Genomic DNA, 56,995 nt, shown 5'->3' on the forward strand with positions numbered 1-56,995 from the left:
CCCTTTCCGCCGCGCTGGAGGAAGCGGCGCTGACGCCGCTGGAACGCCGCGCGCGCGACCAGGGCTTCCAGATGGTGGAGATTCCCGGCGGGCGCGTCGCCATGGTCACGGCCGGCGCCGGGCTCGGCATGATGATGCTGGACCTGCTCGGCGATGCCGGCTGCCCCGCCGCCTGCTTCATGGACAACGCCCAGGGCGGCCCGGCCGAGACCGCGCCGCAGCGCTTCGCCGCGGCCTTCGAGATGGCGGAACGGCCCGGCATCGACGCGGTGCTGTTCTACACCACCCTCGCCTCCCGCCCGCTCAAGGGCCGGGTGGAGGCGCTGGCGGCGGCGCTGCGGGAGAAACCCTCCCCCAAGCCGCTCTTCGTCGGCCTGGCCGCCGGCCACGCCGCGCTGGCGGGCTATTCGATGGAGCGTGCGGCCGCGGACCTCGCCGCCGTCGGCGTCACGGCGCTGGAGGCGGACCCGCATGCGCTGGTCCGCCGCCTGGCGGAGGCGATCGGCCCGCGCCTATAGCACCGCATAGACGTCGTAGATGGGGCCATCGGGAAAGCGATGCCCCACCGCCACGGCCAGCAGGCGGTTCAGCCATTCATGCGGCCCTGGCCCCGTCTCGAACCGGATCGCGGTGCGCATGTAGTAGCTGCCGACCGGCACGGCCTCACCGGCCGCCATGCGGGAGGCGACCTCCGGCGGCGCATGCCGCACACCCTGGTAGGTGATACCGATCACCTGGCCGTCATCGGCCTGCAGCGTGGCCCGCACATCGAGCCGCGTGGCGCCGTCATTCCCCGTCAGCAGCCAGTCGGCCCCGCCCGGCAGCACCAGGCCGTTCAGCCCCGGCCCGTGGAAGCGCCCGCCGGTGATCAGCCCGATGCGGCGGTCGCCGAGCGGCATGTCGCCGATCACCTGCGGCGCGGCGACGGCGATTTCCATGCGGAACAGGAAATCCGTCGCCAGCGCCATGCGCGGGGTCCCGGTGCTCATCGCTGGCGCCAGGGCAGGCCATCGGCCTTCCAGCCGGCGACGCCGCCGCGATGCCCCTCGCCATCCACCGGGCCCTCGAAGCCATCGGCCACGTTGAAGGCATGCGGGAAGCCCGCCGCCTGCGCCGCCTGGCCCGCCGCCAGGCTGCGCGCGCCCGACCGGCAGATGAAATAGAGCTTGGAGAGCGGCGTCGCGCCGGCGCGGTGCAGATGCTCCGCGAAGGCGCCGTTCACCTGCATGGTCGGATAGACCTGCCACGGGATCAGCACGACCTGCTTGCCGATGCCGGACAGATCCGGCACGCCGACGAAATTCCACTCCGCATCGGTGCGGACATCGACCAGCACCGCCTCCGGGTCTTCCGACAGCGCCTGGAACGTGGCGCGGGGACTGATATCCGGCACACCGGCCATGGGGACACTCCCTTGGATGTGAAGGCGGGAAGGATGGCCAAGGCGCAATCCGGCCGCAACCTTCCTGGCACCCCGGCCTTCTCCGCCGGGACACTGCAAGGACCCGTAGCACCCATGTCAGGAATCGCCCAGGACCAACGCGTGCCGCTGACCGGCCGCGATATCGAGTTGACCGAGACGGACGTGCCCGTCGCCGACCACCGCGACGCGCTCGGCCGCCCCATCCGCGCCACCTGGGGGCAGGCCATCATGCAGGACCTGCCCTGGATCATCGCGCTGGTCGCGCTGATCGCCTTCGATATCGCGGCGCTCAGCGGCTATTTCCGCTGAGGCGGAGGGGGTGACGGCGCAGCCTGCGGCGGCGCCGGCGCCTGAGCAGGTTCAGGCGGTTTCCCTGAAGATTTCCCGTCCGATGAGAAGCCGCCTGATCTCGCTGGTGCCGGCGCCAATCTCATACAGCTTGGCGTCGCGCAGCAGCCGCCCCGCGGGATAGTCGTTGATGTAGCCATTCCCGCCCAGGATCTGGATGGCATCGAGCGCCGCCTTGGTCGCGGCCTCCGCGGCGAAGAGGATCGCCCCCGCCGCATCCTTCCGCGTGGTGCGCCCGCGGTCGCAGGCCCGCGCCACGGCATAGACATAGGCGCGGCAGGCATTCAGCTGCGTGTACATGTCCGCGACCTTGCCCTGGATGAACTGGAATTCCCCGATCGGCTGACCGAACTGCTTGCGGTCATGGATGTAGGGCACGACGAGGTCGAGGCAGGCCTGCAGGATGCCGATCGGCCCCGCCGCCAGCACGGCCCGCTCATAATCCAGCCCCGACATCAGCACGCGCACGCCGCCGCCCACGGCGCCCAGCACATTCTCCGCCGGCACCTCGCAATCCTCGAAGACCAGCTCGCTGGTGGGGCTGCCGCGCATGCCGAGCTTGTCGAGCTTCTGCGCCGGCCGGAATCCCTTGAAGCCGCGCTCGATCAGGAAGGCGGTGATGCCCTTGGGCCCGGCGGCGGGATCGGTCTTCGCATAGACCACCAGCGTCTCCGCGTAATGCGCGTTGGTGATCCACAGCTTGGTGCCGTTCAGCACCCAGCGGTCGCCGCGCTTCTCCGCCCGCAGCTTCATGGAGACGACGTCGGAGCCCGCGGAGGGCTCGCTCATCGCCAGCGCGCCCAGATGCTCCCCGCTGATGAGCTTAGGCAGGTAGCGGCGCTTCTGCTCCTCCGTCCCGTTGCGGCGGATCTGGTTGACGCAGAGGTTGCTGTGGGCGCCATAGGAAAGCCCGACGGAGGCGCTGGCCCGGCTCACCTCCTCCATCGCCACGCAATGCGCCAGGTAGCCCATGCCGGCGCCGCCATACTCCTCCTCCACCGTGATGCCATGCAGGCCGAGCGCGCCCATTTCCGGCCAGAGGTAGCGCGGGAATTCGTCGGTGCGGTCGATCTCCGCCGCGATGGGCGCGACGCGCGAATCGGAGAAGGCGCGCACGCTGTCGCGCAGCGCATCGACCTCATCGCCCAGGTCGAAATCGAGCAGCGGGAGCTGGTTGGCGGCCATGGGGTTCAGTCCTTCGTCGCGAAGCGGCGTCGCAGCTCGCCGCGCATGATCTTGCCAGTTGTCGTCTGGGGCAGCGCCTCCACGAACTCCACCTGGCGGGGATAGAGATGGCCCGCGAGGCGCGTCGCCACGCTGCGCTGGATGTCGCTGACCAGCGCCTGGTCCGCCACGATGCCGGGCTTCGGCACCACCACGGCGCAGACGCGTTCCGTGCGCAGCGCATCCGGCAGGCCGATCACCGCCACCGCCGCGACGGCCGGATGCGCGAGGAGAAAATCCTCGATCTCGCCAGGGCCGATGCGATAGCCGGCGGAGGTGATGACATCATCGTCGCGGCCGACGAAGGTGACGTAATCCTCCTCATCCATCACCGCCTGGTCGCCGGTCAGCAGCCAGTCGCCGTGGAACTTGGCGGCCGTCGCCTCCGGCCTGTTCCAGTAGCCCAGGAACATCACGGGATCGGGCGCGCGGATGGCGATGGTGCCCTCCGCCCCGCGCGGCAGCACCGCGCCATCGGGGCCGAGGATCGCGACCTCATGCCCCGGCACCGGCTTGCCGATGGCGCCGGGCTTGACGGGAAAGAGGCCCGCGCAGGAGGCGATGGTGAGGTTGCATTCGGTCTGGCCATAGAACTCGTTGATCGTGAGCCCGAAGGCGCCGCGGCCCCATTCCAGCATCTCCGCGCCCAGGCTCTCCCCCCCGCTGCCGACGCTGCGCAGGTCCAGCCCGAAGCGCGCGGGGTCCGGCACCTGGCGCAGCATGCGCAGCGCCGTGGGCGGCAGGAAGGCGTTGCGCACGCGGTAATGCGCCATCAGCCGCAGGGCGTATTCGGGGTCGAACTTCGCCATGCGATGCGCGACGACGGTGACGCCGTGGAACAGGCTGGGCAGCAGCACGTCCAGCAGCCCGCCGATCCAGGCCCAGTCCGCCGGCGTCCAGAAGGTGTCCTCCGGCTGCGGGAAGAATTCATGCGGCATCTCCACGCCCGGCAGATGCCCGCGCAGCACCCGATGGCCATGCAGCGCGCCCTTCGGGCTGCCCGTGGTGCCGCTGGTGTAGATGATGAGGGCGGGATCGTCCGGCCCCGTCGCGACGCAGTCATGCCGGTCGCTCGCGGGTTCGATCAGCTTGTGCAGGTCCGCGCCGCCATCGATGTCCAGCACATGGCGCAGCGCCGGCAGCTGGTCGCGGATGAAGCGCAGCTTCCCCGCGCCGACGCCATCCGTCACCAGCGCCACCGCGCCGCAATCGCGCAGCCGGTAGGCCAGCGCTTCCTCTCCGAACAGGGTGAAGAGCGGCACGGAGATCGCGCCGATGCGCCAGGCCGCGAGATGCGTCAGCAGCGTTTCCTGGCATTGCGGCAGCAGCACGCCGATCCGGTCCCCGCGCCCGATGCCCATGGCGAGGAAGAGATTCGCAAGCTTGCAGGAACGGTGGCGGAGATCGTCATAGCCGATGAGTTCCGTGATGCCGTCGCCCAGGACCTGCATCATCGCCAGGCGCCGGCTGCCATCCGCCCAGCGGTCGCAGACTTCCTCCGCCAGGTTGCAGCGCGCGGGAATCTCCCAGCGGAACGCGGCGCGGATCGCCTCGTAGCGGCCGCGCATCATGCGGGGCGCGTGTCGTCGATCACCTTGCCGTCATTCGGCAGGGCGCCGGGTTCCAGCAATTCGACGACGCCGCGCAGCCGCGTATGGCCCTGCAGGCTGCGCGCCAGGCTTTCCACCAGGCTCGCATCGCGCACCGGCGTCTCCACGCGCAGCACCATCGTGTCCCGCGTCCCGTCCAGCCCGATGACGAGCCGCGCGCGGCCGAGGCCCGGATGGTCCCGCATCACCGCCGCCACCTGTTCCGGCCGCACGAACATCCCGCGCACCTTGGCCGCCTGGTCCGCGCGCCCCATCCAGCCCCTGATGCGCATGTTGGTGCGCCCGCAGGGCGAGGCGCCGGGCAGCACGGCGGAGAGGTCGCCCGTCGCGAAGCGGATCAGCGGATAGGTGTCGTTGAAGGTGGTGACGAGAACCTCGCCGACCTCGCCCTCCGGCACCGGGTCGCCGGTGCCGGGGCGCACGATTTCCAGCACCACATCCTCATCGACGATCAGCCCCTCCCGCGCCTCCGACTCATAGGCGACGAGGCCGAGATCGGCGGTGCCGTAGCTCTGCAGCACCGTCATGCCGCGCGCGGCGTAGAAGGCGCGCAGCCCGGGCAGATAGGCGCCGCCCGTGACGTGGCCGAGCTTCAGCGACGACAGATCGAGGCCGAGCGCGTCGCCGGCTTCCAGGATCGCCTTGAGAAAATCGGGCGTGCCCGCGTAGCAGGCGGGCCGCAGATGCGCCGCCGCGCGCGCCTGGCTTTCCGTGTTGCCGGGACCGGCGGGGAAGACGGGGCAGCCCAGCGCCCGCGCGCCTTCCTCCAGCATCATGCCGGCGGGGGTGAAGTGGTAGGCGAAGCAGTTGTGCAGCAGCTGCCCGGCGCGCAGCCCCGTGGCGTGCAGCGCGCGCGCGAAGCGCCAGGGATCGCGGCCCTCCGGCTGCGGTTCATGGATGGGCCCCGGCGAGGCGAAGACGCGCGGCAAATCGCCCAGCGGCAGGGTCGTGAAGCCGCCAAGCGGCGGTGCCGCCGCCTGCGCCTCGATCAGCGCGGATTTGCGCGTGACGGGCAGGCGCGCCAGCGCCGCGCGATCCGTGACGGCCGCGGGATCGATGCCATCCAGCAGCGCCGCATAGGCCGGCGCCCGCGCCCTGGCCCGCGCCACCAGGCGCGGCAGCGCGGCCCGCAGCGCGTCCTGCCGCGCCTCCGCGCCGCGCGTCTCCCGCTCGTCGTAATGCGCCGTCACAGCCACCGCTTCCGTCGCTTGTAGGATTTCAGGTTGCGGAAGGATTTGCGGTCCGCGCCATGGCCGCCGAGATAGAATTCCTTCACATCCTCGTTGTTCGCCAGCGCCTCCGCGCTGCCATCCAGCACCACCTTGCCCTGCTCCATCACATAGCCATGGGAGGCAACGGAGAGCGCCATGCGCGCATTCTGCTCGACGAGCAGGATGGTGATGCCGAGATCCTCGTTCAGCTTGCGGATGATCCCGAAGACCTCCTTCACCAGAAGCGGCGACAGGCCCATGGAGGGCTCGTCCATCAGGATCAGCGTCGGGCGCGCCATCAGCGCGCGGCCGATCGCCAGCATCTGCTGTTCGCCGCCGCTAAGGTAGCCCGCCAGACCCGTGCGTTCCTTCAACCGCGGGAAGTAGTCATAGACCATCTCGATGTCGCGCTTCACGCCCGCGCCATCGCTGCGCGTGAAGGCGCCGAGGCGGAGATTCTCCAGGCAGGTCATGTCGCTGATGATCCGCCGGCCTTCCATCACCTGGAAGATGCCCTTGCGGACGATCTGGTGCGCCTCCACGCCGTTCAGCCGTTCGCCGGCGAAGCGGATGTCGCCGCGCGTCACCTCCCCTTCCTCCGACTTCAGCAGGCCGGAGATCGCCTTCAGCGTGGTGGACTTGCCCGCGCCATTGGCGCCCAGCAGCGCCACGATCCTTCCCTTCGGCACCGCGAGCGACAGGCCGCGCAGCACCAGGATGACGTCGTTGTAGACCACCTCGATGTTGTTCACTTCCAGCAGCGGTGGCTCCCCCGTCGCCGGGGGAGCCGTTGCCGGAAGCGTCGCCGCCTCGCTCACCAGCCGAGCCAGTCGCGGCGGCGCTCAAGCTCCACCACCGTCACGGGTTCCACCTTGATGGTGCCGGCCTGCACCAGCTCCGCCACCGAACCCGCGGCGGTGTTGCCGTTGACGACGGCGCGGTAGATGCCGACTCGCAGCGTGCCGCGATGGTCATCCGGCGCGAAGGAGGAGGGGTTGCAAACGCCCTCGAAGCCCCGCGGCACCCAGTTCTGGCGGGCGTAGAAGCCCTCCCGGATCCGCTCCGCCGCCACCTGGCCGCCATTGGCGCCGGCGGTCTCCATCGCCTCCACCATCAGCATCGCGCTGCAGATGCCGGCGAGGTAGTGGACGGGCCGATAGGCCGTGCCGGCGGCATCCGAGATGCGGCTGATCTCCCTGACCGCGCGCATGCCCGGCACGTCCTGGCCCCAGACGGCGCCGGTGCGCACGGGGAAGATGACGCCATTCGCCGCCGTGCCCGCGGCCTTCATCGCATTCTCGTCCATGCCCCAGACATTGCCCATGAACTGGACATTCACGCCGGCGGTCTGGCAGGCGCGGAGCACGGAGATGTTGGACCCCGCGGTGTTGCCGAGATAGGCGTAGTTCGCGCCGCCATTGCGCAGCGTCAGGCATTGCGCGGTGTAGTCGCCCGGCGTCAGCGCGAACTGGATCGCCGGCAGCACATCGAAGCCGAGTTCCCGCGCCAGCGTCTCACCGGCTTCCTTCGGCGAATTCGGGTAGGGGTGGTTCGCGCCCATGTGGACGTATTTCGGCCGCCCCTGCTGGCCGCGCGCGCGCCAATCCTGCGCCGCCCATTGCAGCATGGCGCGCAGCGCATCCGAATAGGACGGGCCGTAGAAGAAGTTGAAGGGCGCGGCCTCCACGCCCTGGCGGCCGGAACGCCCCGCGGCATCCGTCAGCGTCGCGGCATAGGATCCGCTGATATAGGGGATGCGGTCGCGCGTGACGAAGCGGACCAGCGCTTCCGTATCCGCCGTGCCCCAGCCCTGGATGGCGACGACGCGCTGGCGGCCCGTCCAGGCCTGGTACTGGCTGACCGCGCGCGGCGCGGCATAGCCGTAGTCGAAGCCGGAGACGTCGAGCTGCCGGCCATTGATGCCGTTGCGCGTGCGGTTCACCCACTGCAAGGCATCGGCGACGCCCTGGCCATAGGGCACGCCCACATCGCTGGTGGCGCCCGAATTGTCCATGAGGTGCCCGACCGGGATGCGCTGCGCCGCGGCCGGCAGCGCCGCCGCCATGGCCGCCACGGCCCCCATCAGCAGATGCTTCACCTTCATCGCCTTGATCCTCCCATGCGCCGGCTTCTGCCGGTCAGTGTGAATACGGGTAGAGCTTCCAGTACGCCTTGATCAGGCGCCACCGCCTCGCGAGCCCATCGGGCTCGAAGATCAGGAACAGGATGATGGCCGCGCCCACCACCATCTCCCGCAGGAAGGAGATGGAGGCGCCGAGGCGCAGCGCTTGGTCGATCGCACTCCCCGCCAGCGCCTCCGCCCCCCATTGCGTCACCTCCGGCAGCATCACCATGAAGGCCGCGCCCATCAGGCTGCCCATGACGGAACCCAGCCCGCCGATGATGACCATGCCGAGGAACTGGATGGAGAAGAGGATGTTGAAGGCCTCCACGCTGACGAAGAGCAGGTAGTGGGCGTAGAGCGCGCCGCCGATGCCGGCATAGAGGCTCGCGATGCCGAAGCTCAGCGTGCGGTAATAGGCCAGGTTGATGCCCATCATCTCCGCGGACAGGTAATGGTCCCGCACCGCCACCAGCGCTCGTCCGTCGCGGGAGCGCATGAGGTTGGCGGCGCCCACGAACATGATCACCACCCAGGCCAGCGTCAGGTAGAAATAGGTCTCGTCCCGGTCGAAGGCGAAGCCGAACAGCACGGGGCTTTCCGTCATCCGCCCCGCCACGCCGCCGGTGAACCAGCGCGCGCGGGCGAAGAAATCCTCCAGGATGAACTGCGCCGCCAGCGTCGCGATGGCGAGATACAAGCCCTTCAGCCGGGCCGCCGGCGCACCGAAGACCAGCCCGATCAGCGCCGTCACGATCCCCGCCAGCGGGATGCAGAGCATGACGGGCACGCCGAGATGTTCATGCAGCCAGGCGGAGGTGAAGGCGCCGAGCCCGAAGAAGGCTGCATGCCCGATGCTGATCTGCCCGGTGAAGCCCACCAGGATGTTCAGCCCGAGCGCCGCGATGCCGAGGAAGCCGATATTGATCAGCAGGCTGAGTTCGTACCGCCCCAGCAGCAGCGGCGCGCAGCAGAGAAGCGCGAGCCCGATGAACAGCGCGATGCGGCTGTTGCGCGTCGGGAAGATGGTGGTGTCGGCGCGGTAGCTGGTGCGGTAGTCGCCGGCGGGGGTCATGGCCACCATGTCACACGCGCTCGATATTCTTGGTGCCGAACAACCCGTAGGGCTTGATCAGCAGGATGATGACCAGCGCGTAGAAGGGCGCGATCTGGAACATGTTGCCCCAGTTCAGCCATTCGCTGTCGATGTAGTGCGCCCAGTTCTCCAGCAGCCCCACGATCACCCCGCCCAGCACCGCGCCGATGATGCTGTCGAGCCCGCCCAGGATCACCGCCGGGAAGACCTTGATGCCGTAGAAGGACAGCGCCGAGGAGACGCCATTCACCACGCCGACGACGACGCCGGCGACGGAGGACACGACCGCCGAGATCGCCCAGGACATGGCGAAGACCTTGGGCACGGAGACGCCGAGGGACTGCGCCACCTGCTGGTCGAAGGCCGTGGCCCGCATCGCCAGCCCGTGCTTCGACGCCGTGAAGAACCAGCCGAAGGCCGCCATGATCAGCAGCGAGATGCCGAGGCTGGCGAGGTACACCGTCTGCACCTCCAGCCCCAGGAGGCTGACGCGCTCGGTCTCGAAGATCGGCGGGAAGGGCTTGGCAAAGACGCCGAAGATCCACTTCATCAGCGCCTGGAAGAAGATGCCGAGGCCGATGGTCGCCATGATGACGCTGATCACCGGCTCTCCGATCAGTGGCCGCAGCACCACCACCTGCAGCACCAGGCCGAACAGCGTCATGAACACCAGGGTGAAGAGGAATCCGGCATAGAAGGGCAGCTGCCATTCCGTCAGGAACCACCAGCAGACCCAGGCGCCGACCAGCAGGAATTCCCCCTGCGCGAAGTTCACGACCTGCGATGCCTTGTAGATCAGCACGAAGGACATGGCGACGACGCCGTACAAGGCCCCGACGATCAGCCCGTTCAGCGTGAGTTGCAGCAGCAGCGCCAGGTCCATCGTCGTCCCCCTACTCCGCCGCCATCGCCGGCGCCGCCGCATCGGTCACGATCACGGTCAGCGTGGTGCGGATGCGCTGCTTCGTGCCGTCCTGGAAGGCGATCGTCGTGTCCACCGGGATCGTCGCGTCGCCGCGATAGATCGCCGTGATGATGTCGCCGTATTTCTGCGCGATCACGCCGCGCCGTACCTTGCGCGTGCGCGTCAGCTCCTCGTCATCCGCGTCCAGCTCCTTGTAGAGCAGCACGAATTGCCGCAGCCGCTGCGCCGGCGGCAGCGTCGCATTCACCTTCGCCACCTCCGCCCGCAGCAGGTCCAGCACCTGCGGCCGCGCCGAGAGGTCCGAATAGGTGGTGAAGGCGATGCGGTTGCGCTCCGCCCATTTGCTGACGATGGGGAAGCGGATGCAGATCATCGCGGCCAGGTGCGGCTGCCCCGCGCCCAGCACCACCGCCTCCGCCACATAGGGCGAGAATTTGAGCTTGTTCTCGATGTATTGCGGGCTGAAGCGGTCGCCGCCGGATGTCTCCGCGATGTCCTTGATGCGGTCGATGACGACCAGCTGCCCGCCCTTGCCGAAATAGCCGGCATCGCCGGTGTGCAGCCAGCCATCGCGCAGGTCGGCCGGCGCCTCCATGCCGAAATAGCCGCTGAACATGTTGGGGTGGCGCGTCACGATCTCGCCGACGCCATTCGCGTCGGGCTCATGCACGCGCAATTCGACGGTGTCATCGAAGGGCACGCCGACCGTGTCGAAATCCACCTCCCCCGCGCGATGCAGCGTATAGGCGCCCAGCAGCTCCGTCTGGCCATAGAGCTGGCGCAGCGGCACGCCCATGGCCTGGAAGAAGCGGAAGGTCTCCGGCCCCAGCGCCGCGCCGCCCGTCGCGGCGGAGGTCAGGTTGGTGAAGCCGAGGCGATCGCGCAGCGCGCGGAACAGCAGCGCATCCGCCATGCCGGATCGCGTGCCCTTCGCCACCGCCTCCAGCCCCAGCTTCATGCCGAGGTCGAACATGCGACGCTTCAAAGGCGACGCATCCATCACCCGCGCGCGGACCTCCGCCGCCAGCGCTTCCCAGACCCGGGGCGCGAAGAGCACGAAGGTCGGGCCGATCTCACGGAAATCGGCCATCATCGTCTCGGGCTCCTCGACGAAGTTGACCTTCATGCGCGCGATCAGGCCCCAGCCGAGGACGTAGATCTGCTCCATGATCCAGGGCAGCGGCAGGACGGAGACGTATTCATCCCGCGGCCCCTTGGGGTCCGCCTTCAGATAGGCCCGGCAATGCCGCACCAGCGCGCCGCTGGTCAGCATGGCGAGCTTCGGCCGCGCCGTGGTGCCCGATGTGGTGCAGAGGATCGCGACATCCTCCGGCTCCATCGCCGCCAGCAGCGCGTCGTACTCGGCCGGATCCTCGGAGGCGCCGATCCTGCAGAGTTCCTCGGCCGAGATCAGCCGCGGATCCTCCAGCTTCCGCATCCCCCGCGGATCGCTGAAGACGATGCGCCGCAGCCCCGGCACCTGGTCGGAGACCGCGAGCAGCTTGTCCACCTGCTCCTCATCCTCGGCGAAGACGATGGTGGCGCCGGCATGGGCCAGCAGATAGGCCACCTCCTCGTCCAGCGCGTCGCGATAGATGCCGAGGCTGCGGCACCCCAGCGCATGGGCCGCGATCTCCCCCATCACCCAGTCCGGGCGGTTGTCGCCGATCAGCGCGATCACCTCGCCCCGCCGCACGCCGAGGCGCTTCAGCCCCAGCGCGAACAACCGCGTGCGCGCCTGGTACTCGGCCCAGGTGACGCTGCGCCAGATGCCGAACTGCTTCTCCCGCAGCGCGATCTCGCCGCCGAACCGGGCAGCATTTTCCGCCAGCAATCTCGGCAGCGTATCGGTCACGCGTCGATCTCCGCCGGATTCACCGCCTCGTCATCCACGCCGAGATAGGCGCGCCGCACCTGCGGATGCGCCATCACCTCCTCCGGCAGCCCCTCCGCGATCTTGCGCCCGAAGTCGAGGACCATGACGCGATGGGAGATATCCATCACCACGCCCATGTCGTGCTCGATCATCAGCACGGTCATGCCCCATTCCTGGTTGAGGTCCAGGATGAAGCGGGCCATGTCCTCCTTCTCCTCGAGGTTCATGCCCGCCATCGGCTCATCCAGCAGGATCAGCTTCGGCTTCAGCGCCACCGCGCGCGCCAGTTCCACGCGCTTGCGCAGCCCATAGGGCAGCGTGCCGGCCTGCGCCTTGCGCACATGCTGGATCTCGAGGAAGTCGATGATCTCCTCGACCTCCGCGCGATGCGCCAGCTCCTCCCGCTGCGCGCCGCCCCACCAATAGACCATGCCGCGCAGGAAGCCCGCGCGCAGCAGGTGGTGGCGGCCGACCATGATGTTGTCGAGCACGCTCATATGCCCGAACAGCGCCAGGTTCTGGAAGGTGCGCCCGATGCCGAGTCCCGCGCGGCGGTTGGGGCCGAGCTTCGTGATGTCCTGCCCATCGAACAGGATGCGCCCCTCGGTCGGCCGGTAGCGGCCGGAGACGCAATTGACCATGGAGGTCTTGCCCGCGCCGTTCGGGCCGATGATGGAGAAGACCTCGCCCTTGCGGACGCTGAAGGAGACGTCGGTCAGCGCCTTCACGCCGCCGAAGCGCAGGCTCACGCCCTCCGCCGACAGAATCGGTTCTTCGCCGGCCACGCCGCCGTGTCCCCCCCTGGTTTGTCTCCTTGGGGGGAAGCTTACGCATGCGGCGCGGCTGGCCGCAACCCGTTACACCGCGCCCGCCAACTCGCCCATCGTGTGAGACATGTTACGCCGCGCCGTCCCGCATGCGGATCGCGAGCGGCGGGTCGTCGGTGGCGAAGATATCGACGCCGAGATCCAGCATCCGCCGGATGGAGGGCGCGTGGTTCGCCCCCCAGGTGCCCACGCCGAGCCCCGCCGCGCGGCAGCGCGCCAGGAACTCCGCATCGATCACGCCCTCCGTCACGCCGATCTCGGGGAAGCCGTGCTGCTTCGCCACGGCGATGATCCCGTCCAGCCCGATGTCGCGCAGCGTGGAAAGCTCCGACAGCCAGGCGACGCCCGCCAGCCCGCCGGCCCGCTGCGCCTCCGCCATCGTCTCCGCCTGGAAGCCGATGATCCAGCTGCGCGCGCGCTGCCCGCCGGCATCCAGCGCCGCCATCACCTTGGGCACGATGCCGCGATGCGGGCGGTTGTCGGCGCCCACCTTGATCTCGATCCGCGGCGCGACGGGCGAGGGCGCGAGGATCGCCAGGTATTCGGCCAGGGTCGGCGGCGCCTCCCCCGCCGTGCCGCGCACGCGCACGCGTGACAGCTCGGCCGCGGTCAGCGCCGCGACGGAGCCGCGCGTATCCGTCGTGCGGTCCAGCGTCGCGTCATGCATCACGATCACCTCCCCATCCGCGGAGAGGTGGACGTCGCATTCCGCCTGTTCCACGGCCAGGCCGGCGGATTCGCGGAAGGCCCGGGCGCTGTTCTCGGGCCAGAGGAAGAGGCCGCCGCGATGGGCGGCGATCAGGGTGCGGTGTGGCATGGGGCCGATGCTGCCGCGCCGGGCGGTCAAAATCCAGCGGGGGAGCCGGAACCGTTTCCGGCCCTTCGCGCTACCGCGGGGCACGGGATTGTCAGCGGCGCGCCCCGATCCGGACGTCATATTGCACCGCACAATCCCGTCCGTCGTCTTGCCAAGGAATACCGCCCTGCGCCTCCCAGCCTCCCGCTCCCCCGCATGGGTCCTGGCGGAGACGGCGACCTCCGCCGTGTTCTCCCTGCTCTCCATGCTGGTCATCGGCCGCGTCATCGGGCCGGAGGCCACCGGAACCGGCATGGTCGCCATCGCGGCCTTCATGCTGCTCGATGTCGCCGGCGCCACGCTCTTCACCGATGCGGTGGTCCAGCACCCGCAGCTCACGCCCCGCCATGCCGGCAGCGCGCTGATCGGCGCCACCCTGGTGGGCTGCGTCGCGGCGCTGATCCTGGCGATCGGCGCGCCCTACCTCGCCAGCTCGGCGGATGCGCCGGGCGTGACGGCGCTGGCGCTGAGCCTGGCGCCGCTGCTGCCCATCTCCGCCTTCGCGGGCTGCGCCTCCGGCCTCGTGCTGCGGCAGCAGCGCTTCAAGCTGCTGGCGGCGCGGGTGCTGATCGGCCAGCCGCTGGCGCTGGCCGTGGGCCTCGGCCTGGCCGCCACCGGGCATGGCGCCTGGGCGATGATCGGCAACCAGGTGGTCGCCACCATCGTCATCTTCCTGCTGCTGGCCTGCTTCGGCCGCTTCGCGGCGCGCCCGGTGATCGACCGCGCCTCGCTCGCCGCGCTGTGGCCGGTGGCGGGGCCGCAGGTGCTGGCCGTCTTCGTCATGGTGGGGCGCTACCGGCTGTTCCTGCTGGCGCTCGGCCTGGTCACCACGGAAGCGGTGCTGGCGGTGTGCCACTTCGCCTTCCGCATGCTGGATGCCGCGCTCGTGATGGTGTGGCAGGCGACATCGCGCATCGCCATGCCGCGGCTCTGCGCCCTGCAGGGCGACGACCATGCGCAGGCCGAGGCCTTCGGGGATCTGGCGCAGCTGCAGGCGCTGCTCGGCATGCCGCTGGCCGCCGGCATCGCGCTGACGGCGCCGGACCTGGTGCAGGCCCTGCTCGGCCCCGCCTGGTACCAGACCGCGCATGCCGCGCAGATCGTGGGCCTCAGCGCCGTGGTCACCTTCATCCATGGCGACACCACCAGCCTCTTCGTCGCGCGCGGCAAGCCGAAGCGGAACGTGACGATCGCGGCCGCGGCCACCATCATCCCGCTGACCGCGCTGGCCATCTTCCAGCCCGCCACGCCATCCGGCGTCGCGCTCGCCTGGGCGTCCCAGGCGCTGATCATGCCGCCGATCCTCACCTGGATGGTGCTGCGGGAGGTCAATCGCCCCGCCGCCTGGCTGCTGGCCCGCATCGCGCCCGCGCTGGTGGCGACGGGCGCGCTGGCGGCCACCGTCATCGCGCTGGAGCTGACCCTGCAGATGTCCGCGATGGTGGAGCTGGTGGTGGCGGCGGTGCTGGGCGCCAGCGTCTATGGTGCCGTGGCCTGGATGATGCTGCGCGGCCGCCTGCCGCGCGCCCTGTCCCGCCGCGCCACCATCATCGCCGCGGAATAGAGGAAGGATCGCCGCCCATGCCGGCCCGCACGCTGCTGCTGCTGCAGACGCACTATTTCGACGCCGGGTCGGAACGCGCCTTCCGCCGCCTGGCGCGGGAAGCGCCGGCGCATTTCGACTGCCGCGTGCTGATCCACCTGCCGCCCGGCAAGCCCGTGCCGCCGCGCCTGGCGCGCCACCCCCACCATGTGGTCCGCACCGACGAACTCCGCGCCCTGCCCTATCCCCGCAAGAACGCCGCCGCGGACTGGACCGGGCGGGCGTGGGAGATGTGGGGCGGCGGCCATTGCGACCTGATCCCGCTGCACGCCATGCGCGCGCTGCCGGATTTCGACCGCTGCTGGGTGATGGAATACGACGTCGCCTTCACCGGCCGCTGGTCCCGCTTCTTCGACGCCTTCGAGGCCAGCGAGGCCGATCTGCTGACCACCTGCGTCCGCGCGCGGGACCAGGACCCGCATTGGGTGTGCTGGCCCTCGCTGGCGGGGATCGAGACGCCGGAAGCCCTGGCGGAGGCCGCGACCGCCGCCTTCCTGCCGCTGTTCCGCGTCAGCCGGCGCATGTTCCGCGCGATGGACGAGGCCTACCAGGCCGGCTTCGGCGGGCATCTGGAGGCCACCTGGTCCACCCTCGCGCGGCTGCGCGGCTTCGCGATCGAGGATATCGGCGGCGAAGGCCCCTTCGTCGCGCCCGGCAACACGCGTCGCTTCTACACCTCCGCCGCCTCCAGCGCCGTGCAGTTCTACCTGGCGCCCGGCACCTTCTTCGCGAAGCCCGCGATGTACCGCGCCGGCACGCGGCGGGACACGCTGTGGCACCCCGTGAAGCCCTGGCACTGGAAGGACGAGATCGGCGCGGGCTTCCGCGAATGGCGCGTCATCGCCGGCGCCCGGCGCCGCGCGCTCCGCGACTGGATCGCCCGGCGCCGGGGCGGGCCGGCGCCGGGCTGAGCCTCAGGCGGCGTTGGCCGCCACCTCATTCGCGGGCTCGCCCAGCTTTCCCGGCTGCCGCCGCAGGTCGCCATCGATCCGGCCGCGGTTGCGCAGCGCGTCCAGCACGCGAAGGCGGATGAAGCGCCCTTCCCGGTAGTGGCGGTCGGCGAAGCCGATGGCGTTCAGCCCGTCCCGCAGCCCCTGGATCGCCTGCGTCACGCCGATGCGCGGCTGGTGGTCCGGCGCCAGGCGGCGGAACAGGCCGAAATCGACGCGGTAGCTGCGCTTGTCCGGCGGCGCCTCCGCATTGATGGAAAGCCGCGTGCCGGGAATCTCCCGCACGCAGGCCTCGGCCAGGTCCCGCACCTGCAGGTTCCAGCCATCCGATCCCGCATTCACGCTCAGCACGCGCCCGCCCGCGGCGGGGTCGCGCGTGATCGCCCATTCGATGGCGCGCGCCATGTCCCGCACCTCGATCAGCGGGCGCCAGGGCGTGCCATCGGACAGCACGCTGATCTCCCCATTCGCCAGCGCGCCGGCGACAAAATCGTTCAGCACCAGGTCGAGCCGCGTGCGCGGCGATGCGCCGCAGGCCGTCGCGAAGCGCAGGCAGGTCACGGTCATGTCGCGCGGCGCCATGGCGTGCAGCCCTTCCTCCGTCGCCACCTTGCTGCGGGCATAGGCGGTCAGCGGGTTCAGCGCGTCCTCCTCCTTCCGCGGCCCGCCCTCGGCGAAGCCGTAGATGGAGCAGGAGGAGGCGAAGACGAAGCGGGAGACGCCGGCCTCCCGCGCCAGGGCCGCGAGGCGGAGCGAGGCGCGGGCATTGATCTCCGCCGTCGGCGCCTCGTAGCGCAGGCCCATCGGGTCGTTGGAGATGGCGGCCAGGTGCACCACCGCATCCACGTCCTGCAGCAGGGCGGAGGGCAGGTCCCGCACATCGCCGAAATGCTGCGCGTCCAGCACCGATTCCGGCAGGCCTTCCGGCGTGGTCAGGCAATCCGCGAAGAAGGCGGCGTCATGGCCGATCAGCGTGGCGCCGGGCATCGCCGCGCGCAGATGCGCGGCCACCACGGGGCCGACATAGCCCATGTTGCCGGTGATGAGGATGCGCATGGTTGGTCTTCCTCAGACGATGTCGATGGTGGGAAGAGGAACGACGAAGCGGCCGCCCCAGGGGCGGAGGCCCGGCAGGCGGCGGGCCAGCGCCTCCCTGCCCGCGGCGTCCAGGCTGAGGACGAAATCCGGCCTCTCCGCCGCCAGCGCCGCCGGCGGGCGGATCGGGATGGTGGTGCCGGCCAGCACGAGGCCGTGCCGGGCGGGATCCTCATCCACCGTGAAGGCCAGCAGCTCCGGCCCGGCGCCGCACCAGGTCAGCAGCGTGGTCGCCGCCGGCACGCCGGCCGCGGCCACGCGCCGCCCCGCGCGCTGCGCGCCGACCAGGAAGTCCAGCAGCGCGCATTTCGCCTCCAGCAGCCGCGCGGTGAGCACCCGGTAGGCTTCCGCGGTGCCGAGGCCGGCCGCTGCCTCCTCCTGCCGCAGCGCCTCGATGGCCGGGGTGAGCGGCTTGCCGCGATCCTCCGCATGCCGCGCCAGCAGGCGGAGCCCGCCGCCCTCCCGCCCCGTGCGCCGCGCATCGAAGACGACGAGGCCGTGCTGCGCCAGCACCATCTCCGCCGTCGCCAGCGTGAACCAGGACAGGCGGCCATGGCGCAGCAGGTCGATCCGCCGGCCCTGCATCATCGCCAGCAGCGACGGCACCTCCAGCGCCAGCACGCCACCGGGGGCGAGGAATTCGCGCAGCCCCGCGGCCAGCCCGTGCAGCGAAGGCGCCGCCGCCAGCGCATCCGGCACCAGCAGCAGCGCGGGCTCCAGCCCCTCCGCCCGCAGGCGGCGCGCGCGGTGGATGTCGAAGCCCGCCGCCTCCTCCTGCAGCACGGGCACGCCGCGGCGGGCGAAGGCGGGCAGCATGGCGCCGGCGCCGACCTCCGCCACCGGCGTCCAGGAATCGAGCCGCAGCGCCGCGATCATCGCGGCGGCGAAGCCTTCCTCCCGCCAGGGCGGCGCGGGCGGCGGGGCGGCCGCCGGGGCGGGGTCCGGCACCTGCACCAGGCGGCAATCCGAACAGACCATCAGCCGCAGCGGGTGGAAGGCCATGGCCGTGCCCGGCGGCACCGGCGCGCCCGAGAGCGGCGCCAGGCCGAGATCGGCCACCGCCTCCTCCAGCCCCAGCCCGCAGCAGCGGCAGGCCGGTGCCAGGAAGGGGGTGGCGCGCAGGCGTTCCCACCGCGCCTCGTGCAGGCGTGCCATGGCGCGGCGCCTCAGGCCGGCACGACCATCCGCGCCCTGGCGCCGAGCGGCTGGTCCATCCAGGGCGCCTGGCCGGCGCTCCACATGGCTTCCAGCGCGCGCTTGTCGCGCAGCGTGTCCATGGAATGCCAGAAGCCGTCATGCTCCCAGGCCATCAGCTCCCCATCCTCGGCCAGGCGCTCCATCGGCTCCTTCTCGAAGACGGTCTCGTCGCCGGGGATGTAGTCCAGCACGCGGGGGGAGAGGATGAAGAAGCCGCCATTGATGCGCATGCCGTCGCCCGGCGGCTTCTCCCGGAACTTCGCCACGCGGCCGGAGGCCTCGGTCTCCAGCGCGCCGAAGCGGCTGGGCGGGCGCACCGCCGTCACGGTCGCGGCGCGGCCATGGCGTTCGTGGTAGGCGATCAGCCCGCCGATATCGATCTGCGCGACGCCGTCGCCATAGGTCATGCAGAAGGGCTCGTCGCCGACATAGTCGGCCAGGCGCTTCAGCCGCCCGCCCGTCATCGTCTCCGCCCCCGTATCCACCAGCGTCACCTTCCAGGCCTCCGCCCGCCCGACATGGGTCGAGATGTCGTTGCGGCCGTAGTCGAAGGTCACGTCGGACATGTGCAGCCGGTAGTTCGCGAAGAACTCCTTGATCATGTAGCCCTTGTAGCCCAGCGCGATCACGAACTCGTTGATCCCGTGCGCCGAGTAGATCTTCATGATGTGCCAGAGGATCGGCCGCCCGCCGATCTCCACCATCGGCTTCGGCCTCGTCTCCGTCTCCTCCATCAGCCTCGTGCCGTAGCCGCCGGCGAGGATGACTGCCTTGCGCACCGCCATGTCGTGAATTCCCCGATGGTCCGGCGCCAGATGCTCGACCCATGCCGCGATGCCGGAACGACTGGCTGGGGAGCGCCGACGGAAGCCGAAGGTTCCACCCCTCACGCGGTTGCTAGAAGGCCGCGGCAGAACGTTCGGCCGGGGCGGGGCGGACGCATCCGGCGCGCGAGGGCGGCGCGCAGCCGGCCTGTCCCGTTCCCCCGCGGCCTGCCCGCGGCGCGCTCCCATCCGCGTGCGTCGCCGCAACGTGAGGCGCGGCCCGCCGCGCGACGGGCTACGCAGCGGCGGCGCGACCAACCCCGGCGTGGCGCGCCCCTTGAAGGCAAGGACATGCCGCCGACGACAGCGCTGCTCTTCCAGACCCATTTCTTCGATCGCTGGGCGGCGCGCGCCTTCGACAGGCTGCGCACCGCCTGCCCGCCGCATTACCGCCCGACCGTGCTGATCCACCTGGCGCCGGGCGCGCCCGTGCCGCCGCGCCTGGCCGCGGTGCCGCACCACATCGTCCGCACGCCGGAGATGCGCCACGCCGCCTATCCCGCGAAATCCGGCGGCGAGGCCTGGACCCTCTGGGCCGGCGGGCACACGGACCTCATCGCGCTGCACTACTGGCGGGCGCAGCCGCAGCACGCCCGCTACTGGGTCGTCGAGTACGACGTGCGCTATTCCGGCGACTGGCGCCGGTTCCTCTCGGCCTTCGAGGATGATGCGGCGGACCTGCTGGCGCCCGGGCTGATCCCGCGCGCCTGCGATCCGGACTGGTACAACTGGCCCTCGCTCAGCGCGCCGCTGCCCGTGCCGGAATCGCGGCAATGGCGCGCCTTCCTGCCGATCTACCGCGCCTCCGCCGCCATGATGCGGGTGGTGGACCAGGCCTATCGCGCCGGCTGGGGCGGGCATTGCGAAGCCACCTGGCCGACGCTCGGCATGGAGGCCGGGCTCACGGTGCTGGACCTCGGCGGAGAGGGGCCGATGACGCCGGGCCGCTACCGGGGCCGGCACTACACGAACACGCCGCTGCAGGTGAACCTCGCCCCCGGCACGCTGGTCTTCAAGCCGCCGCTCTACCGCATGGGCAGGCGGCCGGACATGCTGTGGCACCCGGTCAAGCCCTTCTTCTGGCGGGCGGAGGTGAAGGAGGGGCTGCGCGACATCCGCCGCCGCGCCGGGATCGTGCTGCGGGGCATGCTGGCCTGGTGGCGCGGCCGCCAGACCCCCATGCCCGGCCCCATGCCCCCTCCCCTCGCCACCCCCCTCGCCGCCCCCCTGGCGGCCCGGGCGCCAGATCCGGGCCGGGACGCCCCCACCGCCTGAACGCCCCGCAACCGCGTCGCAGCCGGGACGTTGCGCGGGGGCCGGCCATCCAGGGCCGGGCTGGACCGGAGACTGCCTTGCCCGCGAGCACCGCCTGCCTCAGCCCCGCGGCCGCCGCCGCGCCATCCGCGCCCCCTGGGGGACCCCTCGGCGGGCTCGCCGTGCTGGGCGCCGCGGCGCCTTTGGCGAACCGGCTTGCCGGCTGGGGCGCGCGGGCCGCGCCGGGGCAGGATGAGGCGGCGCTGCGCCGGGCGCTGGCCGATCCGGCCGTGGTGGCGATCGCCTGGCTGCCGCCCGGCGCGCTGCCGCTGCGCCCCCCGGCGGCCATCGCCGCCAGCCTGCTGGGGGCGGACCATCCGGGCCTCGATGCCGGGGATGGCTGGTGCCTGACGGCCGCCACGGCCCGGCGCCTGGCGGCGGAGGGCGCGGCGGATGCGGCCGCGATCGGCGCCCGCGCGCGGGCCATCCTGCCGCGGCCGGCGGCGCCGCTGGTGCATCGCCGCCCCGATGGCGCGGCGCTGGGGCTGGCGGACCTGCCTTCCGCCTTCGGCAGCGCCCTGCCCTTCGCCGCCCCCTGCGGGGAGGATCCCGCCATCGCCGCCCGCCTGCTGGCTGGCGCCGCGCCGCGCGCCGCGGCGCCCGCCCTGCCGGATGGCCTGGCCCCCATCGGCCCCGCCCCCGCCCCCCGGCCCGGGGAGATCCTGGCCGTGCTGGTGGTGCGGAACGAGGCGATGCGCCTGCCCGCCGCGCTGGAGGCCGCCCGCGCGCTGGGCGTGGACCGCTTCATCGTGATCGACAACCGCTCCACCGACGGCACGCGGGACGCGGCGCTGCGGGCCGGCGCGCATCTGATCGACGCGCCGGGGGACTACCCGGCCTCCGGCTTCGGCATCGCCTGGACCAATGCGGTGCTGGATGCCTGGGGCCGCGGCCATTGGGCGCTGGTGCTGGATGCGGATGAACAGCTGGTCTTCCCGGGCAGCGACCGCGCCGGCCTGCGCGCCCTGACCCGCCACCTGGACGCGCAGGGGGCGGAGGCGATGCGCACCATCCTGCTGGACTGCTTCCCGCGCGGCCCGCTGGCCGCCTGCCGCTACCAGGCCGGGGAGGATCTGCGCGCCGCCGCGCCGCTGTTCGAACCCCCCCGCCTGCGGCGGGAGCGGATCGAGGATTTCCCCGGCACGCTGGACTATGGCGGGGTACGGGAAAGGCTGTTCTTCCCGGAAGCCGATCCCACGCGCGGCCTGCGCTGGCTGCGCCAGAAGCTGTTCAACCTGGGCCTGCGCGTCCCGCGGCTGCGGGCCGATCCGCGCTTCCTGGCCCTCGCCCCCCCGCGCTCCCCCACCCTGACCAAGCTGCCCCTGATCCGCTGGCGGGAAGGCGCGGCGCTGCTCGCCTCCACCCACCGCATCGCGCCCATGCGCCTGGCCGCGGAACAGCCCACCGGCGTGCTGCTGCACTACAAGTTCCTGCAGGATTTCCACGAAAGGGCCGTCGATGCCGTGACCCGCGGCATCCATTACGACGGCTCCCGCGAATACCGCCGCTACCTGCGGCGGCTGGAGGCCGACCCCGATTTCTCCCTGGCCGGGCCGGCGGCGCGGGACTTCACGGGGCCGGAGGCGCTGGTGGCGCTCGGCCTTATGCAGGACACGGAGGCCTGGCGGCGGGACCGGGAAGCCGCGGCCGGGTAGAGGGGCGGGCCCAAGCCTTTCGACGCCGGGCGGAATCGCCCGACGAGCCGGGAAAAGCGCGGCAACCGACGTCCGGGCCGGTTCGAGCGCCGCTGCCGATGCGCAAGCCGGTCTAGGCGCGGCGCGGGTTTGCGGCAACAATCCGCGCATGACCCTCTCGCTCGTCATCCATCGCCCCGAAGCCGCCGATGCCGCGGAGACCAGCCCGGAGGCCGGGGGCGTGGAGGGCATGCGCAAGGCGGTGCGCGACGCGATCTGGGAAGTGGCCGACGCGCATTGGGCGGTGGCGGATGACAGCATCCTCGTCTCCACCGACCTCTCGCCCTCCTACCTCGTCAGCCATTTCAAGCGGGCCCTGGCGCGGCGCGGATTCGCCCGTAGCGGGCTGCTGCTGGTGACGGCGGTCGGCCCCCGGGCGGCCTGGTCCGGCCTGGCGCCGGAGTCCGAGAACTGGCTGCGCGACATGCTGCCCTGACCGGCGGCGCCCGCGCGGCGTGCCGGATTGCCGCATCCTTCGGCAATTTCATGCGCCCCCGGCGCCTCTGCGCGATGCGGAGCCGGGTGACTCGCGTTAGGGTTGTCGCAATCGTTAAAGAAATTGCTATACCACCCACCGAGACCTTCCTGGCGCCCGGGGCGCGGGATGGTCAGGATGATGTTCGCTTTTCCGGGGAACTCGCATGCGCCTGGCCCGCCGCCGGTTCGGTCTCGTAGCCGCGTTCCTGCTGGGGCTGGCGCTGCCCGGCGCCCTGCCGGACGCGGCGCGGGCCCAGGCGCCGGCCCAGGCCCAGGCCCAGCCGGAGCCGCAGGCGCGGCTGAAGATCGTCGGCGGCCTGGCCGATGTCAGCCAGTATGTGCGCTACGAGGAACCCTTCTGGCGCCGCCGGATCACGGAGCTGACGCAGGGCCGCGTGGTGGCGGAAATCGCCCCCTTCGACCGCAGCGGCATCCGCGGGCAGGAGATGCTGCAGCTCATGCGCCTCGGCGTCGTGCCCTTCGGCACCGCGCTGCTCGCCATCGTCGCGACCGAGGAGCCGGAATTCAACGCGGTGGACCTGCCGGCCCTGTCGCCGGACATGCGCACCCTGCGCCAGACCGTCGGCGCCTATCGCCCGCATATCGAGCAGGTGCTGCGGGAGCGCTATTCGATCGAACTGCTGGGCATCTACACCTACCCCGCGCAGGTCGTCTTCTGCACCCGCCCCTTCAACGGCCTGTCGGACCTGGCCGGGCGGCGCATCCGCACCTCCTCCGTCGGTCAGTCGGAAATGGTGCAGGCGCTGGGCGCCACACCCGTCGTGACCCCCTTCGCGGAGATCGTGCAGGCGATCCGCGGCGGCGTGGTGGAATGCGCCATCACCGGCACCCTGTCCGGCAACGCCGTCGGCCTGCATGAGGTGACGAGCCATGTGCACGCCATGGCCATCACCTGGGGCATCTCCATCTTCGGCGCCAATTCCACCGCCTGGGCCGCCCTGCCCCCCGACATCCAGGAGATCATCCGCCGCGGCGTCGCGGACCTGGAGCCGGAGATCTGGAACGCCGCGGACCGGGAGACGGGCGATGGCCTGGCCTGCAATGCCGGCCAGCCCGCCTGCACCACCGGCCGCCGCGGCTCCATGACGGTGGTGCCCGTCACCGCCGCCGATGACGACCGCCGCCGCCGCCTGCTGACGGAGGTGGTGCTGCCGCGCTGGGTGAACCGCTGCGGCATGGATTGCGTGGATGCCTGGAACGAACACCTGGCCCCCACCCTCGGCATCCGGGCACGGCCGGAATAGATGCAGACGGCCCGCCGCCTCCGCCTCGCCGTCCTCGGCGCCGTCTTCGCCATCCTGCTGGCGCAGGTGGTGGCGACGGCCCTGCTGCTGGAACGATCGCGCGATGCGGCGCTGACCGCGGCCAGCGACACCGCTAACCGCGTCAGCCGGGCGGTGGAGGCCTCCATCAACCGCAACTTCGTGCAGGTGGACGCCATGCTGGCGGGCCTGCCCTCCATCCTCGCGCCCTACACGCGGGACGGGCGGTTCGACGCCAATGGCGCCGGCCGCGTGATGCGGGAGCTGAACAACCAGAACTTCACCTTCCGCGACGTGCTGCTGGTGGGGCCGGACGGCATGCCGATCGCGACCGCGCTCGCCGTCTCCCGCCGCCGGCCGCTGCCGCTGCCGCTCGGCCCCGCCTTCAGCGACGCGGCGCCCCATGCCGGCAGCGTGATGATCGGCGGGCCTGTGCAGAACCCCGCCACCGGCGAATGGGCGCTGTTCTTCGCCCGCCCCATCCGCATGCCCGTCATCGGCAACGTCACCGCGGTGGCGGAAGTGCCGGTTCCGCTGGTGGGCTCCCTGCTCTCGGTCGGCGGCGAATCGCCCGGCATGCGCGTCACGCTGGAACGGGACGACGGCACGCTGCTGGCCGCCCTGCCGCATGACGAGACGCGGATCGGCCGGCGCCTCGCCGTGCCCGCCGGCGCGCTGGTGGGCGCCAGCCAGGCGCGCAGCCGCTTCAACGACGAACCCGTCCTCGTCTCCGTCCGGCCGACGCTCTACCCCTCCCTCTCCGTCGTCACGACGGTGGAGCGCAGCGCGGCGCTGGCGGGCTGGGAATTCGACCGCGAACGCGCGCTGCTCGTCTCCGGCGCCTTCGCCGCCCTGGTGCTGGCGCTGGCCGCCGCCCTGCTGCTGGGCCTGCGGCAGCGCGAAAGGGTGGAGGCCGAGCGCGCGCGCTGGCGATCGACGCTGGAGAACGCGCTGGAGAGCATGTCGGACGGCTTCGTCATGTTCGGCCCGGATGACCGCCTGATCGCCTGCAACCAGCGCTACAAGGAATTCTACGCGATCAGCGCCCCCTTCATCAAAGCGGGCGCCGCCTTCCGCGACATCATGCGCGAAGGCGCCAAGCGCGGGCAGTACCCCCAGGCGGTCGGCGACCTGGAAGCCTTCATCGACGAGATGGATGCCTGGCGCCACGCCAACAACCCGCCGATCGAACGCCTGCTGCCCGATGGCCGCTGGGTGCTGATCACCGAACGCAGCACGCCGGATGGCGGCACCGTCGGCATCCGCACCGACATCACGCCGCTGAAGCGCGCGATGGACGAACTGGCAGCCGCCCGAGACGGCGCCCGCGCGGCCGGGGAGGCGAAGTCCCAGTTCCTGGCGCGCATGTCGCATGAACTCCGCACGCCGCTGAACGGCGTGCTGGGCTTCGCCCAGGTGCTGCTGCGCGACCCCCACCTGACGGATGAGCAGCGGGAGCAGGTGGAGACCCTGCACGATGCCGGCCGCCATCTGCTGGAACTGGTCAACAGCCTGCTCGACCTCTCGAAGATCGAGGCCGGGAAGCTCGACCTGCATCTGCGCGACGTCGCCGTCCGCCCCATGCTGGATGCCTGCGCCGGGCTGCTGGCGCCGGAGGTGGACCGCAAGGGCCTGACCCTGGCCCTGGCGATCGACCCCGGCACGCCGCCGGCGGTGGAGGCCGATGCCACGCGGCTGCGGCAGATGCTGCTCAACCTGCTGTCCAACGCGGTGAAGTTCACGCCGCCTGGCGGGCGCGTCGATTTCCGCGCCATGCCGCTGGCGGGCGGCCGCCCCGGCCTGCGGATCGAGGTGAAGGATACCGGCCCCGGCGTGCCGCCGGAAAAGCGCCACCTGCTGTTCGAGGATTTCTCCCAGCTCTTCCCCGTCGCAGGCCAGGATGGCGCGGGCACGGGGCTCGGCCTCGCCATCTCCGCGCGGCTGGCCACCGCCATGGGCGGGCAGATCGGCTGCGACAGCGAAGCCGGCCAGGGCGCGCTGTTCTGGGTTGAACTGCCGCTGCGCGAAGTGCCGCTGCCCGCCGCCGCCCTGGCCGCCGCGCCGGCGGAGATGCTGCCCGCCGCCCCCGGCCGGAGCCTGCGCGTGCTGGTGGCCGATGACGTCGCCGCCAACCGCATGGTGGCCCGCGCCATGCTGGTCGCCGCCGGCCACCGCGTGGACAGCGCCGCCGATGGCGCGGAAGCACTGGCCGCGGTGGAGCGCGACACCTACGACGTGGTGCTGATGGATGTGCAGATGCCGGTGATGGATGGGCTGGAAGCCACCCGCCGCATCCGCGCGCTGGATGGCGCGCGCCAGCGCGTGCCGGTGCTGGCCGTCACCGCCTCCGCCCTGCCGGAACAGGTCGCGGCCTGCCGCGCCGCCGGGATGGATGGCCACCTCGCCAAGCCGATCGACCGGGAAAGCCTGCTGGCCGCGGTGCAGCGCCTGGCCGCCGGGCACGCGCTGGAGGAAAGCGGGCCGGCCGCGTCGAAGGAGATGCAGCAGCCCCTGCTGGATGGCGCCGCGCTGCGCAACCTGGCCGCCGATCTCGGTCCGACCGCGGAGGTCGTGATCAGCGAATTCGTGGGCGAGGTGCGGCTGGGCTACGAGACGCTGTCCACCCCCGCCATCGCGCAGGACCTGCCCCGGCTGCGCCACGCCGCGCACCGCATGCTGGGCGCGGCGCGCACCCTCGGCGCCCGGCGGCTCGGCGCCGTGACGGAGTTCATGCAGGCGGAGATCCATGCCGGCCGCGACCCCAGCGCCAGCCTGCGCCAGGTGCTGGAAGTGGCCGCGGCGACGCTGCCGCTGATCGAGACGCCGATGGCGCGCCCCGCCACCAACGACGCGGTGCCCCCGCCCCGCCTGGCGCAGGGCGTGGGGGATTAACGCAGCGGCGCGATCCGCGCCGCCAGCAGCTCGAAGAAGCCCGGCGCGTCCAGCGTCTCCATCAGCGCCAGGTTCGCGGGCCGCCCCAGCCGGTTCCAGCGGTCGATCACCGTCCGGCCGCGCGAAGGGCCGGCTGTGCAATCCACCTCCGCCGCCGCGTCCTTCACGCCGAACAGATGCGGCGCGATCACCCAGGCGATGGCGCAGGGGTCGTGCAGCGGGAAGCCTTCGTGGTTCATGCGGCGGGACATCGGCAGGGCGCGCAGGATGGCCAGCGCCGCGCGCCAGCAGGCCCCCCCCTCCCGCGCCGCCAGCGCCCCGATCACCGCCGGCGTCACCTTGGCCTGGAAGGTCAGGTCGAGCGTCGCGATCGCGACCTTCAGGCCGAGGTTGAGCAGGATGGCCAGCGCCTCCGGGTCGTTCCAGGCGTTGAATTCGGCCGCCGGGGTGATGTTGCCCTCCGACCAGGCGCCCGACATCAGCACCAGCTCCTGCACCCGGTCCACCAGCGCGGGCTCCGTCGCGAAGGCCAGCGCCAGGTTGGTGACGGGGCCGAGCCCGATCACGGTGACGGAGGAAGGGGGCGAGGCCCGCAGCAGGTCCCGGATCGCATCCGCCGCGATGCCGGGCGCCAGCGGCGGGCCCTCCGGCAGCATGACGCCGCCGAGCCCGTCATTCCCATGCACCGCCGTCTCCGCCCGGAAGGGCGCCATCAGGGACCGCTCCGCCCCCGCGACGATCGGGATCGCCCGGCCGGTCAGCCCCACCACGGCGCGGGCATTGGCGGTGGTGCGGTCCAGCCCGACATTGCCGCCGGCCACCGTCACCAGCTTCACGTCGAGTTCCGGCGACCCCAGCGCCAGCCACAGCGCGATGGCGTCATCCGTCCCCGGATCGCAGTCGATGATGGTGGTGCGCGGCATGGCGTGTCCCGGGTTGCGGCTTCGCGCCGCAGCATGCCACGTTGCGGCGGTCCGCCGCACCCTGCGAAGCGACCACCCCACGCCCGACGGGATCCCTGATGGAGTTCTGGCAGCGGTTCGAGGCGCCCCCGGCGGAGTCCAGGGCGGCGCCCGGGCCCTTCACCTCGTCCTACCCCGCCGCCCTGCCGGATGGCCGGGTGCTGGCGCTGCCGATCCGCGATTTCGGCGATTTCGGCGTGGCGGGGCTGATCGCCAACCAGGCGAGCTTCCCCGTGGTGCGCGCCCTGGCCGGCTGGATGACGGCGGCGGCGCGCCCGCTGGGCGCGGAGGTCGTGGTCGGCCTGCCGAGCCTCGGCCAGGTCTTCGCGCCGCTGGTGGCGGAGGCGCTGGGCCATCCGAACTGGGTCGCCCCCGGCTGGTCCCGCAAGCGGTGGTACGAGGAAGGGCTCTCGGTCCCCGTCCATTCCATCACCTCGCCGACGGAGCGCCGCCTCTGGCTCGATCCGCGCATCGTGCACCGGCTGCAAGGCCGCCGCGTGCTGCTGGTGGATGACGTGGTCAGCACCGGCGCCTCGGCGCTGGCCGGCCTCGCGCTGCTCCGGGCCGCTGATGTCACGCCTGTCGGGCTGCTGGTCGCCATGGCGCAGGGCCATCGCTGGCAGCCCGCCTGGCCCGCCGCCATTCCCCTCCGCGCCGCCTTCGCCACCCCCATCCTGCGCCCGGTGACGGGTGGCTGGATGCCGGAGGCCGGCACCGCGCCGCATCACCTCTGCCCGCCCCTGGACCACGCCGCATGATGAAGACGCTCCGCGCCGCCCTGCTGGCGGCGCCGCTCCTCGCCAGCCCCGCTGTCGCGCAGGATTCCATCCGCATCGGGGTGGAGGCGGGGCCGACCAGCCTCGACCCGCATTTCGCCAGCCTGATCACCAACATCGCCTTCAGCCGGCATGTCTTCCAGCCGCTGATGGAACAGGATGCCCGCCAGGCGCTGCGCCCCGCCATCGCCACCAGCATGCGCCCGGTCGACGAGCTGACCTGGGAGGTGAAGCTGGACCCCGTGGCGCGCTTCCATGACGGCGCGCCGGTCACGGTGGAGGATGTGGCCTTCACCATCGCCCGCGCCGGCGATGTGCCCAACTCCCCCTCCTCCTTCCGCTACGCCACGCGGCCCATCGCATCGGTGGAGGCGGTGGATGCGACGACGCTGCGCATCCGCACCACGCAGCCGACGCCGCTGCTGCCGAATTTTCTCGCGCTCGTCATGATCGTGTCGAAGAAGCACGGCGAAGGGGCGACGACGCAGGACTACAATGCGGGCCGCGTCATGGTCGGCACCGGGCCCTTCCGCCACGTCTCCTGGCAGCCCGGCAGCCCGGTGGTGATGGAGCGCAACCCGAACTTCCACGGCGCCGCCCCCGCCTTCGCCCGCGTCGAGTTCCGCCCCATCGCCAATGCCGGCGCGCGCAGCGCGGCACTCCAGGCCGGCGATGTCGATCTGATCGAGATCGTGCCGCCCGACCAGCTGACGCGCTTCCGCGCCGATGCCGCGCGCTTCACCGTGGCCGAAAGCCCCTCCAACCGCCTGCTGTTCCTGACCTTGGACAGCGACCGGGAGGACAGCCCGCATATCCGCGCCAAGGATGGCAGCCGCATCCCGAACCCGCTGCGCGATGCCCGCGTGCGCCGCGCCCTCTCGCTCGCCATCAACCGGGAAGCACTGACCAGCCGCATCCTGCAGGGCCAGGGCACGCCGGCCGGGGATCTCGGCCCGCCCGGCTATTTCGGCACCTCGCCGGACATGACGCCGCCCCCCTTCAACCTGGAGGAAGCGCGGCGCCTGCTGGCGGAGGCCGGCTGGGCGCAGGGCTTCGCCGTGCGGGTCAACGGGCCGAATGACCGCTTCGTCAATGACGAACAGGTGGTGCAGGCCATCGCCCAGATGTGGACGCGCCTCGGCCTGACCACCACGGTGGAAACGCGCACCCGCGCCGTCTGGCTGAGCGAGGCCGCGCAGCTCCGCTACAGCGTCAACCTCGCCGGCTTCTCCCCGAACCCGGAGCTGCTGGGCATGCTGGAGACGCAGATCCACAGCTGGAACACGACGCTCGGCCTCGGCACCGCCAATCGCGGGCGGTTCAGCAATGCGGAGGTCGATGCGCTGATCCAGCAGGCGCGCACGACGATCGATGACGAACAGCGCCGGGCGCTGACGCAGCGCGCCACGCGCCTCGCCCTGGTGGACCACACCGCGCTGATCCCGCTCTACTTCGCGCAGAACACCTGGGCGATGCGCCGCGGCTTCACCTACGAACCCCGCACCGATGAGATGACGCTGGCCTTCAGCGCCGGAAGGGCTGCGCGCTAGTCGGGCTCGCTTGATCGGCGACGGATGGGCACCCATACTCTCGCTGTCCCCGTTGGACCCTCGGAGGCAGCCGTGAGCGGGCGCAAGACGGATTATTTCGGAACCTTTCTGGAAAGTTACAAGGCCAACACCGCGTCAACGGCCCAGACTGGCTACTCCGCCCCCCGGTCCAGCAATGCGCCGGAACCGGTGGCGGAGCGAGAGCCGCCGATCGACGCGGTGGTGAAGATCTGGCCACAGGGGCCGGGGGCCGAAATGTCGGTCATTGAGGTCGCGAAGACCTTCGGCACCAGCCTGAGCGCCGCGGCGTCAGCCCTCCGTTCCATGGAGAATATCGGGCTTGCTGTGAACCGGGGCGGCACCTTCGTCCTGACCGAACTTGGGAAGAAGGCGGCATCCTTCCGCAAGTAGCGGCTTGTTGCGCCATCGGCACAGCATCACCTACCCTGCCAGCCTTCCCCAGGAAGGCCCGACGTCATGCAAGGTCGCACCCGGGTCGCCACCATCCTGCTCGTGGTGACGCTGCCGCTGATACCGCTGGTCGGTGGGCTCGCCGCGGAAAGCACGCCGCGAAGTCTGGTGCTGCTCCTCCTGATCGCCATCACAGCCGGCGCCTTCGTCTTCGTCCTGGCCGGCGATACCACCGCCGACACGCCGCTGACCCGCAGGCCGACGACGCGGGAGGCCGCGCTTGGCGTGCTGCAGACGATGGGCGTCGCATCGGCACTCGCCGTCGTGCTGATCCTGCTTGTGCTTTGGATCAAGGCGGGCGAAGGCCATGGGATCGACTGGAAAAAGCTCCCGCTTACGCAATACGCCGCCGTCGCCTTCTTCGCCGGTGCCGTCGGCTTCGGGGAGCTGATCGCCCGCTACCGCGATGACCCCGCGCGCCTGCTCGGCATGCGGCCATCCGCGGCCTATATCTGCGTCAATGTCGCCTCCGGCATACTGGCGCTAGCCCTGGTGCAGGAGTTCAACGCGATCGCGGACACGAACCCGAATCGCCGGGTGATGGAGACGCTGCTGGCCGCCTTCGGCGCCATCGCCTTCTTCCGCACCTCCCTCTTCACCGCGCGCGTGGGCGACACGGATGTCGGAATCGGGCCCTCCACCATGCTTAAGGCCTTCCTGGACGGCACGGACCGCCAAGTGAACCGTACCCAGGCAACGGACCGCGCGGATGCGGTGCTGGCCTGCATGAAGGATGTCGATTTCGCCAAGGCCCGCACCGCCCTGCCCGCCCTCTGCCTGGGCCTTGTGGAAGGGCTGACGGCGGAGGAGCAGCGTGCACTCGGTGAACAGATCGCCAGGCTGAACGAAGACCGCCAGATGGAGTCCGCCGCCAAGCCGCATATCCTTGGCGTCTATCTTCTGCGCGTCGTCGGCGGCACAGTGCTGCGGAAGGCGGTGGAAACGCTCGGCCCGACCATCCAGCGCAGCGAGGTGGCCTGGACGCCCGCGGAACCTGCGGATCCGCCCGAATGAGGCAAGGACCATCTGTGACCCACGACCCCGTTGATCCCGCGCTCCGCGCCCGCGCCGTCCAGGCCGCGCGCGGCTCCGCCCGCTTCGACCTGCTGCTGATGGGCGGCACCGTCGTCGATGTCGCCACCGGCGAACTCCGCGCCGCGGATATCGGCATCGTCGGCCCGATCATCGCCTCCGTCCACGCGCCCGGCAGCCGGGAGGATGCGGAGCGCATCGAGGATGTGTCGGGCAAATTCCTCGCGCCGGGCTTCATCGACAGCCACCTGCATTACGAAAGCAGCCTGATGGCGCCGGCGGATTACGCCGCCAGCGTGGTGCCCGCCGGCACCACCACCTGCGTCTGGGACCCGCATGAGCTCGCCAATGTGCTCGGCCTGCCCGGCGTGCGCTGGGCCATCGATGCCTCCCGCGACCTGCCGCTGCGCAGCCTGGTGGCCGCGCCCTCCTGCGTCCCCTCCGCGCCGGGGCTGGAAGTGGCGGGCGCCGATATCGGCCCGGCGGAGATGGCGGAGATGCTGTCCTGGCCGGAGATCGCGGGCGTCGCGGAGGTGATGGACATGCCCGGCGTGCTGCGCGGCACGCCGCATATGGCGGGCATCGTCGGCGCGGGCCTGGCTTCCGGCAAGAACGTCAACGGCCATGCCCGCGGCATGGTGGATGGCGATCTCCAGGCCTATGCCAGCGCCGGCGTCACGAGCTGCCATGAGATCGTGGGGCCGGAGGATTTCCTGCAGAAGCTGCGTACCGGCATGACGGTGGAGCTGCGCGGCAGCCACGACTACGTCCTGCCCGGCGTGCTGACGGCACTCGCCGCGCTGCCGATGCTGCCGCCCAACCTGGTCTTCTGCACCGACGACATCTTCCCGGATGAGCTGCTGGAGAAGGGCGGCCTGCGCGACACCATCGCGCGAATCATCGCGCGCGGGATGAACCCCATCGCGGCGATCCGCTGCGCGACCTTCCATGCGGCGATGCGCCTGAAGCGCGACGACCTCGGGCTGATCGGCGCGGGGCGGCAGGCAGATATCGTTGTTCTTTCCGACCTGCCCTCGGTCACCGTCGAGCGTGTCTTCACGGCCGGCAAGCTCGTCGCGAAGGATGGCAAGCTGATCGAGCCCCCGCGCCGCACCAAGGGACCCACGGACACGGTGAAGCTCTCCGCCCAGCCCATCGAATCCTTCATGCCGAGGGTCAACGGCATCGGCGACGGCACGGCGCATTTGAGAAAAATCGTGGGCGCGCGGCATGGGAAGTGGGGCAGCGTGGAGGTCGCGGTGCGCAACGGCTTCGCGGTCCTGCCGGCCGACCACGCCTGCATCACCATCATCCACCGCCATGGCCGCGTGCCCGCCACGCCGCAGACCGCGATCATCGAGGGCTGGGGCAATCCCCGCGGCGCCATCGCCACCACCATCAGCCATGACAGCCACAACCTGCTGGTGCTGGGCCGCGATCCCGCCGACATGCAGGCCGCCGCCAATGCGCTGATCGAGTGCGGCGGCGGCATGGCCGTGGCGCGCAATGGCCGCGTCACCGCGCTGGTCCCGCTCCCCATCGCCGGCCTGCTGGCGGAAACGCCGCCGGAGGTCACCGCCGCCAACTTCGCGGCGCTGCGGACGGAGGCCGACCAGGTGATCGACTGGCAGGGCCCCTTCCGCGTCTTCCGGGCCATGACGGGCCTGTCCCTCGCCTGCAACCCGGCGCCGCACCCGACCGACCTCGGCCTGACCGATGGCGCCACGGGCGAGATCTTCGACCCCGCGGAGCCACTTCCCGCCTGATGGGACTTGTTGCGCCGCACCTGGCTCCGTAGCCTTCGCGTCCAAGGCAATGGAGACCACGGATGCGGCGTCGCCACTGGCTGATGGGCAGCCTCGCTGCCCTCCCCCTGCCCGCCTTCGCCCAGGCCCCGCGCGCCTGGGCACCACCGACCCGCATGATCATCGGCTATGGCGCCGGCAACATCACGGACCAGGTGGCGCGCGTGCTGCTGGAGGTGATGGGCCAGCGCCATGGCTGGCGGACGGCGGCGGAGAACCTGCCCGGCGCCGGCGGCATGCTGGGCGCCAACAACCTGATCCGCGCGCCCGCCGATGGCAGCGTCTGCGGCGTGGTGGCGGCCGCGGCGCTCACCATCCTGCCGCATATCCAACGCAACCCGCGCTTCGATCCCTTCCCCGATCTGCAGGCGGTGACGGGGCTGGCCATCTCCAGCTCCTTCCTCGCCGTCAACGCCGCGCTGCCGGTGCGCAGCCTGGCCGAACTCGTGGCCCATGCGCGGTCACGCCCCGCGGACAACCCGGTCTTCTACTACTCCCCCGGCAACGCCACCGTGCCGCACCTGAACCTGGAGGCGCTGGCGCGCGGCCTCGACTTCCCGATGCAGCACGTGCCCTACCGCACCAGCGCGGCCGGCAACACGGACCTGCTCGCCAACCGCGTGCAGGTCACGATGGACAGCTTCTCCATCACCCTGCCGCATATCCAGTCCGGCGCGCTGCGGCCGCTGGCCTTCAACGGCACGGAACGCCATCCGCTGCTGCCGGAGGTGCCGACCATGGCGGAGGCCGCGCCAGGCATCCAGCTGATGAATGCCTGGATGGCCGTCTTCTTCCCCAAGGCCACGCCCGCCGCCACGGTGGATCGCGCGGCGGCGGATATCCTGGATGCCGTGCGGTCCCCCGCCTTCGCGGAGAAGCTGCCGATCGGCACCTCGCCCTTCGCGCTCGGCCCCGCCGAACTGGCGGAGCGCGTGCGCAGCGAAGGCGCGCGGATCGGCCGCCTGATCACGGAGATCGGGCTGACGCCGGACTGAGCGCCGCCATCAGCAGCAGGCGATGCAGTCGATCGAGACGAGGAAGTCGGGATGCGCCAGGCGGCGGCTCTCGATCGTCTGCCGCGCGGGGTAGTTGCCGGGCTCGAAATAGGTCTTGAAGATCGCGTCGAACTCCGCGTAGCGGTCCATGTCCGTCAGCGCGATATTCATCTTCACCGCGCGGTCGAGCCCCGTCCCCGCCTCCTCCAGGATGGCGATGATGTTCTTCATGACCTGGTGGAGCTGCGCGGCGAAATCGCCCTTGGCGATCTGCCGGTCGCCATGGAAGGGCGTCGCGCCCGTGACATAGACCATGTCCCCCGCGCGCACGGCGTGGGAGACGCCGGAGCGCATCCAGGTGACCTTGGATGAGGTGATGACCTGCCTGTCCAATGCGGTAGCTCCTGACGGTGGATCAGGACTGTAGCCGCCCCGTCCGACACGGGAACCCACTCCGCTGTTGAATCCGTCCCGCAATCCGGCACACTCCCTGCAATCGATTTCGGAGGGAACGGACACCATGATCCGCATCACGCGCCGGCTGCTGCTCGGCACCACCGCCGCCGCGCTCGCCGCGCCCGGCCTTGCCCGCGCGCAGGCCACCACGCTGAAGGTGAAGGTCTTCCCGGGCCTGGCCAATCTGCCGCTCTTCGCGGGCCAGCATACCGGCGCCTTCGAACGGCGCGGGCTGAACATCGTCATCGAGAACACGCCCAATTCCGACGTGCTGCGCAACGGCCTGGCCGCGGGCGACCACCAGCTGGTCGTGGCCGGCGTGGACAATGCGGTGGCGATGGCGGAGGCCGGGCACGACATCGGCATCCTCATCGGCGGCGACAGCGCCTTCAACGCCTTCTACGTGAAGCCGGAGATCCAGGGCTGGGCCGGCCTGCGTGGCAAGACACTGATCGTGGACGCGCCCAACACCGCCTATGCGCTGGTCGCCTACAAGATGCTGGCGATGAACGGCCTGCCACGCGGCAGCTACGAGATCCGGCCGACGGGCGGCACCTTCGCCCGCTACGAGCTGATGTTCAACGACCCGACCGCCCATGCCTCCATGCTGAACCCGCCCTTCAGCCTGCAAGCAGAGGATCGCGGCCTGCGGCGGCTGTCCACGGTGACGGAGGCGGTCGGCCCCTATCTCGGCAATGCGGGCTGGGCGATGCGCGCCTGGGCGGCGGCGAACCGGGACGTGGTCCACCGCTACCTGCAGGGCTATATCGAGGGCATCCGCTGGATGCTGGCGCCGGCGAACACGGATGCCGTCACGGCGCTGCTGGCGGAGCGGCTGCGCATCCCCGCCCCGCTCGCCCGCCGCAACCTCGCCTTGCTGACCGCGCCGGAAACCGGCTCCGCCATCGATGGCCGCTTCGATTTGCAGGGCTTCCGCACCGTGCTGGCCGTGCGGGCGGAGGTGCTGGGCAGCTGGGGCGGCACGCCGCCCGCCCCGGACCGCTACCTCGACCTCGGCTACTGGGAACGCGCCGTCGCCTCCCTGTAGGAGACGCTCCTGTCGCCTTCGCGCCACCGCGCGAAGGCGACCAGCACCATGATCCCCGCCGGGATCAGCGCGAGGTCCAGCAGCAGGCGATCCGCCGGGAACAGCCGGAACAGCGCCGCCACGATCCAGGACAGGAACAGGCCGAGGCAGAAGACCTGCAGGCTGTTCCGGCCGATCGCCGCCATGGCCTGCGGGAAGGCCTGGTGCATCCACCGCGCCTCCCGCGGCACCAGCATCGAGACCAGCCAGGCCAGCGACAGCGCATGCGCCAGGCGCAGCGGCGCCAGCACATCCTTGTCCGTCAGCGCCAGCACCCAGGCCGGCATCTCCGGCGCGAAGCCATGCATGGACAGCTTCACCCAGAAGCCCAGCAGCACCACCGTCACGGCCAGCGACACCAGCCACCAGGGCCGCGCCAGCGGCGCCGCGCCATGCAGCGCCCGCCAGCCGAGCCAGATGCCCGTCATGAACAGCACCTGCCAGGCCAGCGGATCGAAGGCGATGTAGGTGCCGCCCAGCGCCGGCGGCCGCAGCTCGAAGACCTGCGTCGCGACGTAAAGCCCCCAGGGCAGGACCAGCGCCCGCGCGCCGAAGCGCGTCAGCAGCAGCACGAAGCCCGGCAGCAGCAGCATGCACAGCACGAAGAGCGGCAGCACGCCCATGAAGTCCGGCTGATACAGGCCGACCATCGCGCCGGGGATGGCGAACCAAGGCTCGCTTGCCAGCCAGCACCAGCCCCCCGCCTCCACCACGCCATCGAGCGGCGTGAAGAGGTCGAAGCCGAAGACCATGGCGGCGAAGGCGAAGAAGACCAGCAGATGCATCCGCCAGAGCCGGGCCGCCCGCATGAGGATGTCCCGCCACGCCGCGCCGAACCCGTCCCGCGCGAATTTCAGCGAGAACACCGACCCCAGCACCAGGCCCGAGAGCAGCACGAACTGCTCCGAGCTGTCGGAGACACCCCAGGCCGCATGAATGCCCCAGGCGAAGGCGGTGCCGAAGGCGTGGCTGACGAAGATGGAGACCTGCATCCACCCCCGCAGCACGTCCAGCCGCAAATCCCTCGGCGGCCTTTTCAGACCCTCAGGCGCCGGGCGCGGCCTCCGGCCGCTTGGCTCGCCGGACTGCCGGCGGGCCGCGTTCGCGGCCTCGTCCGCCTGCGGCGGCCGCCTTGCCAGCGTCACGCCGCCACCGGCAGGAACCGCGCCCGCAGCCGGGCCAGCAGCGCCACCGCCTCCGCCCGATGCGCGAAGAGGACGAAGAGCGACATGAACCAGGTGAAGACCGCTTCCTTGAACAGCTGCCCGCCATCGCCATAGGGATCGATGCCGAGCGGGCTGACCGTGTGGAAGAAGATCGCGCCCGACATCGTCACCAGCGACCCCACCGCGCCGATCATCCGCGTGCGCGGGATCAGCACCAGCACCGCGCAGATGATTTCCTGGATCGCGACGAACAGCCGGAAGGGCTTCTCCCCGCCCGGCGTGCCGAGCCAGTCGGACAGGATGGTGAAGAGGTAGACCGACCCCTCATTGCCCGTCAGCTTGTACTGCTCGTACCAGAGGAATTCGAAGGCGATCCAGATCGCCGCCGGCCAGGCCAGCAGCGTGAGGATGCGGTCAGCCTTGGGGGAGAGCGGGATGAAGGGCGACATGGGCGGCGTCTCCGCTGGGGATCATGCCCCCTGCTTCGCCGCCGCCGCACGCGCCGTTACGGGACGCGGTGCGTGAACATTTCGTCAGACGGCTCCACCCCGAGCCCCGGCCCATCCGGCAGCACATAGGCCCCCGCCTCGCAGGCCATGTGCCGCGTGCCGGTCGGCTTCGTCAGGCGCAGGTTCGGGTCGAAGATGCTGTGCTGGTATTCATGGCAGGGCAGTTTCTGCTGGGCGGAGGAGGCCTGCAGACTCGCCGCCATGAACAGCCCCACGCCGATCGTCGCATGCGGCATGACCTCGACATTGTAGGCGTGGCACAGCGCGCCGATCCGGGCGAACTCCGTGATGCCCGTGCGGCCCATCTCCGGCTGGCCGATACCGAAGGCGCGGCGTTCCAGGCGCGGCAGCCATTCGAAGACCGTGCGCAATTCCTCGCCGAGTGCCACCGGCACGCCGACGCTCCGCGCCACCAGCGTCGTGCCCTCGATATCCTCCGGCGCGCAGGGTGCCTCCGCGAAGGCAAGGCCATGCGGCTCCAGCCGCCGGATCAGCCGGATCGCCTCCGGCGCCGTGTATTTCCAGTGAAGGTCCGCCATGATCCGCGCGCGCGGGCCGAGCCCTTCCCGCAGCGCCGCGATCTCCGCCTCCGCACCCTCATCCGCGACGACGGCGGCGAACTTGAAGCCATCGAAGCCCTTCGCCTGCCACTCCCGCGCGAAGGCCACGCGCTCATCCAACGTCGCCTTCGGCAGGCCGGAGACATAGGCCGGGATGCGCCCGTGCCGCCGCCCGCCGAGCAGCGTCGAGACCGGCACGCCGAGCGACTTGCCCAGCAGGTCCCACAGCGCGATGTCCACCGCCGCCAGCGCATCCCCGTAGAAGCCGCCGAAGAAGCCGCGCACGCGCATGAGGTCGTAGAGATCCTCATGGATCACCGCCGGCGCCGCGGGGTCGCGCCCTTCCAGCACCGGCGCCAGCACGTCATCCACGATGGCGCGCACCGCCTCCGGCGCCACGATCCCGTAGGTCTCGCCCCAGCCCGTCAGCCCCTTCTCCGTGTCGATGCGCAGCACCACGCTGCGATCCTTCGTCGGGTAGAGCGTGCGGTTGCCGGCCCGCACGATGTAGCCCGCGCGGTTGACGAATTCCCCGTCGCGCAGCGGGCCGAGATAGGGGACGTCGCGCGGGATCTCGATGACGAAGGCGCTGACCTTTTCGATCCTGTCAGGCATGGGGCGGATGCATCGTCATGGCGGGCCGCGCCGTCTCGATCAGTTCGCCGATCTCCGCCAGATCGCCCGCATCGAATTTCGGCCCCGCCGCGCGCGCGCCGGTGTGTTCCAGCAGGAAGCGGCGCTTCAGCACCTCCTTCGTCGCGCGCACCCGGAACGTCATCTGGAAGGCCAGCAGCGGCAGCGTGTCGCGGTAGATCACGCGCGCCGTCGCGCGGTCACCCGCCTTCCACGCCCGCCACAGCGCGGCATGCGCATCGGCCAGTTCCAGCGCGGGCATGGTGCCGTTGGCGCCGCGCGCCAGCTCATCCAGCACGAAGCGGGCGCCCGCGCCGCCCATCACGCCATCCAGCCGCCCGTCGGAGGCCGCCAGGATGCGCGTGACATGCTGGCCGCAGGGCAGCGTCTCCTCCTTCACGTAGCGGATGGCGGGCACGGCGGCGGCCACCGCGGCGACCGCTTCCGGGGACAGCGCCGCGCCATTCGGCGCCGGCGCGTTCTGCAGCATGATGGCGATGCCCGGCGCCGCATCCGCCACCGCCGCGTAGAAGGCCGCCTGCTTCGCCACATCCTGCCCGGCATGCGGCGGCGCCATGATCATCGCCGCCACCGCGCCGGCGGCCATCCCCTCCCGCGCCCGCGCCGCGCTCTCCGCCGGATCGGCGTGGGAGGCACCGACGATGAAGGGCAGGCGCGCCTTCAGATGCTCCCCCAGCACCGCCACCATCCGCCCGCGCTCGGCGGCCGACAGCGTCTCCACCTCGCTCGCCATGCCGGGGAAGACGATGCCGTCGGACCCCGCCTCCACCGCGAAATCGATCAGCCGCCGGAAGGCGGCCTCATCCACCTGGTTGTCCGGCGTGAAGGGCGTGGGCAGCACGGGAAAGACGCCCGAGAGGCCCCCGCTTGAATGGTGGTTCATATCTGTCGTTTCCTCATCCCTGGAAGTCGGGTTCCGGCAGGCCGCGAAGCCCGCCGGTCTCGATGGCGAAGACGCTGCCGGAGAGCGGCGCCGCGGCAAGCTCCGCCGCGGAAAGCCGCACGCGCGCGCTGGTGACGAAGAGCGTGCCGAAGCCCTCCCCCCCGAAGGCCACGCTGGTCGGCCGCGGCACGGGCAGGTGGATCACGCGGTCGGGCCGCCCATCGGGGGCGAAGCGCGCCACGCGCCACCCATCCCAGAGCGCGACCCAGACGAAGCCTTCCGCATCCACCGTCAGCCCATCCGGCACGCCCTCCCCCTCCGCGAAGCGCGCGAAGGGGCGGCGGTTGGCGATCCCGCCGGTGGCGACATCGAAATCGAAGGCATCGATCCGGCGCGCGGCGCTGTCCGCGAGGTAGAGCACAAGGTCATCCGGGCTGAAGCCGATCCCGTTCGCGACATGCAGCCCGGCCTGCATCACCTGCGCGGAGCCGTCCGCGTCGATCCGGTGCAGCGCCCCCGCATCCGGCGTCGAATCCAGCGCCAGGCTGCCGACCCAGAAGCGCCCCGCGCGGTCGCATTTGCCGTCGTTCAGGCGGAGCCCCGCGCCCTCCGCCAGTGGCGCCGCCAGCACGGCGCCGAGGCCGCGTCCATCCAGCGCCCGCACCCCGCCCCGCGCCGCCGCCACCAGCCCGCCGCCGCGCCGGGGCGCCAGCGCCGCGACCAGCTCCTCCACCGGCGTCACCTGGTCCTCGCCGGTCTCGGGGTCGCTGCGATGCAGCGCGGGCGCCAGGATATCCACCCAGTGCAGCCGCCCCTGGTGCCAGAGCGGGCCCTCCCCCAGCAGCGCCTCCGCCCGCACCGCGACGGTGACGCCGGGGGAGACGGCGGCTGGGCGCGGCGCCACGGTCAGCGTCATGGCGCTGCCCGCCGCATTGCCGGAGATGCGGCGCGCCGCCTCCATCACCTCCCGCCCCAGCGCGTGCAGCCTGGCCTCGCCCAGCCGGAAAGCCGGCCCCACCAGGCAGATGGCACCCAGCGGCCGGGCGCGGCGGTCCAGCACCGCGGCGGCCACGCCATTCACCCCGGCCGTCGCTTCCTCCAGCGAGAGCGCGTAGCCGCGGGCGGCGGCGATGGTCAGGTCGCGCTCCAGCGCCGTGGGATCGGCCAGGGTGCGCGGCCCCGGCGAGGCCAGCGGCGCGATCCTCTCCAGCAGCGCGCGGCGTTCGGCAGCGGGAAGCTGCGCCAGCATCGCCTTGCCGCAGGCGCTGGCATGGGGGTGGGCGCGGGCGCCGACGCGGTTGACCAGGCGCACCGCCTCCTGCTCCGCCTCCCGCTGGTCCACATACAGCACGCCATCGCCATCCAGCACCGCGAGCCGCGCCGTCTCCCCGGCCAGGCGCGCCAGGCGTTCCAGCTCCGGCGCCGCGGTGGCGCGCAGGTCGAAGCCGTCCCAGACGCGATGCGCCATCTCCAGGAAGCGGGAGCCCAGCGCATAGGTCTGGGTCAGCGGGTCATGCCGCAGCATCCGCGCCTCCACCAGCGCGGCCAGGATGCGATGCGCGGTGGGGCGCGCCAGGCCCGCGCGGTCCGCGATCTCCGCGAAGCGCGGCGGCGTGGGCGCATCGGCGACGAGGTTCAGCAGCGCGATGCCGCGCGTCAGGGCCTGCGTGCCCTGCACGCCGGGGCCTTCGGTCGTGCCCTGCACGCCGGTGGTCGCTGCTTCCTCGTCCTCGTTCGGCTTGCGCCGGTTCATCGCTGTCCTTCTTCGGCCTGGATCGGCGCGTCCCCGATTGACCCCGCCCCACCCTGTCCATATCCTGGAACCAAGTTCCACGGCCCGCAAGGCCAGCAGGGAACACCCAGGAGGAAGCCCCCATGCGCGCCACCCGCCGCAGCCTCATCCTCGCCACGCTCGCCATCCCGGCGGTCGCCCCGGCCCCCGCCTGGGCGCAGGACGCCTGGCCGAGCCGCCCCGTCCGCTTCATCGTCCCCTTCCCGCCCGGCGGCGCCGCGGACCTCGTCGGGCGCATGCTCGCCGCCCACTTCCAGGCGGCCTTCAACCGGGGCTTCGTGATCGAGAACCGGGGCGGCGCGGGCAGCTCCATCGGCGTCGATGCCCTCGCGAAGGCGGCGCCCGATGGCTACACGATCGGCCTCATCAACATCGCCGCCAACGCCATCCTGCCCGCGGTGCGGCGCATCCCCCTGCCCTATCGCCCCATCGAGGACTTTTCCGCAATTTCCAACCTGGCGGTCACGCCCGCTTTGGTCCTGGTGAACCCGCAGAAGCTGCCCGAGGTGCGGACCATCGCGGACCTCGTCGCCGCGGCGAAGGCGCGGCCGGAGGCGCTGAACTACGGCTCCTCCGGCGTCGGCTCCTCGCTGCATCTCGGCGTGGAGCTGTTCATGGCCAAGGCCGGCATCCGCATGACGCATGTGCCCTTCAATGGCGGCGGGCCGCTGCTGCAGGCGCTCGTCGCCGGCACCATCGACCTCAGCTTCGACGTCGCCGCCACCACGGCGCAGCTGCTCCGCGAAGGCCGGCTCCGCGCCCTGGCCACCACGGCGCCCTCGCGCATGCCGGACTACCCCGACCTGCCCGCGCTGAACGAAAGCTACCCGGGCGCGGAGCTCGCCTCCTGGCACGGCCTCGCCGCCCCCGCCGGCACGCCGGCGCCCATCCTGGCCCGCCTGGCGCAGGAGACGCAGGCCTTCCTCCGCAGCGCGGAAACCGCCGCCCGCTACAAGCAGCTCTTCCTCGAGATGCCGCAGCAGACGGAGCCCGAGGCCTTCGCCGCCTTCATGGCCCGCGAACTCGCCACCTTCCGCGACCTGGCCCGCGCCCAGAACATCGTGGTGGAGTGAGGCCCATGCTCCGCCGCTCCCTGCTCGCCACGCCCTTCCTGCTGCCCCTCGCCGCCCGGGCGCAGACCTGGCCCGACAAGCCCATCACGCTGATCGTCGGCTATGGCGCGGGCGGCGCCACGGACATCATCGCCCGCACCTTCGCGGAGCGGATGCAGCCCCTGCTCGGCCAGCCCATGGTGGTGCAGAACGTCACCGGCGCGGGCGGCACCATCGCCTCCGACCGCGTCGCCAAGGCGGCCCCCGATGGCCACACCATCCTGCTGATCCCGAACGCCCATGCGGTGGCGCCCGGCCTCTATGCCCGCCTGCCCTACGACACCGCGGGCGATTTCACCGCCCTCTTCTTCGCCGGCAATTCCGCCAATGTCCTGGTGGTGCCGGCCGGGTCGCCGGACCGGGACCTGGCCGCCCTCGCCGCCCGCGGCCGCGCCGCCGCCGCCCCCTTGCAGACCGGCAGCGCCGCCCTGGCCGGCTGGCAGCCCGCCCACCAGATCATGAAGGAGGCGCTGGGCCTCACCCTGGAACACGTCCCCTATCGCAGCGGGCCGCAGGGGCAGACGGATCTCATCGCCGGGCGGCTCGATTTCATGGTCTCCAACGTGCTGGAGGTGGCGGAGCATGTCCGCGCCGGCCGCCTGCGCGCGCTCGCCGTCACCAGCCCGACGCGCAGCCCCCTGCTGCCGGAGGTCCCGACCTTCGCCGAACTCGGCGTCACGGCGCTGCAGGCCGATAGCTGGTTCGGCTTCATCGCGCCCCGCGGCACGCCCGCCGCGGCGCTGGACCGGATGCACGCCGCCTTCGGCAGCATCGCCGCCGTGCCGGAGGTCGCATCGCGCCTCCAGACCCTCGGCCTGATCCCGGCGCCGATGGAGCGCGACGCCTGGCAGCGCTTCTACCTGGCGGAGGTCGAGAAATGGTCCGCCGTGCCGCGCCGGGCCAATATCCGCATCGAATGAAGCCCTTGCATGGTCGTTGGTGTTCCTGCTATGTTCCTATCCGCCTGCGTCCTTGGCGCGCGCTGATCGCCCGGCCCGCCGGAGGCGTCGCGGACCCCCTCGCGATTCGGTGCTAAAAGCCTCTAATCGGCATAATCGGCTAAAAGGGCTTAGTGACTGAAAGGCCACGGCCGGCGCCTATTCGGCGGCGGCGGCCACGGCGCAGACCGCGCAATCGCCATCCGACCCGAGCGTCGCCCCGGCCGCCACCATCTGCGACAGGCGCGCCAGGGATTGCAGCCGCCGAGGCGCCTTCGCCGCCTGGCGCAGGCCGAGCGCCGCCTGCATCTCCGCCACCTTCAGCGCCACCGCCAGCGGGTTGAGGATGGGCACCGCCGCGCGCAGCCGCGCCGCGATGGGCGACATGCAGGTGCAGCCCAGGATGATGGCATCCACCCCATCCTCCGCCGCCGCCGCGTCGCAGGCCGCCTGGATGCGCGCGACGATGTCGCCCTCCGCATGCTGCAGGGCGCTGACATAGCCATCGGGCCGCGCGCTGCCCGCCACCACATCCTCCGCGCCCACATGCCGGATGCGGGCGCAACCACCCTCCGCCCCCGCATCCCGCATCACCTGGCGCGGCATGTAGTCGAGCGAGGGCGGCCAGACCGTGACGATGGAGAAGCGCGGGCCGAGCGTGCCGACGAAGCGCAGGGTGGCCTCCGCCGCGCCCACCACGGGGATGTCCACCGCCGCCTTCAGCGCCGCGATCCCGTAGTCGGAGAAGGAATTGATCACCAGCGCGTCGCAGCCCGCGGCGGCGGCGGCGACCCCCGCCTCCGCCGTGTTCAGCGCCTGCATGGCGAATTCCAGCGGCGTATGGGCGAAGACCGGCATGCGCGTGGGGAAGGCCTGGATCACCGTGCCCGGCGCCGCGATCGCCGCGAGTTCCGCCGGCGCACCGAGCCCCGCCACCGCGGCCTGGGTGGCACCGACAAGGCCGATCTTCATGGGCGGGCTCCTCCGCTGGGGCGGGCGCCACGCTACGCCCGCTTCAGCGCGCGGTCACGCCATCAGCGCCATCGCCTCCTCGCTCGGCGGGTCGTCCCAGATATCGGCGGCGTCGCGGATGCGGAAGCGCGCCCGCAGCTCATCCACGCTCGTCTCCCAGTCGCGGTGGTAGTCCCAGCCGACCAGGCAGATGCTCTCCATCCCGCGCTGGAAGGCATTGGCGAATTCGCGCGGATTGAGGTTGCCGGTGGAGGCCGCGTATTTCCCGCTCTGGTCCAGCCCGCCCTTGTTGTGGAAGGACAGCAGGCCGGTGACGGCGATCATCAGCGCATGCTTCGGCATGGACCCGCCGGCGAAGGCATTGGCGCAGATCTCGCCATTCGCATCCGTGTTGTAGCCGGACAGCATGTGGGTGATGTCGTGCAGCGCCAGCAGGTCCTCCGGCATGCAGCCGGGCTCCCCGGGCAGGGCGAAGCCGCGGGCGCGGTGGAAGCGGTAGAAGACATTGCCCAGCGTGCGCGCCGGCAGCCTGCCCAGCGCCTGGAAGCGCGCGGCCTTGGCGGCATCCCCGCGATTCTCCCGCAGCATGCGGATGGCGCGCGCCACCTGCGTCACCGGCCCGCCGGGCAGCAGCTTCGGCAGCAGCTTGCGGGCGATGCAGAACTGGCTGGCGCGCACATGCTGGTGGGCGATGTTGTCGAGGAACTTCAGCGCATCGCTGCCGCGGCCGACGAAGGCGAAATACTCCCGCACCAGCTCCGCCTTCGCGGGCTCGATCTCCACGTCCACATAGGGAACGATGGTGAGGTATTCGAGCGCGCGCTCCCGATGCTCCGTCACCGGCACCAGCGCCGCGAATTCGCCGGGGCCGACAGGGCGCACCGCCAGCGGATCGAGCCCGGGCTGGCGGAAGACGGTGTCCCGCATCGCCAGCAGGAACTCCGCATGGATCGGCGCCAGCGCGCGCTTTCCATAGAGCGTGAAGACCGCCTTCATGGCGGCCAGCGCCAGTTCCGCATCCCGGCGCGACCAGTCGAGCGGATGCACCAAACCCTCCGTTGCGATGGCGGTCCCAGCCTATCGCGACGCGCGAGCGCCCTTCAACGTGTGTCGTGCGGTCAGGGCAGCGCCATCTCGATGAAGAAGGGGTAGTGGTCGCTGCCCCTCGCGTCATCGCCGATCCAGGCGCGCCGCAGCGCGGGGGCCAGCGCCGGGTGCAGGAAGGCGTAGTCGATCCGCCCGCCCGGCTCGCCGTTCCACTCCGCCAGCGTGCAGCCCGTGCGCTCCGCGTTGCCGGCCTGGACCCAGGCATCGACGAACTGCCCGCGCAGCGGCACGCGCGGCCCGGGCAGGCCGAGGTCGCCGACCAGCAGCGGATACTCCGGGTCGGCGGGGCGCAGGTTGAAGTCGCCGAACAGGATGCAGGGCTCGGGCGGCGCGGGCTCGCGCCAGCCCTCGGCCCAGCTCGGGTCCGTGTTGCGCTCATTGGCCCAGGCCATGCCGTCCCGCGGCGCGCTGGCGACCAGGGCCTTCAGCGCCTCCACCTGCGGGGTGCGCGTGCCGGGCGTGAGGTGGGAGAGGTGGAGCGAATAGACGCGGATCGCACCCCCCGGCAGGTCCAGCACCGCCTCCACCGCGCAGCGCTGGATGTCCTGGTCCCGCGCCGGCGGGCTGAAGGGCAGCACCAGCGTGCGGGTGGACCGGATCGGCCAGCGGGACAGCACCATGTTGCCGAAGCGCCGGCGGCGGTTCACCACGCGCCCCGTCGCGGCATCGCGGTAGCTGGCATCGACGTCATAGGGCGCGCCATAGACGGCGTAGCGGTCCAGCCGCTCGGCGAACCAGGCGGCCTGGTCCACGAAATCGTTGCGCCGGAAGCCGGTCGCGACCTCCTGCAGCGCGATCACGTCCGCGGCCTCGACCTCCCGCGCGATGCGCTCCAGGTCATAGGCGCCGTCCTGCCCCTTGCCGTACTGGATGTTGTAGGTCGCGAAGGTGATGGTCATGCGGGCTGCTCCTCATCCACCGGTACCAGGTCCACGCTGACCTCCAGCCCCTGCCGCCCGCCGCCCAGCAGGATGCCCTTCACCGGGCTGACATCGGCATAGTCCCGCCCCCAGCCCAGCAGCAGGTGCTCATCCGAGACGACCAGGTCGTTGGTCGGGTCCAGGTCCACCCAGCCGTGATCCGGGCCGAGCCAGCAGCCGACCCAGGCATGGGACTGGTCCGCCCCCTGCCGCCGCGCCTGGCCCGGCGGCGGGCGGGTGCGGACATAGCCGCTGGCATAGCGCGCCGGCAGGCCGATCGCCCGCAGCCCCGCGATCATCAGGTGCGCGAAATCCTGGCAGACGCCGGCCCGCAGCGTCAGCACCGTGGCGACGGGGGTGGAGATGGTGGTGACGCCGGGCTTGAAGGCGAAGTCCCGCTTGATGCGGGCGCAGAGGTCCCGCAGCCCCGCCAGCACGGGCCGGCCCGCCGGGAAGGACCGCGCGGCATAGGCGCCCGCCCCCCGGTCGGCGGGGGCGAGGATGGAGGGCAGCGCGAATTCGGCGGCGTCCCACCCTTCCGGCCGCAGCGCGGCGTCGCGCACGCTCTCCCAGGGTGGCGTCGCCTGGTCCGGCGGCGGGGGCGCGAAGGCGACATCGACCTCCGCCTCCAGCGTCACCTCGAAGGCCTCATGCGGCGCCTCCAGGAACAGCCAGGTGACGCCGTTGCCGAAATGGTCCTGCCCATCGGCGCGGTAGCCGAATTCGGGGGCGATCCGCAGCCGCGCCGCGCGCACCGCCTGGCCCGGCACCGCGCGCGGCGTCAGGTGCAGCAGGTGGGAAGCCAGGTCCACCGCGCGGCCGTAGCGATAGGCCGTGTGGTGGCGCAGCGCGTAGCGCGTCATGCCGCCGGCCGCCTGCGGCGACAGCGCGGCGGCGCGGGCTGCCGGGGGGCGTCGCGGTCGCGCGGTCCTGTCATGCGGCTCCCCCCGTCTCGACCTCGTCCAGCGCGCGGGCGCGGACATGGCTGACATAGCGCCGCGCGACGGCGTCCGACAGCGCCGCCGTCTCATGCTCCAGCGCCAGCAGCGCGTCGGGCAGGCGGGCGGCCGCGGCGTCGCGGTCCAGCTCCATCAGCACCTCATCCACCAGGCGCTGCGGCCGGGCGGCGAGGACGCTGGCCGTGGCCGCCAGCGCGTCATCCGCGCCGCCGATCTCCGCCAGCCGGTCGCGCACCGCGGTCAGCTGGAAGCCCAGCGCGCGGGGATTGCCGGGATCGGCCAGCACCAGGTCCAGCACCGGCGCGGGCTGGATGGTGGCGAGGTAGCGGGACCGGTAGGTCAGCGCGCTGTCGCAGATCTCGAGCGCGAGGCGAAGCCCCGCCTCCATCCGCCGCGGCGGCTGGTCCAGCGCATGGGCCAGGTTGCGCGCCGTGGTGGTGGCACGCTCGATCCGCCTACCGAGGTCGAGGAACATCCACGCGCCGCCGCGCACCATGTTCTCCGCCGCGATGCCCGCCACCGCCGTGCAGGCGCGGATGATGACGCCCATCGCCTCCACCAGCGCATCGAGCCGCAGCGCCCCGGCGGCGAGGCCGGCATGCCCCTCCTGGCTCAGCTGCGCGAAGGCGGCCCACATGTCATGCGTCAGCCGGTCCCGCACCGCGGCCTGGGGGCGTTCCACCATCTCCAGCAGGCCGGAAAGCGCGCCGCCCGCGCCGGCCGCCGCCATCAGCGCGCGCGGCAGGGCGGTGCCATCGGCGGGGCTGGCCGCGGCCTCGGCCTCCAGCAGCCCGGCGGCGTGCAGGCAGCGCGTCAGCGCGCGGATCTCGGCCAGTTCGCGCGGCAGGGCGGCGCCGCGCAGAAGCCGGCCGAGCAGCGCGCGCACCAGCCGCGCATTGGCTTCCAGCCGTTCCAGGTAGCGGCCGAGCCAGTAGAGGTCATCCGCCACGCGGGAGGGCAATTCGCCGGAGGACCGGCGGATGGGCAGCGTCGCCGCGCGGGGCGCGGCGGGGCCCAGGATGTCGCCCCCATCCTCCGCCAGCACCCAGACATCCTTGGCGACGCCACGGCGCGCGGGCGGCCCGGCGATCGTGTCGCCGCCGTCCAGCACATGGGCGAGCCCGCCCGGCATGGCGCGCCAGGCGCCGCCGGCATCCCGCGCCAGGTACATGCGCAGCAGCACCGGGGCGGGGTCCAGCCTCTCCCCCATCAGCCGCGGCGCGCCGGATGCCGCCATGGGCCGCGTCGCCGCCACCATCCAGGGCGGCGTGGTGCCGCGCGCGCCGAAGACATCCAGCGCGCCGAGCGCCACGGGCTGGGCGGGATCGAAGGCGGATCGCAGGCGCCAGGCATCCGGTTCCGCCTGCACGCGGCGGCGCGATTCCTCATCCCCCATCCACAGGGTTTCCAGCGCGCCGAGGCGCAGCTCCTCCCCCAGCAGGAAGCGCGCGCAGGCGGCGTGGTAGGGGGCGGCGCCCGGCGCCTCCACCAGCATGGAGCCGGGGGCGTTCACCAGCCGCACCGCGCCGGCGCGCAGCACCTGCATCAGCCCGGGCACGCCGGTGCCGGCGTTGAACTCCAGCGGGTCCGACTGCTCCCCCTTCACCCGGCGGAGGATGACGTCGATGCGCCGCAGGCCGCGCAGGGTCTTGAGGAAGACCTGGCCGTCCCGCACCGTCAGGTCGCCGGGCTCCACCAGTTCCAGCCCCAATTCGCGCGACAGCAGCAGGTGTTCCAGCCAGGTCTCCTGCCGCGCGCCCGGCGTCAGCAGCGCCATGCGGGGATTGTCCACGCCGGGCGGCGCCAGGCTCTGCAGGCCGTCCAGCCAGGTGTCGAAGAAGGGGCGCAGCGGGCGGACCTGCACGGCGCGGAAGGGTTCCGGCAGCACGCGCGCCAGCAGGGCCCGGTTCTCCGCCGCGAAGCCCACGCCATTGGCGCCGCCGCAGCGATCCGCCACCACGCGCCATTCGCCATCCGGCCCGCGCAGCAGGTCCGCGCCATAGAAGGTCAGCCGCGGGAAGGGCTGCGGCGCGGGGGCGCGGCAGGGGCGGAGGAAATGCGGGTTGCCCGCCACCAGCGCCGCCGGCAGCACCCCCGCCCGCAGCAGCGCCTGCGGGCCGTAGAGGTCATCCAGCATGGCGGCGAAGAGCTGCGCGCGCTGCGCCAGCCCGGCTTCCAGCCCCTCGAACTCCTCGGCGCGGAGGATCAGGGGGACGGGGTCGCAGCGCCAGGGGCGGCGGGTGCGCGGCCCGGCGGTGCCGGCGGCATCGGCGGCCAGCACGGTCGCCACCCCCTCCTCCTCGAAGGCGCGGTCCAGGCGGCGGGCGCGTTCCGCCACCGCCGGGTAGCCCAGCGCCGAATAGGCGCCGAGCAGCCCGCGCCAATGCGGGCGCACGCGGCCCCGGCCATCGACCATCTCGTCGAGCTGCGGCTCCTCGCGCTGTGGCGGGGGCCCACCCGCCGGCGCCGCCATGTCGGTCAGCTTGCGCGCCTCAGGTCGAGGGTGCGCGGCGTGGCGCGGCTGGTGACGATGCGCGGCGGCGCCATCGGGCCGGGGGTGTGGCCGATGGGCAGGAACAGCGCGCGGCGCCGCGCCTCGGCCTCGTTCGCATTGACCGGGAAGGTCTGGTAGTTGCGCCCGCCGGGATGCGCCACGTGATGCGTGCAGCCGCCGAGCGAGCGGCCCGTCCAGCCGTCATAGACATCGAAGGTCAGCGGCGCCTGGGCGCGCACCGTCGGATGCAGGGCGGAGGGCGGGTCCCAGGCCTTGAAGCGCACGCCGGCCACGTATTCGCCTTCCGTCCCCGTGGGCTGCAGCGGCACCGCGACGCCGTTGCAGGACAGGGTGAAGCGTTCCTCCACCCAGCCCGTGACGCGCGCCTGCAGGCGCTCCACGCTGCTGTCCACATAGCGCGTGGTGCCGCCGGCCGAGGCTTCCTCCCCCAGCACATGCCAGGGCTCCAGCGCGTTGCGCAGCTCAAGCTCCATGCCGCGCACCGCGATCGTGCCGACCTTGGGGAAGCGGAACTCGAAATGGGGTGCGAACCATGCGGGGTCCAGCTGGAAGCCGAGGCCGGATAGCTCCTCAAGGACGTCACCGAAATCCTGCCGGCAATAGTGTTCCAGCATGAAATCGTCATGCAGCCGCGTGCCCCATTTGACGAGGCGGCGTTCGTAGGGGCGCTGCCAGAAGCCGGCGACCAGACTCCGAAGAAGAACCTGCTGCGCCAGCGACATGCGCCAATGCGGCGGCATCTCGAAGCCCCGGAACTCGACCAGCCCACGACGGCCCGAGGGCCCGGAGGGGTCGTACATCTTGTCGATGCAGAATTCCGTCCGGTGGGTGTTGCCGGTCATGTCCACCAGCAGGTTGCGGAAGATTCGGTCCACCATCCAGGGCGGCGTGTCGCTGCCCGGCGGCGGCACCTGCGCCAGCGCCGTCTCCAGCTCATGCACCGCATCGCCGCGCGCCTCATCCACGCGGGGATGCTGGCTGGTGGGCCCGATGAACATGCCGCTGAAGAGGTAGGAGAGGCTCGGATGGTTGTGCCAGAAGCCGACCAGGGACTTCAGCAGGTCCGGCCGCCGCAGGAAGGGGCTGTCCGCCACCTCCGCCGCGCCCATGACCATGTGGTTGCCGCCGCCGGTGCCAACATGCCGCCCATCCAGCATGAACTTCTGCGAGTCCAGCCCGACCTGGCGGGCTTCCTCGTAGAGCTGCTCGGTGCGGGTGGAGAGGTCCTGCCAGTCGGTCGCGGGGTGGATGTTCACCTCGATCACGCCGGGGTCGGGCGTGACGGAGAAATGCAGCAGGCGGGGGTCGGAGGGCGCGAGATAGCCCTCGAGGAAGACCTTGCGGCCGGTCTCCCGCGCCGTCGCCTCGATGGCCGCGACCAGGTCCAGCCAGTCATCGCCCAAGGTCAGCGGCGGCAGGAAGCAGTGGATCAACCCGTTGCGGGCCTCGACGCACAGCGCGGTGCGCACCACGCCCGGCTCCTCCCGCCCCGGCACGGGCTGGGGCTGCTCGACGATGCGCGCGCGGCCCTCCGGCAGGTCGCGGCGGGGGCGGAGCTTTTCGCGGCGGGTGAAGGGATCGGGCTCCGGCTCGGCCTCGATCGCCTCCTCGCTCGCCCAGGGCAGGCTGTCGAGCGGCAGGCGGTAGCCGATGGGGCTGTCGCCGGGGATGAGGAAGAGTTCGCCTTCGCGAAGGGCCCATTTGCCGGATTCCCAGGCGCGGGCCTCGCCCTCGCCGCGCCGGCGCAGCGGCAGCACGCTGCCGACCTCCGCATCCAGCCCCTGGCCGAACAGCCTGGCCAGCCGCGCGCGCTCCATGGGGTCGCGCAGCTTGGCATCCTCGGCAAGGACATTGGCGGGCAGCTTCTTCTCCCGCCAGAGGTAGTAGTGGATGTCCTCATAGGCCGGGATGCGCAGCGTGGGGTCGATGCCGAGATGCCCGGCCAGCACGGTGGCGAAGGCGGCCGCGTCCTTCGCCGTGGCCTCGTCCCTGTCGTCGTCGCTGGCCAGCAGCGCGGGGTCGGTCCAGACCGGCTCCCCATCCGCGCGCCAATGGCAGTAGAGGCCCCAGCGCGGCAGCTGCTCCCCCGGATACCACTTGCCCTGCGCATAGGTCAGCGCCGCGCCGGGCGCCCAGAGGGGCGCCAGGCGCCGCAGCAGCCGGCCCGCATAGGCGCGCTTGGTCGGGCCCAGCGCCGCGGTGTTCCACTCCGCCCCGTCGCGATCGGCCTCCGCCACGAAGGTGGGCTCCCCGCCGACCGTGAGGCGCACATCGCCGGCGATCAGCGCCTCATCGACCTTCGCGCCGAGGGCGGCGATCCTCGCCCAGGCTTCCTCGGTATAGGGCTTGGTGACGCGGGGCGTCTCCTCGACGCGCCGGACCTCCATGTGGAAGCCGAACTCCGTCTCCGCCTTGTCCACGCCGCCGGTGATGGGGGCGGCGGAGGCGGGCTCCGGCGTCGCGGCCAGCGGGATATGCCCCTCCCCGGCCAGCAGGCCGGAGGTGGGGTCGAGGCCGATCCAGCCGGCGCCGGGCACATAGACCTCGCACCAGGCATGCAGGTCGGTGAAATCGACGGAGGTGCCGACGGGGCCGCTCACCGCCTTCACATCCGGCACCAGCTGGATGAGGTAGCCGGAGACGAAGCGCGCGGCGAAGCCGAGGTGGCGCAGGATCTGCACCAGCAGCCAGCCCGAGTCGCGGCAGGAGCCCTTGCGGTTGGAGAGCACTTCCTCCGGCGTCCAGACGCCGGGCTCCATGCGCACGATGTAGCCGATTTCCGTCGACAGCTTCTGGTTCAGGTCCACCAGGTAGTTGACGGTGTTGGGTGCCGTGCGGGGGATGTCCTTGAGGTAGGCGTCGAGCAGCGGGCCCGGGGCTTCCACGCGGCGGAAGGGGGCGAGTTCCTGGGCGAGCACGGGATCGTACTCGAAGGGGAAGGCCTCGGCCTGCGGCTCCACGAAGAAGTCGAAGGGGTTGATCGTCGCCATGTCGGCGAGGAGATCGACCGTCACCTCGAACTTCCGCACCCGTTCGGGGAAGACGACGCGGGCGATGAAGTTGCCCTGGGGGTCCTGCACCCAGTTGAGGAAATGCGGCTTGGGCTGGATGTCGAGCGAGTAGGAGAGGATGGGGGTCCGGCAATGGGGTGCCGGGCGCAGCCTGATCAACTGAGGGGACATGCCGACCAGCCGGTCGTAGCTGTAGGTTGTCCGGTGCGTCAGCGCGGCGTGGATGCTCATGGGGAATGTTTTGTCCGTCGGGGAGGCGGTCCCCTCGCTATCCCACCGGAATACCCCGCGCCGCAAGGCCGGAGGTGCGCCGCCGCCCGCCTGGGTGGACAGCCGGGGCCCCGGCGATCCACCCTGCGCACCGAAATCGACCTTATCGAGGGGGAAACCACCATCATGGCCCAGAAATATGCGCTGGTGACGGGCGCCGGATCGGGCGTGGGCCGCGCGGCCTCCATCGCGCTGGCGGCGGATGGCTGGACCGTGGCCCTGCTCGGCCGCCGGCGCGACGCGCTGGAGGAGACGGCGGGCCTCTGCCAGGGCAAGACCCTGGTGGTTCCCGCCGACGTCACCGAGCCGTCGCAGATCGACGCCGCCTTCGCCACGCTGGAGAAAGAGTTCGGCCGGCTGGACCTGCTGTTCAACAATGCCGGGAACAACGTGCCCGGCACGCCGTTCGAGGAGCTGACGGCGGAGCAGTGGTTCAAGGTGGTCAACGTGAACCTGAATGGCGTCTTCCTCTGCGCCCATGCGGCCTTCCGCATGATGGCGAAGCAGTCGCCCCAGGGCGGGCGCATCATCAACAACGGCTCCATCAGCGCGCATGCGCCGCGGCCGGGCAGCGCGCCCTATACCTCCACCAAGCATGCGGTGACGGGGCTGACCAAGTCCATGAACCTGGATGGCCGCCGCTTCGACATCGCCGTCGGCCAGATCGATATCGGCAATGCCGCGACGCCGATGGCGGAACGCATGGCGCGCGGCGTGCCGCAGGCGGACTGGTCCATCAAGGCGGAACCCCTGATGGATGTGGACCATGTCGGCCAGGCGGTGGCGCAGATGGCGGCCTGGCCGCTGGCGACCAATGTGCTGACCATGACCATCATGGCCACGAAGATGCCCTTCGTCGGTCGCGGCTGAGGAGGCGCTGCCCATGAACAAGCTCGATCTCCAGGGCCGGGTCGGCATCGTCACCGGCGGCGCGCGGGGCATCGGCCTCGCGGTGGCGCGGCGCATGGTGAAGTCGGGCGCCAGCGTCTCCATCTGGGACATGGACCCCGCCAAGGCGGAGGAAAGCCGCGCGGCGCTGGCCGCCGATGGCAATGTGACGGCGGAGGTGCTGGACCTGTCGGATGAGGTCGCGGTGGCGGAAGCCACGCGGCGGACGGTGGCGGCGCATGGCAAGATCGACCTGCTGGTCAACAATGCCGGCATCACCGGCGGCAACATGCCGTCCTGGGAGATTCCGGTGGCACAGTGGCGCCGCGTGATCGACGTGAACCTGAACGCGCCCTTCATCGTGGCCAGCGCGGTGGTGCCGCACCTCATCGCCAATGGCTGGGGGCGCGTGGTCAATGTCGCCTCCGTCGCCGGCAAGGAAGGCAACCCCAACGCCGCGCATTACTCCGCCAGCAAGGCGGGGCTGATCGGCTACACCAAGTCTCTGGCGAAGGAGCTGGCGACGAAGAACGTGCTGGTGAACTGCGTCTGCCCGGCGGCGGCCAGGACCGACATCTTCAACCAGATGACGGAAGCGCACATCGCCTTCATGCTGTCGAAGATTCCCATGGGCCGCTTCGTGGAGGTGGAGGAGATCGCGGCGCTGATCTGCTGGCTCTGCACCGCGGATTGCAGCTTCTCCACCGGCGCTGTCTTCGACATCTCCGGCGGCCGCGCGACCTACTGACGGGACTTGATCCGGCGCAATGAGCATCGCCTCCGCACGGCCTAGCCTTCCTCCCGCCCGGGGAATCCGGGAAGGAGACCAGGATGCGATCGATCGGCGTGCCCCTGCTGGTGTTGCTCGCGGCGCTGCCCGCGATGGCCGAGGACGGGGTGGAGCGGGGGCGCTGGATGGCGACGCAGCTGTGCAGCAGCTGCCACACCATCGCGGCGCAGGGGCCGGCCGGGCGCAACCCGGCCTCCCCGCCCTTTCCCGCCATCGCCGCGCGGGCGAATATCACGGCGGACCGCATCGCCGCCTATGTGCGCCAGCCCCACGCCAACATGCCGGATCACGGGCTGACGGCGCGCCAGGCGCAGGACCTGGCGGCCTTCATCCTGATGCAGCGGCCACGCTGAAGGCGGGCGCATGAGGGCGCTGCTGGCCGATATCGGCGGCACCAACGCCCGCTTCGCCCTGCTGGCGGAAGACCGCATCGGCCCGCCCGTCACCCTGCCCGTGGCCGGCTTCCCGACGCCGGAAGCCGCGATGGCGGCCGCGCTGGAACGGCTGGCGCCGGGCCAGCGGATGGACGCGGCGGTGCTGGCGGTGGCGGGCCCCGTTTCCGCCGGCACGGCGCGGCTGACCAATGCGCCCTGGCGCTTCGCGGAAGCGGCCATCGCCGCGCGGTTCGGCCTTCGCCACGCGCGCCTGGTGAATGACTTCCAGGCCCTGGCCCATGCGCTGCCCCATCTGGCGGCGGATGACCTGCTGCCGATCGGCGGCGGCGCCGCGGATCCCGCCGCGCCGATGCTGGTGCTCGGCCCCGGCACGGGGCTGGGCTGCGCCGCGCTGGTGCCCCACCCCGCCGGCCCGCTGGTGGTGCCGACGGAGGGCGGGCATATCGGCCTGGCCCCCACCGATGCCACGGAGGATGCGGTGGTGGCGGGCCTGCGCGCGCGCTGCGGCCGCGCGGGCGCGGAGGAAGCGCTGTCCGGCCGCGGGATCGGCCATCTGCACGCGGTGGTGGCGGCGCTGCGCGGCGCCGCGGTGCCGGAACGGGACGCGGCCGCGGTGGTGGCGGCGGCGGGCGAATGCCCGGTGGCGGCGGAGGCGCTGCGCCATTTCCTCATGCTGCTGGCGGGCTATGCGGGCGATGTCGCGCTGGCCTGGGGGGCGCGGGGCGGCGTGTTCCTGGCGGGCGGCATCCTGCCGCGCCTGGCCGGCACGCTGGACCGCGCCGCCTTCCGCCGGCGGTTCGAGGACAAGGCCCCGATGGCGGGCTGGATGCAGGGGGTGCGGCTGTCGATCGTCACGCATCCCGCCCCCGCCTTCCCGGGCCTGGCGGCCCTGGCGCGGGCCGGATAGGCCGGGCGGACGGCCCGGTGGCAGAACGCTAACGCACCGCGTCTATTCCTGTGCTTTGATCTCGGCGCGAGCCCATGCAAATTGTTGCATCGCAGCGCGTTGGGACGACCATCGCCTCCCCGGCACCCAGGAAGGAGCCACCCGCCCATGGACACCCCGACGACATCGAGCGCGCCCCCCATCACGGCCAGGCCCGGGGAGAGCGCCGATGCCGCCGCGCTGCGGGAGGCGATCCTGCAGAAGCTGACCTACGATCTGGGCAAGAGCCGCCTCGGCGCGCGGGACCGCGACTGGTTCATCGCCACGGCGCTGGCGGTGCGCGACCGCATCGTCGATCGCTGGATCGACCTGACGCGGGCCACCTACCAGTCCGGCGCGAAGCAGGTCTATTACCTCAGCCTCGAATTCCTCATCGGCCGGCTGCTGCGCGACAATGTCAGCAACCTGAACCTGCTGCCCACGCTGCGGGAGGCGCTGGAGCCGCTGGGCGTGGACCTGGAGAAGCTGCGCATCGCGGAGCCCGACGCGGCGCTCGGCAATGGCGGCCTCGGGCGGCTCGCGGCCTGCTTCATGGAAAGCATGGCGACGCTGTCCATCCCCGCCTTCGGCTACGGCATCCGCTACGACCACGGGCTGTTCCGCCAGATCATCCGCGATGGCTGGCAG

The 56,995-nt window shown here is 71.7% G+C and carries 51 protein-coding genes (2 of these 51 only partly in view); 23 read left to right on the top strand and 28 right to left on the bottom strand.

Annotated elements, in window-relative coordinates:
* Nucleotides 1-518: the end of an ATP-grasp domain-containing protein gene (locus JJI54_RS27635; protein WP_203076654.1), read on the top strand. Its footprint begins 625 nt before the window's first position; the window shows 518 of its 1,143 coding nt (coding positions 626-1,143); its start codon lies beyond the left edge, outside the window; the stop codon is at nt 516-518.
* On the opposite strand, the gene JJI54_RS27640 is transcribed toward JJI54_RS27635, so the two are convergent.
* Together JJI54_RS27640 and JJI54_RS27645 are read right to left on the bottom strand one after the other, a co-directional pair.
* Nucleotides 513-989 carry a DUF3237 domain-containing protein gene (locus JJI54_RS27640; RefSeq protein ID WP_203076655.1) on the bottom strand — a complete coding sequence of 159 codons (477 nt, stop codon included), beginning with the start codon at nt 987-989 and terminating at the stop codon, nt 513-515. The two genes, JJI54_RS27635 and JJI54_RS27640, sit on opposite strands and share 6 nt — an antisense overlap.
* The gene (locus JJI54_RS27645; RefSeq protein WP_203076656.1) at nt 986-1,402 is read right to left on the bottom strand and encodes a rhodanese-like domain-containing protein; all 417 of its coding nucleotides are present in this window, start codon (nt 1,400-1,402) and stop codon (nt 986-988) included. Before JJI54_RS27645 ends, JJI54_RS27640 begins: the two co-directional genes overlap by 4 nt.
* A gap of 114 nt (nt 1,403-1,516) precedes the next feature.
* Here JJI54_RS27645 and JJI54_RS27650 point away from each other — a divergent pair, with 114 nt between their 5' ends.
* Nucleotides 1,517-1,732 carry a hypothetical protein gene (locus JJI54_RS27650; protein ID WP_203076657.1) on the top strand — a complete coding sequence of 72 codons (216 nt, stop codon included), beginning with the start codon at nt 1,517-1,519 and terminating at the stop codon, nt 1,730-1,732.
* Nucleotides 1,733-1,783: 51 nt separating this feature from the next.
* Here JJI54_RS27650 and JJI54_RS27655 read toward each other — a convergent pair whose 3' ends face one another.
* From JJI54_RS27655 to JJI54_RS27700, 10 genes are all read right to left on the bottom strand, one after another.
* Nucleotides 1,784-2,956, bottom strand: coding sequence for an isovaleryl-CoA dehydrogenase (locus JJI54_RS27655; RefSeq protein WP_203076658.1), 1,173 nt, complete (start codon nt 2,954-2,956; stop codon nt 1,784-1,786).
* Between the two features lie 5 nt (nt 2,957-2,961).
* Entirely contained in the window at nt 2,962-4,566 is a 1,605-nt protein-coding gene (locus JJI54_RS27660) for an AMP-binding protein (protein ID WP_203076659.1), read from the bottom strand.
* On the bottom strand, nt 4,563-5,801 hold the full coding sequence (locus JJI54_RS27665; protein ID WP_318987598.1) for a phenylacetate--CoA ligase family protein: 1,239 nt from the start codon (nt 5,799-5,801) through the stop codon (nt 4,563-4,565). Before JJI54_RS27665 ends, JJI54_RS27660 begins: the two co-directional genes overlap by 4 nt.
* A complete protein-coding gene (locus JJI54_RS27670; RefSeq protein ID WP_318987599.1) occupies nt 5,792-6,634 on the bottom strand; it encodes an ABC transporter ATP-binding protein in 843 nt (280 codons plus the stop codon). Before JJI54_RS27670 ends, JJI54_RS27665 begins: the two co-directional genes overlap by 10 nt.
* Nucleotides 6,631-7,920, bottom strand: a complete 1,290-nt coding sequence (locus JJI54_RS27675; RefSeq protein ID WP_203076660.1) for an ABC transporter substrate-binding protein — start codon at nt 7,918-7,920, stop codon at nt 6,631-6,633. The genes JJI54_RS27670 and JJI54_RS27675 overlap by 4 nt, the downstream gene beginning before the upstream one ends.
* A gap of 34 nt (nt 7,921-7,954) precedes the next feature.
* Nucleotides 7,955-9,013: a branched-chain amino acid ABC transporter permease gene (locus JJI54_RS27680; protein WP_456305618.1), complete on the bottom strand. Its 1,059-nt coding sequence runs from the start codon at nt 9,011-9,013 to the stop codon at nt 7,955-7,957.
* A 10-nt stretch (nt 9,014-9,023) separates the two neighbouring features.
* Nucleotides 9,024-9,917, bottom strand: coding sequence for a branched-chain amino acid ABC transporter permease (locus JJI54_RS27685; RefSeq protein ID WP_203076662.1), 894 nt, complete (start codon nt 9,915-9,917; stop codon nt 9,024-9,026).
* Nucleotides 9,918-9,927: 10 nt separating this feature from the next.
* Nucleotides 9,928-11,814, bottom strand: a complete 1,887-nt coding sequence (locus JJI54_RS27690; RefSeq protein WP_203076663.1) for a long-chain fatty acid--CoA ligase — start codon at nt 11,812-11,814, stop codon at nt 9,928-9,930.
* Nucleotides 11,811-12,620 carry an ABC transporter ATP-binding protein gene (locus JJI54_RS27695; protein WP_203076664.1) on the bottom strand — a complete coding sequence of 270 codons (810 nt, stop codon included), beginning with the start codon at nt 12,618-12,620 and terminating at the stop codon, nt 11,811-11,813. The genes JJI54_RS27690 and JJI54_RS27695 overlap by 4 nt, the downstream gene beginning before the upstream one ends.
* 112 nt (nt 12,621-12,732) lie before the next feature.
* Nucleotides 12,733-13,479, bottom strand: a complete 747-nt coding sequence (locus tag JJI54_RS27700; RefSeq protein WP_203076665.1) for a glycerophosphodiester phosphodiesterase — start codon at nt 13,477-13,479, stop codon at nt 12,733-12,735.
* A gap of 226 nt (nt 13,480-13,705) precedes the next feature.
* Here JJI54_RS27700 and JJI54_RS27705 point away from each other — a divergent pair, with 226 nt between their 5' ends.
* Together JJI54_RS27705 and JJI54_RS27710 are read left to right on the top strand one after the other, a co-directional pair.
* A complete protein-coding gene (locus tag JJI54_RS27705) occupies nt 13,706-15,082 on the top strand; it encodes an oligosaccharide flippase family protein (protein WP_203076666.1) in 1,377 nt (458 codons plus the stop codon).
* Between the two features lie 17 nt (nt 15,083-15,099).
* Complete coding sequence (locus JJI54_RS27710; RefSeq protein ID WP_203076667.1) at nt 15,100-16,032, top strand: hypothetical protein; 933 nt, start codon at nt 15,100-15,102, stop codon at nt 16,030-16,032.
* 3 nt (nt 16,033-16,035) lie between these two features.
* Here JJI54_RS27710 and JJI54_RS27715 read toward each other — a convergent pair whose 3' ends face one another.
* Genes JJI54_RS27715 through rfbF form a run of 3 tightly spaced genes read right to left on the bottom strand, consistent with a single transcriptional unit; the run spans nt 16,036 to nt 19,148 of the window.
* A complete protein-coding gene (locus JJI54_RS27715; RefSeq protein WP_203076668.1) occupies nt 16,036-17,127 on the bottom strand; it encodes an NAD-dependent epimerase/dehydratase family protein in 1,092 nt (363 codons plus the stop codon).
* Between the two features lie 12 nt (nt 17,128-17,139).
* Entirely contained in the window at nt 17,140-18,321 is a 1,182-nt protein-coding gene (locus JJI54_RS27720) for a methyltransferase C-terminal domain-containing protein (RefSeq protein ID WP_203076669.1), read from the bottom strand.
* A gap of 11 nt (nt 18,322-18,332) precedes the next feature.
* On the bottom strand, nt 18,333-19,148 hold the full coding sequence (gene rfbF / locus JJI54_RS27725) for a glucose-1-phosphate cytidylyltransferase (RefSeq protein ID WP_203076670.1): 816 nt from the start codon (nt 19,146-19,148) through the stop codon (nt 18,333-18,335).
* Between the two features lie 330 nt (nt 19,149-19,478).
* On the opposite strand from rfbF, the gene JJI54_RS27730 reads away from it, so the two are divergent.
* From JJI54_RS27730 to JJI54_RS27750, 5 genes are all read left to right on the top strand, one after another.
* Nucleotides 19,479-20,462, top strand: coding sequence for a hypothetical protein (locus JJI54_RS27730; RefSeq protein ID WP_203076671.1), 984 nt, complete (start codon nt 19,479-19,481; stop codon nt 20,460-20,462).
* A gap of 77 nt (nt 20,463-20,539) precedes the next feature.
* Nucleotides 20,540-22,156, top strand: coding sequence for a glycosyltransferase family 2 protein (locus JJI54_RS27735; RefSeq protein ID WP_203076672.1), 1,617 nt, complete (start codon nt 20,540-20,542; stop codon nt 22,154-22,156).
* Nucleotides 22,157-22,304: 148 nt separating this feature from the next.
* Nucleotides 22,305-22,631, top strand: a complete 327-nt coding sequence (locus JJI54_RS27740; protein WP_203076673.1) for a hypothetical protein — start codon at nt 22,305-22,307, stop codon at nt 22,629-22,631.
* 205 nt (nt 22,632-22,836) lie between these two features.
* Nucleotides 22,837-23,937, top strand: coding sequence for a TRAP transporter substrate-binding protein (locus JJI54_RS27745; protein WP_203076674.1), 1,101 nt, complete (start codon nt 22,837-22,839; stop codon nt 23,935-23,937).
* On the top strand, nt 23,938-26,847 hold the full coding sequence (locus JJI54_RS27750; protein WP_203076675.1) for an ATP-binding protein: 2,910 nt from the start codon (nt 23,938-23,940) through the stop codon (nt 26,845-26,847).
* On the opposite strand, the gene JJI54_RS27755 is transcribed toward JJI54_RS27750, so the two are convergent.
* The gene (locus JJI54_RS27755) at nt 26,844-27,770 is read right to left on the bottom strand and encodes a nucleoside hydrolase (protein ID WP_203076676.1); all 927 of its coding nucleotides are present in this window, start codon (nt 27,768-27,770) and stop codon (nt 26,844-26,846) included. The two genes, JJI54_RS27750 and JJI54_RS27755, sit on opposite strands and share 4 nt — an antisense overlap.
* A 98-nt stretch (nt 27,771-27,868) precedes the next feature.
* Here JJI54_RS27755 and JJI54_RS27760 point away from each other — a divergent pair, with 98 nt between their 5' ends.
* The 6 genes from JJI54_RS27760 (at nt 27,869) to JJI54_RS27785 (ending at nt 34,438) form a co-directional block, all read left to right on the top strand.
* A complete protein-coding gene (locus JJI54_RS27760; RefSeq protein WP_203076677.1) occupies nt 27,869-28,567 on the top strand; it encodes a phosphoribosyltransferase in 699 nt (232 codons plus the stop codon).
* Nucleotides 28,564-30,135, top strand: a complete 1,572-nt coding sequence (locus JJI54_RS27765; RefSeq protein ID WP_203076678.1) for an ABC transporter substrate-binding protein — start codon at nt 28,564-28,566, stop codon at nt 30,133-30,135. The genes JJI54_RS27760 and JJI54_RS27765 overlap by 4 nt, the downstream gene beginning before the upstream one ends.
* 72 nt (nt 30,136-30,207) lie before the next feature.
* Nucleotides 30,208-30,546: a hypothetical protein gene (locus JJI54_RS27770; protein WP_203076679.1), complete on the top strand. Its 339-nt coding sequence runs from the start codon at nt 30,208-30,210 to the stop codon at nt 30,544-30,546.
* Nucleotides 30,547-30,612: 66 nt separating this feature from the next.
* The gene (locus JJI54_RS27775; protein ID WP_203076680.1) at nt 30,613-31,620 is read left to right on the top strand and encodes a hypothetical protein; all 1,008 of its coding nucleotides are present in this window, start codon (nt 30,613-30,615) and stop codon (nt 31,618-31,620) included.
* Between the two features lie 14 nt (nt 31,621-31,634).
* Nucleotides 31,635-33,404, top strand: a complete 1,770-nt coding sequence (locus JJI54_RS27780) for an adenine deaminase (protein ID WP_318987600.1) — start codon at nt 31,635-31,637, stop codon at nt 33,402-33,404.
* A gap of 62 nt (nt 33,405-33,466) precedes the next feature.
* On the top strand, nt 33,467-34,438 hold the full coding sequence (locus JJI54_RS27785) for a Bug family tripartite tricarboxylate transporter substrate binding protein (RefSeq protein WP_203076682.1): 972 nt from the start codon (nt 33,467-33,469) through the stop codon (nt 34,436-34,438).
* A gap of 9 nt (nt 34,439-34,447) precedes the next feature.
* Here JJI54_RS27785 and JJI54_RS27790 read toward each other — a convergent pair whose 3' ends face one another.
* Nucleotides 34,448-34,831, bottom strand: coding sequence for a RidA family protein (locus JJI54_RS27790; protein WP_164694164.1), 384 nt, complete (start codon nt 34,829-34,831; stop codon nt 34,448-34,450).
* 127 nt (nt 34,832-34,958) lie between these two features.
* Here JJI54_RS27790 and JJI54_RS27795 point away from each other — a divergent pair, with 127 nt between their 5' ends.
* A complete protein-coding gene (locus JJI54_RS27795) occupies nt 34,959-35,942 on the top strand; it encodes an ABC transporter substrate-binding protein (protein WP_203076683.1) in 984 nt (327 codons plus the stop codon).
* On the opposite strand, the gene JJI54_RS27800 is transcribed toward JJI54_RS27795, so the two are convergent.
* From JJI54_RS27800 to JJI54_RS27820, 5 genes are read right to left on the bottom strand one after another with little or no spacing between them, the layout of a single operon-like run.
* Complete coding sequence (locus tag JJI54_RS27800) at nt 35,912-37,126, bottom strand: OpgC family protein (protein WP_318987601.1); 1,215 nt, start codon at nt 37,124-37,126, stop codon at nt 35,912-35,914. The genes JJI54_RS27795 and JJI54_RS27800 overlap by 31 nt on opposite strands.
* A complete protein-coding gene (locus JJI54_RS27805) occupies nt 37,123-37,596 on the bottom strand; it encodes a DoxX family protein (RefSeq protein WP_203076685.1) in 474 nt (157 codons plus the stop codon). Before JJI54_RS27805 ends, JJI54_RS27800 begins: the two co-directional genes overlap by 4 nt.
* Nucleotides 37,597-37,652: 56 nt before the next feature.
* Nucleotides 37,653-38,831: a mandelate racemase/muconate lactonizing enzyme family protein gene (locus tag JJI54_RS27810; protein ID WP_203076686.1), complete on the bottom strand. Its 1,179-nt coding sequence runs from the start codon at nt 38,829-38,831 to the stop codon at nt 37,653-37,655.
* The gene (locus tag JJI54_RS27815; protein WP_203076687.1) at nt 38,824-39,753 is read right to left on the bottom strand and encodes a dihydrodipicolinate synthase family protein; all 930 of its coding nucleotides are present in this window, start codon (nt 39,751-39,753) and stop codon (nt 38,824-38,826) included. Before JJI54_RS27815 ends, JJI54_RS27810 begins: the two co-directional genes overlap by 8 nt.
* Nucleotides 39,754-39,766: 13 nt before the next feature.
* Nucleotides 39,767-41,506 (bottom strand): SMP-30/gluconolactonase/LRE family protein, encoded by a 1,740-nt coding sequence (locus tag JJI54_RS27820; protein ID WP_203076688.1) that lies wholly within the window; start codon nt 41,504-41,506, stop codon nt 39,767-39,769.
* A 122-nt stretch (nt 41,507-41,628) separates the two neighbouring features.
* On the opposite strand from JJI54_RS27820, the gene JJI54_RS27825 reads away from it, so the two are divergent.
* Nucleotides 41,629-42,618: a Bug family tripartite tricarboxylate transporter substrate binding protein gene (locus JJI54_RS27825; protein ID WP_203076689.1), complete on the top strand. Its 990-nt coding sequence runs from the start codon at nt 41,629-41,631 to the stop codon at nt 42,616-42,618.
* A gap of 5 nt (nt 42,619-42,623) precedes the next feature.
* Nucleotides 42,624-43,577 carry a Bug family tripartite tricarboxylate transporter substrate binding protein gene (locus JJI54_RS27830; protein WP_203076690.1) on the top strand — a complete coding sequence of 318 codons (954 nt, stop codon included), beginning with the start codon at nt 42,624-42,626 and terminating at the stop codon, nt 43,575-43,577.
* A gap of 177 nt (nt 43,578-43,754) precedes the next feature.
* Here the strand turns inward: JJI54_RS27830 and JJI54_RS27835 are convergent, their stop codons facing one another.
* From JJI54_RS27835 to JJI54_RS27860, 6 genes are all read right to left on the bottom strand, one after another.
* Nucleotides 43,755-44,567 (bottom strand): aspartate/glutamate racemase family protein, encoded by an 813-nt coding sequence (locus tag JJI54_RS27835; protein WP_203076691.1) that lies wholly within the window; start codon nt 44,565-44,567, stop codon nt 43,755-43,757.
* Nucleotides 44,568-44,621: 54 nt separating this feature from the next.
* Nucleotides 44,622-45,614 (bottom strand): hypothetical protein, encoded by a 993-nt coding sequence (locus JJI54_RS27840; protein ID WP_203076692.1) that lies wholly within the window; start codon nt 45,612-45,614, stop codon nt 44,622-44,624.
* A gap of 71 nt (nt 45,615-45,685) precedes the next feature.
* On the bottom strand, nt 45,686-46,573 hold the full coding sequence (locus tag JJI54_RS27845) for an endonuclease/exonuclease/phosphatase family protein (RefSeq protein WP_203076693.1): 888 nt from the start codon (nt 46,571-46,573) through the stop codon (nt 45,686-45,688).
* Nucleotides 46,570-47,457, bottom strand: coding sequence for a transglutaminase family protein (locus JJI54_RS27850; protein WP_203076694.1), 888 nt, complete (start codon nt 47,455-47,457; stop codon nt 46,570-46,572). The genes JJI54_RS27845 and JJI54_RS27850 overlap by 4 nt, the downstream gene beginning before the upstream one ends.
* A gap of 70 nt (nt 47,458-47,527) precedes the next feature.
* A complete protein-coding gene (locus JJI54_RS27855; protein WP_203076695.1) occupies nt 47,528-50,026 on the bottom strand; it encodes a circularly permuted type 2 ATP-grasp protein in 2,499 nt (832 codons plus the stop codon).
* 5 nt (nt 50,027-50,031) lie between these two features.
* Nucleotides 50,032-53,310 (bottom strand): transglutaminase family protein, encoded by a 3,279-nt coding sequence (locus tag JJI54_RS27860; RefSeq protein ID WP_203076696.1) that lies wholly within the window; start codon nt 53,308-53,310, stop codon nt 50,032-50,034.
* Between the two features lie 165 nt (nt 53,311-53,475).
* On the opposite strand from JJI54_RS27860, the gene JJI54_RS27865 reads away from it, so the two are divergent.
* From JJI54_RS27865 to JJI54_RS27885, 5 genes are all read left to right on the top strand, one after another.
* The gene (locus JJI54_RS27865) at nt 53,476-54,219 is read left to right on the top strand and encodes an SDR family oxidoreductase (RefSeq protein ID WP_203076697.1); all 744 of its coding nucleotides are present in this window, start codon (nt 53,476-53,478) and stop codon (nt 54,217-54,219) included.
* Nucleotides 54,220-54,232: 13 nt separating this feature from the next.
* A complete protein-coding gene (locus JJI54_RS27870) occupies nt 54,233-54,985 on the top strand; it encodes an SDR family NAD(P)-dependent oxidoreductase (protein WP_203076698.1) in 753 nt (250 codons plus the stop codon).
* 83 nt (nt 54,986-55,068) lie between these two features.
* Nucleotides 55,069-55,380, top strand: coding sequence for a c-type cytochrome (locus tag JJI54_RS27875; protein WP_203076699.1), 312 nt, complete (start codon nt 55,069-55,071; stop codon nt 55,378-55,380).
* 10 nt (nt 55,381-55,390) lie between these two features.
* Nucleotides 55,391-56,329 carry a glucokinase gene (locus JJI54_RS27880; protein ID WP_203076700.1) on the top strand — a complete coding sequence of 313 codons (939 nt, stop codon included), beginning with the start codon at nt 55,391-55,393 and terminating at the stop codon, nt 56,327-56,329.
* A 147-nt stretch (nt 56,330-56,476) separates the two neighbouring features.
* Nucleotides 56,477-56,995, top strand: partial view of a glycogen/starch/alpha-glucan phosphorylase gene (locus JJI54_RS27885; RefSeq protein ID WP_203076701.1) — the beginning only. It continues 1,962 nt past the right edge of the window; only the first 519 of its 2,481 coding nucleotides appear in the window; its start codon is at nt 56,477-56,479; its stop codon lies beyond the right edge, outside the window.

Source organism: Falsiroseomonas ponticola, assembly GCF_016805305.1.
Lineage (GTDB): Bacteria > Pseudomonadota > Alphaproteobacteria > Acetobacterales > Acetobacteraceae > Falsiroseomonas > Falsiroseomonas ponticola.

Coding starts and splice junctions, on each gene's coding strand:
- JJI54_RS27760 (WP_203076677.1), top strand. CDS start 27,869: ATGGAGTTCTGGCAGCGGTTCGAGGCGCCCCCGGCGGAGTCCAGGGCG.
- JJI54_RS27880 (WP_203076700.1), top strand. CDS start 55,391: ATGAGGGCGCTGCTGGCCGATATCGGCGGCACCAACGCCCGCTTCGCC.
- JJI54_RS27865 (WP_203076697.1), top strand. CDS start 53,476: ATGGCCCAGAAATATGCGCTGGTGACGGGCGCCGGATCGGGCGTGGGC.
- JJI54_RS27820 (WP_203076688.1), bottom strand. CDS start 41,506: ATGAACCGGCGCAAGCCGAACGAGGACGAGGAAGCAGCGACCACCGGC.
- JJI54_RS27835 (WP_203076691.1), bottom strand. CDS start 44,567: ATGAAGATCGGCCTTGTCGGTGCCACCCAGGCCGCGGTGGCGGGGCTC.
- JJI54_RS27650 (WP_203076657.1), top strand. CDS start 1,517: ATGTCAGGAATCGCCCAGGACCAACGCGTGCCGCTGACCGGCCGCGAT.
- JJI54_RS27830 (WP_203076690.1), top strand. CDS start 42,624: ATGCTCCGCCGCTCCCTGCTCGCCACGCCCTTCCTGCTGCCCCTCGCC.
- JJI54_RS27860 (WP_203076696.1), bottom strand. CDS start 53,310: ATGAGCATCCACGCCGCGCTGACGCACCGGACAACCTACAGCTACGAC.
- JJI54_RS27850 (WP_203076694.1), bottom strand. CDS start 47,457: ATGACGCGCTACGCGCTGCGCCACCACACGGCCTATCGCTACGGCCGC.
- JJI54_RS27795 (WP_203076683.1), top strand. CDS start 34,959: ATGATCCGCATCACGCGCCGGCTGCTGCTCGGCACCACCGCCGCCGCG.
- JJI54_RS27755 (WP_203076676.1), bottom strand. CDS start 27,770: ATGCCGCGCACCACCATCATCGACTGCGATCCGGGGACGGATGACGCC.
- JJI54_RS27645 (WP_203076656.1), bottom strand. CDS start 1,402: ATGGCCGGTGTGCCGGATATCAGTCCCCGCGCCACGTTCCAGGCGCTG.
- JJI54_RS27715 (WP_203076668.1), bottom strand. CDS start 17,127: ATGCGCATCCTCATCACCGGCAACATGGGCTATGTCGGCCCCGTGGTG.
- JJI54_RS27720 (WP_203076669.1), bottom strand. CDS start 18,321: ATGGCACGCCTGCACGAGGCGCGGTGGGAACGCCTGCGCGCCACCCCC.
- JJI54_RS27655 (WP_203076658.1), bottom strand. CDS start 2,956: ATGGCCGCCAACCAGCTCCCGCTGCTCGATTTCGACCTGGGCGATGAG.
- JJI54_RS27810 (WP_203076686.1), bottom strand. CDS start 38,831: ATGCCTGACAGGATCGAAAAGGTCAGCGCCTTCGTCATCGAGATCCCG.
- JJI54_RS27710 (WP_203076667.1), top strand. CDS start 15,100: ATGCCGGCCCGCACGCTGCTGCTGCTGCAGACGCACTATTTCGACGCC.
- JJI54_RS27745 (WP_203076674.1), top strand. CDS start 22,837: ATGCGCCTGGCCCGCCGCCGGTTCGGTCTCGTAGCCGCGTTCCTGCTG.
- JJI54_RS27685 (WP_203076662.1), bottom strand. CDS start 9,917: ATGGACCTGGCGCTGCTGCTGCAACTCACGCTGAACGGGCTGATCGTC.
- JJI54_RS27730 (WP_203076671.1), top strand. CDS start 19,479: ATGCCGCCGACGACAGCGCTGCTCTTCCAGACCCATTTCTTCGATCGC.
- JJI54_RS27825 (WP_203076689.1), top strand. CDS start 41,629: ATGCGCGCCACCCGCCGCAGCCTCATCCTCGCCACGCTCGCCATCCCG.
- JJI54_RS27775 (WP_203076680.1), top strand. CDS start 30,613: ATGCAAGGTCGCACCCGGGTCGCCACCATCCTGCTCGTGGTGACGCTG.
- JJI54_RS27675 (WP_203076660.1), bottom strand. CDS start 7,920: ATGAAGGTGAAGCATCTGCTGATGGGGGCCGTGGCGGCCATGGCGGCG.
- JJI54_RS27765 (WP_203076678.1), top strand. CDS start 28,564: ATGATGAAGACGCTCCGCGCCGCCCTGCTGGCGGCGCCGCTCCTCGCC.
- JJI54_RS27640 (WP_203076655.1), bottom strand. CDS start 989: ATGAGCACCGGGACCCCGCGCATGGCGCTGGCGACGGATTTCCTGTTC.
- JJI54_RS27785 (WP_203076682.1), top strand. CDS start 33,467: ATGCGGCGTCGCCACTGGCTGATGGGCAGCCTCGCTGCCCTCCCCCTG.
- JJI54_RS27750 (WP_203076675.1), top strand. CDS start 23,938: ATGCAGACGGCCCGCCGCCTCCGCCTCGCCGTCCTCGGCGCCGTCTTC.
- JJI54_RS27680 (WP_456305618.1), bottom strand. CDS start 9,013: ATGACCCCCGCCGGCGACTACCGCACCAGCTACCGCGCCGACACCACC.
- JJI54_RS27740 (WP_203076673.1), top strand. CDS start 22,305: ATGACCCTCTCGCTCGTCATCCATCGCCCCGAAGCCGCCGATGCCGCG.
- JJI54_RS27845 (WP_203076693.1), bottom strand. CDS start 46,573: ATGACCATCACCTTCGCGACCTACAACATCCAGTACGGCAAGGGGCAG.
- JJI54_RS27660 (WP_203076659.1), bottom strand. CDS start 4,566: ATGATGCGCGGCCGCTACGAGGCGATCCGCGCCGCGTTCCGCTGGGAG.
- JJI54_RS27700 (WP_203076665.1), bottom strand. CDS start 13,479: ATGCCACACCGCACCCTGATCGCCGCCCATCGCGGCGGCCTCTTCCTC.
- JJI54_RS27805 (WP_203076685.1), bottom strand. CDS start 37,596: ATGTCGCCCTTCATCCCGCTCTCCCCCAAGGCTGACCGCATCCTCACG.
- JJI54_RS27870 (WP_203076698.1), top strand. CDS start 54,233: ATGAACAAGCTCGATCTCCAGGGCCGGGTCGGCATCGTCACCGGCGGC.
- rfbF (WP_203076670.1), bottom strand. CDS start 19,148: ATGGCGGTGCGCAAGGCAGTCATCCTCGCCGGCGGCTACGGCACGAGG.
- JJI54_RS27855 (WP_203076695.1), bottom strand. CDS start 50,026: ATGGCGGCGCCGGCGGGTGGGCCCCCGCCACAGCGCGAGGAGCCGCAG.
- JJI54_RS27815 (WP_203076687.1), bottom strand. CDS start 39,753: ATGAACCACCATTCAAGCGGGGGCCTCTCGGGCGTCTTTCCCGTGCTG.
- JJI54_RS27875 (WP_203076699.1), top strand. CDS start 55,069: ATGCGATCGATCGGCGTGCCCCTGCTGGTGTTGCTCGCGGCGCTGCCC.